Origin of the sequence: Faecalibacterium sp. OF03-6AC, from assembly GCF_003478175.1 — a bacterium.
Classification (GTDB): Bacteria; Bacillota; Clostridia; order Oscillospirales; family Ruminococcaceae; genus Faecalibacterium; species Faecalibacterium taiwanense.
In genome coordinates, this window is record NZ_QUEN01000001.1 from 399,913 (window position 1) to 445,388 (window position 45,476).

Sequence of the window (45,476 nt, forward strand, 5' to 3'; positions counted from 1 at the left end):
GGCAAGGTTCAGGTTGCCGCGCAGCTCGCCATACAGGCTGTTCTCCACGGCCACATCCACCACGATGCCGCCCTGATCCACCACGGTGTACAGCTCGGTGCGCATCTCGTCCTCGGTGCTGTGCACGCAGGCCAGAATGGCGGTATAGCCTTTTTCCGCCGGATGCAGCTGATAGCCCCGGGGCGTTGCATCGATCTGCGCACCGCCTGCCCGCAGCAGAGCCACATCCCCCACCACGATCTGGCGCGAGACCCCCAGCAAAGCCGCCAGTGCGCTGGCACTGACCGGTGCTTCGGCCCCGCTGAGCCGTTTCAGAATGGATTCTCTGCGCTGCGCTGCATTCATGGTTTTCAAAGCTTCCTTTCCGCTTTACGGTATTATGCTCTTATTGTAGCAAAAGACGGCGGATCATGCAAGAATGCGTTTACTTTTCCAGCTGCAGGATGGTAGCATAATTGGAGGGCAGCTGCACTTTCATGCGGCCCCACTCCATGCTGGTCAAAACGGGCTGTGCGCCCACCGTGTCGGCCAACAGGTCCTTTGCAGAGGATGCCTCCACCGGCAGCTGGAATTCCAGCTGTGCGGGACTGTCGCCGTTGTTCAGCACCACGACGCAGGCCTTTCCATCCAGCACCCGGGCAAAGGCATAGCACTGGGTGGTGAGCTGCAGCTCTTTCACCTCGCCGTCGGTCAGCTCCGGCAGCTCCGCCTTCAGTCTGCCCAGTGCGGCATACACGCTGGTGACAGGGTTGGTGGTCTCAGCGTCCTTGAAGTCGGAAAGTTCCAGGCAGGGGCGCAGCGGCCAATCGCTTCCCCACTCTTTTTTGCCTTCAATGCCAAATTCTGAGCCATAATAGATGGACGGAATGCCCCAAAGCGTATATACTAGAATTGCAATGTGGCGGATGTGCTCCCGGTTGCGCAGCTTGTTGGGCAGGCGCTCCACATCGTGGTTGTCCGAGAACAGATACAGCCGGGTATCGTGGCACAGGCCCTGCAGACGGCGCATGGTGTGGGCGATCTCGAAATAGTTGTGGTCGTTGTGGCCGCTCCACAGGCCCTTGTGCAGCTCGTAGTTCGTGACCGAGTGCAGCATCTCCGGGTTTGCCCAGCGGCTGTAATCGCCGTGGATCACCTCACCCATCAGCCAGAACTCTGGCTTTACCTCGTTGGCAAGGCGGCGCAGACCGCGCATAAAGTCAAAGTCCAGCACATCGGCTGCGTCCAGACGGATGCCGTCAATGTCAAATTCATCCACCCAGAAGCGGATGGTATCGTAGTGGTAGTTCTGCACCTCCGGGTTGCGCTGGTTCAGCTTGACCAGCAGATTGAAGCCGCCCCAGTTTCCGTAGGAAAAGCCGTCGTTGTACTCGTTGTTGCCCCAGAAATTCACATCGCAGAACCAGTCCTTATAGCGGGCGTTCTCGCGGTTTGCCTTCAGATCCTGAAACGCAAAGAAATCGCGGCCCACATGGTTGAACACGCCGTCCACGATCACCTTCTGTCCCCGGGCATGGCACCGGGCCACAAAGTCCTTGAATTCTGCGTTCGTGCCAAGGCGGCGGTCTACCAGCCGGTAATCGATGGTGTCGTAGCCATGGGAACCGCTCTCGAACAGCGGGCCGATATAAATGGCCGTGCAGCCGATGTCCGCTGCGTGCTCAGCCCATGCGTTCAGTTTATTAAACGCGCCGGGCACCGCCTGCCCATCGTTCTCGTGTGCGCAGCCGCACAGCCCCAGAGGATAGATGTGATAAAATACCGCGTTGTCATACCAAGCCATTGTTCATACCGCTCCCATACAAAAAAATCAGCCTCCGCCCACTGCGGCGGCAGGAATAGTATAGCACAGAATCTGTAAAACATGTTAATTTTTGCTGATTTTTGTCAAGAATCGACAAGAATATCAGCCACTATGCCCCATTTCGTCTTGTTCTTATTGGATATATTGCCCAAACACCTGTGTCACATGCAGTGCCGCCGGGCGCTGCCTATCATAGAATGTAAGGAGATCTTTGCATGAATTACCCCGCCATTCCCCGTGAATTCTTCAATGGAGACTGCTTTGATGCCTATCGCATCCTTGGTGCGCATCCCTGCTCCGACAACGGCACCGAAGGGTGGCGCTTTGCGGTGTGGGCCCCCGGTGCCACGGCAGTGGAAGTCTGCGGCGGCTTCGACGGCTGGGAGGCAGGCGTGCCCATGGAAAAAGCCGATACCGGCGTGTGGAGCGCATTCGTCCCCGGCCTTGCAGAGGGCGACCTTTATAAATACCGGGTGCATGGCGCCGACGGCAGTGTGGTGATGCGCAGCGACCCCTACGCATTTTCCACCGAGCTGCGGCCGGGCACGGCCAGCCGTCTGGCAAAACTGGACTTTCATTTTGATGACAGTGCATGGATGGAGCGCCGCGACAAATGCCGCAACCGCCCGCTGAACATCTACGAGATGCACGTTGGCAGCTGGCGGCACAAGCCCGGCAGCAAGCAGGAGGACGGCTCAGACGGCTGGTACAACTATGAGGAGCTGGCCAAGGAGCTGATCCCATGGCTGCTGGACCATCACTTTACCCATGTGGAGCTGCTGCCGCTGGCCGAACATCCCTTCGACGGCAGCTGGGGCTACCAGACCACCGGCTATTTTTCCGTCACCAGCCGCTACGGCACCCCCGCCCAGTTTGCCGGCTTCGTCAACGCCTGCCACCGCATGGGCATCGGCGTCATCATGGACTTTGTGCCGGTGCACTTTGCCGCCAACGCCGACGCTCTGGCAAAGTTTGACGGCACCTACCTCTACGAGTACGACAGCGATGTGGGCCACAGCGAGTGGGGCACCTGCAACTTCAACTACTACCGCCGCGAGGTGTGCAGCTTTTTGAACAGCGCTGCCGCCCTGTGGATGGACGTATACCACTGTGACGGTATCCGTATGGATGCCATCTCCCGCGCGCTGTACTGGCAGGGCGACCCGAACCGCGGCGTGAACGAGGGTGCCGTGAACTTTCTGCGCAGCCTGAACCACGGCCTGAACGAGCGCTGGCCCACCGGCATCTACATGGCAGAGGACTCCACCAACTTCCTCAAGGTGACAGCTCCCACCCGCTACGACGGCGTGGGCTTCGACTACAAGTGGGACATGGGCTGGATGCATGATACGCTGGACTATTTTGCCACCCCCTTCGGTGAGCGGCCAAATGCCTACGGCAAGATCGTTTTCAGCATGCACTACTTCTACAACGAGCTGTATCTGCTGGCGCTGAGCCACGACGAGGTGGTGCACGGCAAAAAGACCATCATTGATAAGCTGTGGGGCACCTATGCGGAAAAATGCGCCCAGCTGCGCACCCTCTATTTTTATATGTACATGCACCCGGGCAAGAAGCTGAACTTCATGGGCAACGAGATGGGACACTTCCGGGAGTGGGACGAAAAACGGGAGCTGGACTGGGACCTGCTGAAATACCCCTTCCACGATGCGTTCCAGAAGTACTTTGCCCACCTGTGCCGGGTGTATTCCACTGAGCCTGCACTCTACGATGGCGAGTACAACCCCGACTGCTTTGAGTGGGTGGCCTGCGAGAGCCGCAGCGAGGGCGTGTACGCATGGCTGCGCAAGGGCCGGGGCGAAAACCTGCTGTGCATCATGAACACGCAGGACCACGCCCACAAAAAGTTCCCGCTGTATCTGCGCTTTCCCTGCAGTGCCGAGGAGGTGCTGAACACCGAATCCCCCGAGTGGGGCGGTGCACTGAAGGGCCGCCGCAAGACAAAGCTTCACACCACCGATGGCGGTGTGTTTGGTCGGGACTATACCCTTACAGTAGACCTGCCTGCCATGGGCAGCTGCCTGCTGCGCCTTGCGCCGGAGGCCCCGAACCCCGATGCGGCCCGCATCAGCGCCAACAAAGCCCTGAACGCAAAGCGCCGCGCTGCCCGCAGCACAAAGGCCACAGCCAATTCCAGCAAGTAATATTCGTTTCAAAATGTCCCGTCTGCGTTCAAAGCGGCGGGACATTTTGTTGTTTTCCGTGCACAGCGGCTGGACAGTGCAGATTTTGCTTGCTATACTGTAGCTGTGATATTCTGCAGCTGAGAGGTTTTTGGGATGAGTGGAATCGTTTCCCGTCTGTCTGTCCTTGGCAAGGTCTGGCTGGGCCTTGCTGCCGGAGCGATGGCGCTTATCGTATTCGGCCTTGCCGCACCGGGCAGCGGCCTGTTTTTCCCGTTGCTGAGCCTGTGGTGCAATGCAGCGCTGTTTGCGCTGGCGCTGCTGGTGCTGCGCCGGGCCGGTGTGGAGCTGGACCTGTTCCACAAGGCGGTGCTGGTGGGCCTGTGGGCAGCGGCCGTGCTTTACTTTTACTGGACCCTCAGCAGCCGCACCTTCCTCTACCACTGGGACTACGTAAACTACATTCTAAAGCAGTATCATGCCGAAGCCGCCTTTGCCCAGAGCACAGGCGCAGGCTTCCGGTTTCTCCTCGATTCCATCACCGAGGACTATACGAATTTCATCACCCTGTTCACCGAGTTCCCGTTCTGCCTGAGCGGCAAGACCGGCGACGACTACGCATTCTGTCAGGTATTCAGCGTACTGCCCAGCCTGCTGGTGCTGCTGGCGGGCCTGACGGTCAAGGTGGGCCGGATGCTACGGGTAAAGAACCGGTTCTGGTATTTCCTCATCGGCTTTTCGTGGTGCGCTACTTTCCCGTTCGTGCGCATGTCGGCGGTGCTGGGCCAGCCGGACTGGTTCGGGCTGATCTTTGCCTTCATGCTTATGCTGCTCACACTGGACTACCGCTTTGACGGCATCGATCTGCCCCGCTATCTGCTCATCTTCGCCGCCACGGCGGGCATCATCCTCACCCGGCGCTGGTACTTATATTTTGTGGTGGGCTACTGCTTTGCCTACGTGGTGATGCTGGCAGTTTCCAGCATCCGGCTGGCAAAAAGCGGCCAGCAGTCCCGGGCTGTGCACCGCCTCGTCCGGCTGGCCGTGTTCGGCCTGTGTGCGGCCGGGGCCATGGTGCTGCTGCTTCTGCCCATGGTGCGCAAAATTTTAAGCTTTGACTACGCCGGGCGCTACTCTTACTACAACTTCGGCGGCATCACGCTGGAGCTGGCCGCACAGACACTGCGCATCGGTTTGCTGAACTTCATCCTCATCGGAATGGGGCTGTGGTTTGCCGCAAAACGCCGTCTGCCTGCCCTGCCCTGCCTTGCAGGGGCAGAGCTGCTGGTGAGCCTTGTGCTGTTTACCCGGGTACAGAACACCGGCTCCCACCAGATGCTGCTGTTCGTGCCGGGGTGGCTGCTGCTGTTCCTCGTTGGTTCCGCCGCACTGGCCGACGGCCTGAAAAAACACACCGCCGTCAAGCTCTGCTACTGGGGCTTTACCATGGTGTTTGCGGTGTCCGTGCGCTGCTCGCCGCTGACCACCGTTGCTCTGCCGGGCTTTGTGGTGGATCATTTTCCCCTCAAGGCCGTGTCGGAATTCGTCCGGCTGGACAAGCTCACCTACGACCGCACCGATGCCGCCCAGATCCAGCGCGTGGACGACTGGATCGATGCCCACTGCGATGCGGAAAAGGGCGAGTTCGCCTACATGATCCCCCACGATATGCTGTACAACTCGGACATATTCCAGTACGCCGCCCTGCCGGACATCCAGCTGCAGGGCAAGCTGGCCGCCGGCATCTCCATCCCGGGCACCCACGAGTTCCCGGTGCGGTTCTTTGAGGCGAAGTATGTGCTCACCGCAGAGCCGCTCCCCCAGACCTTTGTCAGCGGTGGCGAGCTCTCCGGCCGGTGGAATGCCCTCTTCTGCGCCGCGCGGGATGAGCACTTTACGCAGGCCGCCAGCTTTGACATGGGCAACGGCACCGTGTTCACCGTGTGGGAGCGCACCGAGCCTGCCGACCGGGCTGAGGTGGAATATTATCTGGATGCCTTCGCGCAGGAGGATGCCCTCTACCCCGAAATGTTCTCGCAGGTGGCGGAAGCCTGGCTTGCCGGACATGGACTTTAAATTGCAAACGCTTTGGATATAAAAGGAGTATTTCCCATGGAACAGAATGCGAACGCCCTGCCCAAGGTCACGCTGGGCCAATACAAGGGGCTGGAATTCACCCGCCGGGTGCGCCCGGTATCGGAAAAGGCCGTGGAGCTGGAGGCTTCAAACCTCACCCGCACCCATGCCCCCTTTCTGCCGGTGGAGCTGCCCGCCGCACGCGGGATGCGCGTCACGCTGGATTTTGAGGGCTTCATGGACGGCGCACCCATCCCGGACAGCCGAATGGAAAATGTCACGGTGGTGCTGGGCACCGGTCAGCTGATGCCCGCCGCCGAGGATGCCGTGTACGGCCACAGGGCAGGCGAGAGTTTCCGGTTCGATTTTACCTATCCCGCCGAGTTCCGGGTGCCGGAGCTTTCCGGCAAAACAGCACAGTTCGCCATCACCCTGCACACCGTGGAGCAAAAGCAGCCTGTACCGCTGGACGATGCCTTTGCCAAGACACTGGGCTTTGATACGGTGGATGCCCTGAAGGAGAGCATCCGCGAAAAGAAGCGCCGCTCCCACGAGGCCAACGCCGACCGAATTGCCGGAGCCGCCCTGCTGGGCATGGCCGGTGCCAACCTGACGGCGGAGCTGGATAACGCCATTCTGGACCAGAATGCCGACCATGACATGAACGCCCTGCGCGAACGGCTGCGCCGCAGCAAGATGACCATGGAGCTGTACTGCAAGGCAGGCCAGACCACACCGGACGAGGTGCGCGCCGCCTTCCGCCGGGATGCCGAGCGCAAGATGCGCAGCATCCTTGCGGTGCAGGCCATAGCCAAGGCCGAACAGATCACCGTGTCCAACGCAGAGGTGGATGCCGAGTACGTCCGCCTTTCCAAGCTGCACGATACCCCGGAAGCCGAGATCCGCAATGTGCTCAGCCGGGACGCTGTGGCCTCTGCCGTGACCACTCAGAAGGTGCAGCGTTTCCTGATCGACCACGCAAACATCACTTCGGTTGTGGAAAAGGAGTAAACTATGGGCTTTTTTACACGCACCGCGATGGATATGCTGATGAAAACTACCCATCCCGAGATCAACCGCCGCCAGTGCTGGAACCTGCATCCCCATCGCAAGCCCTGCACCGAGTGCAAGGATATCTGCCCCTATGGCGAACAGATCTTTACCCGCCCGAACCTCGTCAAGGACTGGGACCCCTGCACCGAGTGCGGCCTGTGCGTCTCTGCCTGCCGCAGCGGCTGCATCATCCCTTCGCCAGAGCAGGTGCAGCGGGACACCTCTGCCGCCGATACCGACAATGACACCATCTGGATCGGCTGTGAAAAATCCACCCGCAAAAATAGCGTGGTGCGCACCTGCATTGCGGCCCTCACATGGGAGACGCTGGCCTACCTTGCCCTGAACAAAAAGATCGTGCTGGACCTGACCCCCTGCGGTGAATGTGAGAACGACCTGTGCGCCGCCCAGCTGCGCAAGGAGCTGACAAGGCTTGTGGATTTCTTTGGCCAGCCCATGTTCGAGGCACGGTTCACTCTGGCCTACGAGCCGGACGAAGCGCTCTACCACGTAAAGGAGCTGAGCCGCCGCGAAATGTTTGAGCAGGTGAGCCACGGCTCCAAGAGCGGCACCAAAAAGCTGCTGCAGATGCTGCCCGGCCTGCACAGCGAGGACGACGGCGGTGTGGATTTCCGCCTTTTGCTGCACCAGCGCACAAAGCAGCTGAAGGCATCCATGGAAACGCCGCTGAAGTACGGCTACTACCTGCCCAACTTTACCGATAAATGCTTTGGCTGCGGCAAGTGCGAAAAGGCCTGCCGCGCCGGTGCGCTGAAGCTGGAGGACCTGCCCGACGGCCAGACCCGCATCGTCATCACGCCGTGGAAGTGCAGCGAGTGCGAGGTGTGCGTGGCCTCCTGCTCCAACCATGGCATCGACGGCATGAAGCTGCGCCAGCTCACCACCCTTGGCCCGGTAAGTGTACACAAATGCACCAAGACCCTGTGCAAGGAATGCGGCAAGCCCATTGCGCCGGGCAGTGTGGATGGTGTGTGCACCGTGTGCCGCATCAAGGCTCGCACCAAAAAGCGGCAGGAAGAAGCCGCTGCCAAGGCAAAGCAGCTGCGTGAGGAACGCGAAGCCAAAAAGGCTGCCGAGGAGGCCGCAAAGGCAGCGGAGGAAGCCGGTGTCGCTGTTTCTGCCGAGACCGCTGCCGCCCCCGCGGAAACCGCCGTGGCCGCTGCCGTGCCTGCTGCGGCCGGTTCCGTCATCACAGCGCTGACCCCGGAAAAAGCAGCCCCCGCCGCGCTGGACGAAGCCCCTGCTGCCGCACCGGAAAACACCGCAGAAAAGGATGTGCCCGACACACCGAAAAACGATTGACGGCGCACAGATTCAATGCTATACTGACCATAAGACCACGCACCGTGGCCACCGACTGTTACAAAGGGGTAACGGAGCTATTTCCGTTACCCCTTTCTTATCCCAAAGCACGAAGCAAGCTTTTGCCAAGATCTTACGAAAGAAGGATTTTACTATGGCTCATTCCATCTCCCGCCGCCAGTTCCTGCAAGGCAGCGGCGCAGCCGCCCTTTCTGTGGCAGCGGCTGGTCTGCTGAGCAGCTGCGGCGGCTCTTCCGCTTCCAATGGCGGCAGCACCGGCGCTGCCGGCAGCAGCTCCACCTACACCGTGCTGTATTCCCGTCAGCCCGCCACCCTGAACTATCTGGTCTGCTCAGCTGACCCGGACCTTTACCACGGCACCCAGTGCATCGACACGCTGGTGGAGTACGACAACCGCGGCAAGATCCGGGAGGGCCTTGCCACTGCTTGGGAGTGGGATGCCGACAGCCTGACATGGACCTTCCACCTGCGGGATGAGAACTGGGTGGACTGCAACGGCGAGGTGCTTGGCCCTGTGACCGCGCAGGACTTTGTGGATGCGCTGGCCTATGTGCTGGACCCGGACTACGCATCCTCCACTGCAAGCCTTGTCACCCCCTATGTGGCCGGTGCGGACGACTACTATAACTACTGCGTTTACCGCAACAACGCCAATAACGGCACCGTGGCCGAGGACGGCACCACCTACGCCATTGATGCCAACGGCACCGTGACCGCCGCTGCCGCCGACGGCACCACCACCGAATACCCGGCTGTGGATTTTTCCACAGTGGGCGTGAAGGCTGTGGACGACCACACCCTGACCTACACGTTGAACTTCGACTTTCCTGGCTTCCTCAGCCTGTTGAGCTATGCTCCCTACGAGCCTGCCTACGGCCCGCTGCTGGAGGAGTTTGCCGACCAGTTCTGCACCAGTGCCGAGACCGCCTGCAGCTGCGGCGCGTTCTATCTGGCCGAGTACACTCCGCTGGAAAACTGGGTGATGAAGAAGAACCCCGAAAACTACGATGCCGACAGCGTTTACATCGACACGGTGCGCTACATCTACAATCAGGAAGAGCTGATCAGCGGCCCGGAGATGGTCAAGCGCGGCGAGATCGATCAGGCTACCATCAGCTCCGACATTCTGGACAGCTGGCTGGCCGACGACACCACCAAGGACATGGTTTCCATGGAGCGCCCGGAAACCGGCAAGAGCTACTTCTACATCTTCAACTTCCTGCCCTACCGCCACGAGTTCTCAAACTGGACCGTGACCGGCGTGGATGCCCAGTACGAGCCGGACAATTGGGCCAAGGCCATCAACTCCACCAACTTCCGCAGGGCTTTCCTGTATGCCATCAATCCGTCTGTGACGCTGGCCGTCACCGCGCCGGAAGGCTACGATAACTACAAGCTGCACACCATCACTCCGCCGTCCTTCTGTGCCAACAGCAAAGGCGTGGATTATACTGAGTGCGGCGGCCTTGCAAACCTCTCCGACTTCTTTGACGAAGCCAAGGCCAAAGAGTACCGTGATGCCGCCGTGGAAGAGCTGACCGCCGCCGGTGTCACCTTCCCCATCAAGATCCAGTATCCGTACAACCCCGCTGTGGTGGACTGGGACAAGCAGTGTCAGGTGTTCAAGCAGCAGGTGGAAGCCGTGCTGAACGACGGCTTCGACTTCATCAGCATCATCATCACGCAGGGTCCGTCCGACAACTTCCTGAACGCGGTGCGCCGGGCGGGTGCCTACCAGCTGATGTCCTACTACTGGGGTGCCGATTACTCCGACCCCGAGACCGAGGTGTACCCCTTCTATCAGGAAGCCGGCGACCGCGGCACCTGCTACAGCTTCCTGCGCACCGGCGTGGAGGACGGCATCGTGACCGGCGAGACCGCCGACCTCGTGATGCAGTACATGTCCATGGTGGAGAACGCCAAGACCATCACCGAGGATCTGGATGCCCGGTACGAAGCCTTTGCGGATGCCGAAGCCTTTCTCATTGAGAACGCACTGGTCATCCCGCTGGGGATGCCGGTGCCGCCCTACATTGCCACCCGCCTGAACCTGTGGGAGGGCCAGTACGCGCCCACAGGCCTTTCCACCAACCGTCTGAAGGGCGTGCACATCCTCGACCACTACGTTTCCATGGACGAGTATAATGCCAACCGGGATGCGCGGTAAAAACTGAATCGGAAACTCCCCCAGTCTGCTGCGCAGACAGCCCCCTCTGGGATGGGGCCTCTGGCGAAACCGGAAACTTTCCCGTCATGCCAAGGGCTCCCTCCCCGAGGGAGCTGGCTTTGCGCAGCAAAGGCTGAGGGAGTTTTTGTTTGCTCCTCATTTTCCCGCAAAAACTCACAAATCCCTTTCCAAAAGGCGCAATTTGCGGTATGCTATATTTACTTGTATTTCAATCGAAAAGAGAGGTGCACAGCTATGGTGCAATATCTCGCAAAACGCATCGGGCGTTCCATTCTGACCCTGTTCGTCATTGTGACGCTGGTGTTCTGCCTGCTGCGGCTCATGCCGGTGGAAGGCTACTTTGCAAACTACGAAAAAATGACCGAGGCACAGATCCAGGCCGGTTTGCAGTCCATGGGCCTGCTGGACCCGCTGCCGGTACAGATCGGCCATTTCTGGGTGAACGCTTTGCACGGTGATCTGGGCGTGAGCCACATTTACAAGCTCAACGCTCCCGTGACCAGGATCCTTGCCCAGAAGCTGCCCATTTCCATCGAAATGGGTGTGCTGGCCATGCTGCTGAGCCTTGTGCTGGGCATCCCGCTGGGCCTTGTCATGGGCCGTTATAAGGGCCGCTGGCCGGATAAGCTGGGCACGGCATTCATCGTGCTCATTCAGGCGGTGCCTGCGGCAGTGTACTTTTTGTATATCCAGATGTACGGCACCACCGCCATGGGCGTGGGCCTGCTGTTCGACGCTTCCGACTGGCGCTATTGGGTGCTGCCGGTGTGCAGCATGAGCCTTGCAAACCTTGCGTTCTACGCCATGTGGCTGCGCCGCTATATGGTGGACGAGAGCAACAAGGACTACGTCAAGCTGGCCCGCGCCAAGGGCGTGAGCGAGAACAATATCGCCCTGCACCACGTATTCCGCAACGCCATGGTGCCACTAGTGCAGTACATTCCCTCCGCATTCCTGAACACCGTCGTCGGCTCCATCTACATCGAAAGCCTGTACAGCATCCCGGGCATGGGCGGCCTGCTGGTCACCTGTGTGCAGCGCCACGACAACACCATGGTGCAGGGCATCGTGCTGCTGTACGCCTGCGTGGGCATCATCGGCCTGATCTTGGGCGATGTGCTCATGGTGCTCATTGACCCCCGCATCAACTTTGGCAAGAAAGAAGGTGGACGCTGATGCTCTCTTTTCTGAAACGCGAAAAATCGAAGCAGCTGGAGGATAAGCTGAATGCTGCTCAGGCACAGCGCCGCACCGGCTGGGAAAATCTGCCGGAGGATGAGCTGTTCACCCCCGCCGGGTTCAGTGAGGCGCAGGCCGAAGCCACCGCCAGCTCCAACTACAGCTACTGGGGCAGCACCTTCCGTGCCTTTTTCAAGAACAAGTTCGCCGTGGCCCTGCTGATCGCGCTGGCAGCTGTGGTTGCCTTTGCATTCATCCAGCCCCACCTGCCCGGCCAGGCTGACCCGAACCTGTGCGCCGTGGACCCTGTGACCGGCATCCAGTACCGCAACATCGCCCCCGGGCAGGACGGCTTTATCTGGGGTTCCAACTCCATCGGTCAGGACCTGTGGACACGCATCTGGGCCGGTGCACGCACCAGTCTGACTATCGCCTTCTTCGTGGCCCTCATCGAAGCTGTGGTGGGCATTACCGCCGGTGTGCTGTGGGGCTATGTGCGCGGGCTGGACTTTGTGTTCACCGAGTTGTACAACATCTTCGATAACATTCCCACCGCCATCGTGCTGATCCTCATTTCCTATGTAGCCACCCCCAGCATCTGGACCATGGTCCTTGGCATGGCCATCAAGGGCTGGATCGAAATGGCACGCTTCATCCGCAATCAGATCCTCATCATCCGCGACCGGGATTACAATGTGGCATCCCGCTGCATCGGCACGCCCACCATCCGCATCGTGCTGCGCAACCTGCTGCCGTATCTCGTCTCGGTCATCATGCTGCGCATGGCCCTCACCATCCCGGAAGCCATTGGCAACGAGGTGTTCATCACCTACATCGGTCTGGGCCTGTCCGTGGAGACCCCCTCGCTGGGCAACCTGGTCAACGACGGCCGCAAGGTGATGATGCAGGCCGGGCTGCGCTACCAGCTGCTGTACCCCACCCTCATCCTGAGCTTTGTTACCATTGCGTTCTATCTGATCGGCAACGCTTTCTCGGATGCTGCCGATCCGAAGAACCATCTGCAGTAAGGAGGGGATATCATGGAACACAACCAGCTCATTCTCTCCGCAAAAGATGTCAACATCCAGTTCAACCTGCGTGGAAAAGTGCTGCATGCCATCCGCGGCATCGACCTTGACCTCTATCAGGGCGAAGTGCTCGCCATCGTGGGCGAGAGCGGCTCCGGCAAGAGCGTGTTCACCAAGAGCTTCATGGGCCTGCTGGATGCCAACGGCTCCATTACCAGCGGCACCATTGATTACTACGGTATGGCAGAGGGTGCACCGCTGCGCCTTTCTGACATCAGAACCGAAAAGGACTGGCTGCGGGTGCGCGGCCGAGAGATTGCCATGATCATGCAGGACCCCATGACCAGCCTGAACCCGCTGAAGACCATCGGGGCTCAGATCATGGAAGCTGTTGCCCTGCATCAGGGCTTAAAGGGTGCTGCCGCCAAGGAAAAAACGCTGGAATACCTGCGGGATGTGGGCATCTCTGACCCGGAAAAGCGCTTTAAGCAGTACCCGCACGAGTTCTCCGGCGGCATGCGCCAGCGTGCGGTCATTGCCATTGCGGTGGCCTGCAGCCCCAAAATTCTGATCTGCGACGAGCCTACCACCGCACTGGACGTGACCATTCAAGCCCAGATTTTGCAGCTTTTGAAGGAGATGCGGTTCAAGTACGATCTGACCATCGTCATGATCACCCACGATCTGGGCGTTGTGGCAAACATTGCAGACCGCGTGGCTGTGATGTACGCAGGCGATATCGTGGAGATCGGCACTGCTGACGAAATTTATTACGATCCCCGCCACCCCTATACATGGGCACTGCTTTCCAGTATGCCCCAGATGGGCGTGAAGGGCGAGGACCTGTTCAACATCGTGGGCACACCGCCAAACCTGTTTGCGGAAATTCGCGGCGATGCTTTTGCGCCCCGCAACCCGCAGGCGCTCAAAATCGATTTTGTCAAGCGCCCGCCTTACTTTGAGGTAACGCCCACCCACAAGGCCAAAACATGGCTGCTGGACCCCCGGGCACCCAAGATCGAGCCGCCTGCTGCGGTAAAAATGCTGCGAGAGGAGGGGCTGTAAGATGGGAAATGAACGCGAAGTTCTTGTGGAAGTGAACCACCTGAACGTGACTTACGGCTCCGGCAAAAAAGCATATGAAGCTGTGCAGGATGCCAACTTTAAAATTTATAAGGGCGAGACCTTCGGCCTTGTAGGCGAAAGCGGCAGCGGCAAAACTACCATTGGCCGCGCCATCCTGCGCATTCTGCCCACCTCCGGCGGCGAGATCCTTTATAAGGGCCAGAAGATCAACGGCAGAATTTCCCGCCAGCTGGACAGGCAGATCATCAAAGAGATCCAGATGATCTTTCAGGACCCGCAGTCCTCGCTGAACGAGCGCGCCAAGGTGAGCTATATCGTGGGCGAGGGCCTGCAGAACGTCCGGCCTGATTTTTCCACCGCCCAGCGGGAGGAAAAGGTGCGTCAGGCTCTGCTGGACGTGGGTCTGCTGCCGGAATTTGCCTCCCGCTTCCCCCACGAATTTTCCGGCGGACAGCGCCAGCGCATCGGCATTGCCCGGGCCCTGATCGTGGAACCGGAGTTCATCATTGCCGATGAGCCCATCAGCGCACTGGATATGTCCATCCGTGCACAGGTGCTGAACCTGCTGCGCCGCCTGCAGAAGGAACGCGGCATCACCTACCTGTTCATCGCCCACGATCTTTCCGTGATGCGCTACATCTCCGACCGCATCGCCGTCATCCGCAAGGGCCGCATCGTGGAGCTGGCCGAAGCTGAAGAGTTGACGGTCCACGCCATCCACCCCTATACCCGCAGCCTGCTTTCCGCCATTCCCATGCCGGACCCCCGCCGGGAGCGGCAGAAAAAGCTGCTGGTGTACGACCCCGCCATGCACGACTACTCCAGAGAGGCCCCCCAGTGGCGCGAGCTGCGGCCTGCGCATTTTGTGCTGTGCAGCGCCGCCGAGGCGGAGCAGTGGCTGCCGCGCTGACCCCTGACATTTCGGGCTGAATCGTTGTTTTACGGCTCTTTTACGCAACGTTCATAGTTTATTCCTTGACATTCTCAGACAGCTCCACTACAATAGAATCTGCATCATTGATTCTGATTTTTGAGTTATTAGCTTGTTCTGACCGACGGCTTTCATCTTTCTTGCAAAGCTGTCGGCTTTTAGCAATGAAAAGAAGAAAGAAAAGAGGACTTTATTCTATGACTACTGAACAGCGTGAACCGCTCTATGCGTCCACTGCGAAGCCCTGGCTGAAGTACTATGACCAGAAATACATCGACATGCCCCTGCCCAAGTGCAGCGCCTTTGAGTTTCTGTGCCATCAGAACAAAAACCACCTGAGCGAGACCGCTCTGGAGTATTATGGCCGCAAATTCACCTTTGCAGACCTCTTTGTGAATGTCAAGAAAACCGCGGCCGCCTTCCGTGCTCTCGGCGTGAAGAAGGGCGACATCATCACCGTTGTCAGTGTGATGACCCCCGAGGTGATCTACGCCTTCTACGCTGTTGATATGATCGGCGCAACGCTGAATCTGGTGGACCCGCGCTACAGCGTTGAGGGCATCCACGAGTACATCGAAGAGGTAGATTCCCGTCTGCTGATCTGCCTGAATGTGACCTATGAGCGCTGCCACAAGGCAGAAAAGCGCACCAATGTGGAGCGCGTTCTGGTCATCAGCCCCGCAGACTCCCTGCCGCTGCATCTGGCCGTCGGCTACAAGCTGACCAACCCCGATAAGAACCGCTACAAGTCCAACGTGATCCACTGGAAGGACTTTATTGCACAGGGCAAGGATCAGAGCATGAATGCCGAGCCCTACGACCCGCAGCACGCCTGCGTGGTGGTGCACACCGGCGGCACCACCGGTTCGCCCAAGGGTGTTATGCTGACCGACGACAGCTTTAACTCTCTGGCCCACGAATTCATCGCCCAGAGCAACCTGTTCTGCCGCGGCCAGAAGCTGATGAACGTCATGCCTCCGTTCATTGCCTACGGCTATGCCTGCGGCGTGCACATGCCGTTGGTCATGGGCCTGCACGTCGTTATCATCCCCAATCTGGACCCCGACAAGCTGGGCGCACTGATCTGGAAGCACAAGCCCGAGCACATGTTCGGCGTTCCGGCCCACTACCAGCAGATGGCAGCTTCCCCGCTGCTCAAGAAGAAGAAGGATCTCTCCTTCATCCGCAACTATGCTGCCGGCGGCGACTCGCTGCCGCTGGGCGCTGAGCTGACTGTGAACGAGTTCCTGAAGGCGCACAACGTGGAATATCCGCTGGCCAAGGGCTACGGCATGACCGAGGTCGCCTCTGCCGCTACCGTTGCCGCCGGCAACGTGACCAAGCCCGGCAGCGTGGGCATTCCCATGCTGAACACGGTGGTGTCCATTTTTGAGCCTGGCACCGAGACCGAACTGCCCATCGGTGAGCGCGGCGAGATCTGCATCTGCACCCCCACCGTCATGAAGGGCTACTACAATAAGCCCGAGGAGACCGACATGATCCTGCGCCGCCATGCAGACGGCCAGATCTGGGCACACACCGGCGATGTCGGCTACATGGACGAGGACGGCTTTGTGTATCTGGATTCCCGCATCAAGCGCATGATCATCCGTCACGATGGCTTCAAGGTGTTCCCGTCCATGATCGAGAACGTCATCAGCCGCCACCCGGCCGTGCATCAGTGCTCGGTGGTGGGCTGCACCGATAAGGACCATGTGCAGGGCCGTCTGCCTTTCGTGTATGTGGTGCTGGACCCGGAGGCCGACAAGAAGAAGCGCCAGATCGTGCGGGAGCTGCGCCAGCTGTGCAAGGAAGAGCTGCCGGAGTATGTGCAGCCGGTGGGCTACAAGTTCATCTCCGAAATGCCCTTTACCCCTGTTGGCAAGGTGGACTACCGCAAGCTGGAAGAAGAGATCACTCCCCGCGATTATTGATCCTGAACTTCACTCTGTAATTTTTCAGACACTGAGCTCTCCCGAAAGGGGGAGCTTTTTTGTATGGAAGAAACCGCAGAATACGGATGCAGCAATGGCCGCAATTTTTTGAATTTTGTCAGTTGACAATTTTTACTTTCCATTTTATCATAGAGACAACAGCTGTGCCGCACAGGTGCAGTCATTCCAGAAAGAAGGAATTACAATGAAAAACAAAAAGTTTGCCAGCTTTCTGGCCGCAGCGGCAGCGCTTGTGCTGCTGGCCATGCCTGCATTTGCTGCCGACGAACAGACGGAGCTGCCTGCCGCCGAAGCGGCAGAGGTGCAGCAGGAGCAGACCGCAGCGCCTGCCGAGCAGGAGACCGCCCTGCCCGCCGATGCCCAGACAGCCGGCGAACCGGAGCAGCAGCTCACCTATGTGGCGCTGGGCGACAGCATCACCTCCGGTGTCGGCCTTGCCGATATGAAATACAACATCGCCCAGATCGGCTACGATCTGCAGCCGAACTTTGAGGGCTACTCTTCCCAATGCTACACCGCCCTTGTGGGCAAGGGCCTTGGGCTGGACCGCCAGCACGCCATCAATCTGGGCCTGCCCGGCCTGATGAGCCCTGACATGGTGGATATGGTGCAGAACAGCGCCATGCCCAAGATGAATCAGGCTTCCGGCGCATATTACGTCTACCCGGAATATCAGGAGTATCTGCGCAAGGCCGATATCATTTCCATCCAGATCGGCTCCAACGACGCGCTGGTGCCCTGCATCGTAGGTCTGGGCGAGGCCACCAACTGGAAGAGCGAGCAGCTTGCCGCACTGATGGTCAGCGGTGCCCTGCGTGATTTCAACTTCCAGAAGCTGGGGCTCTTCCTCGAAGCGCTGAACCGTATGACCCTTACCTTTGACGAGAGCCGCGCCACCAACCGCCTGCTGTTCCGCGGCATGGATGAGATCTGCGATCAGGCCTATACCAATGTGACCAACAGCCTGCCGCAGATCGTGGCCGGTATTCGCGCACTGAACCCGGATGCCAAAATCGTGCTGCTGGGCTATACCAATCCCGTGCCTCTGCTGCCCGCATGGAACCGCTATTTCAGCAAATTGAACCGCTTTGCCAAAGACCTTGCCACACAGGAAGGCTTGACCTATGTTGCCATTCCCCGTGCGCAGACCGCTGCCGACGGCCACCCCACCGTTAAGGGCCACCAGTACATTGCAAACCAGATTTTGAATGCTCTGAAGTGAGCTTTCCATCAAAAAAGCCTGTCTCATTTTTGCGAGACAGGCTTTTTGTTTGCGCTGTTCTGTTTTCAGCTCAGCCGGCCGCTTTCCACCGAAAAGCTGATATCTGCCGCAGCCATGGTAGACTTGCGGTGGGAGACCAACAGCACCGTTTTGTCTTTGCACTCTGCCCGCACAGCCTTGAGGATGACCCCCTCATTCAGGCTGTCCAGATTGGAGGTAGGCTCGTCCAGCAGCAGGAAGGGTGCATCATGCAGGAAGGCACGCGCCACACCGATGCGCTGGCGCTCGCCGCCGGAAAGTGCACCGCCCAGCTCACCCACCGGGGTATCATAGCCCTTGGGCAGGCTGTGGATAAAGCCGTCCAGCGCAGCCTTTTTGCAGGCTGCTTCCACCTCTTCCCGGGTGGCATCCCGCTTTGCAATGCGGATGTTGTTCTCAATGGTATCGTCGAACAGCTCGGTCTCCTGCGTCACAAGGCTTTCCTGTTCGCGCAGGGCGGCGGTGTTCACGCGGCGGATATCCTCTGCGCCAAAGCGGATGCTGCCGCTGGATACATCCCAGAAGCGCATCAGCAGCCGCAGGAAGGTAGACTTTCCGCTGCCGGAGCGGCCGGTGATGCCCACGATCTTCTTTTCCGGAATGGTCAGGCTCAGGTCATGCAGCACCTCCTCATTGGCATAGGCAAAGTTCACATGCTCTGCCGCAGCACCTGCAAATGCGGTGTCTGTGCCGTCGGTCACATCGGCGGTGACGGGCTGTTCGTCCAGCAGGTCCAGCACGCGGTCTGCGCTGGCGAACACCTGCGTCAGGCTGGCACCAAGGTTTGCCAGCGCCACCACCGGGCCAAAGGAGCTGAGGGCCGAAAGGGTGCACACCAGTACGCCCTCCACGCCCATTTTACCGCTTTGGTAAAGGTTCAGGCTCACACCCAGCACGGCCAGCACCGTGAGCAGGATCAAGGTGTTCGTGATGGCCACGGTCAGGCCCTCGCGGTATTTCATCGCCTTCTGCTTTTCGCCCAGCATCTCACTGTGGGCCGTGATGCCCTCGGCGCGGGCTGCGGTGTCCTGATACTGCAGGGTATCCTTCAGGCCGCGCAGGCTTTCCAGCACATAGCTGTTGGTATCGGCCAGTGCCTGACGGTACTCCCGGGCGGCACGGTCACCGCGCTTTGCGCTCCACACCGGCAGGGCCACGCCCACCAGCAGATAGCCCGCCAGCAGCACCAGCGCAGGCAGGATGTGCCAGCTGCCCACAAAGCCCGTCATGCCGATGACGCAGATGCACGCGATGCAGATGGGCGAAATGGTGTGGGCATAGAACACCTCCAGCGCTTCGATATCGGCGGTGATGAGCGAGATCAGGTCGCCGCGGTCACGGCCTTCCAGCTTTGCAGGGGTCAGACGGCGCAGCGCCCCGAATACCTTATCGCGGATCAGGGCCAGCAGCTTGAAGGCGATATAGTGGTTGGACGCCTGCTCTGCGTAACGCAGAACGCCGCGCAGCAGCGCAAACACCAGAATGCAGGCAAAGGCCGTGCCCACGGTCCTCACCGGGCTTGCAAGCCCCAGCGCACGCAGGATGCCAAAACCGCCAAAGATGGTAATGAAGGTGGCGCAGAAGTGGCCTGCCACACCCATCACGATCGCTGCCAGCATGATAGGCAGCATGGGCTTTACCAGCACGATCAACCGCCCCACAATGGCAAAGGGGCTGCGGCGATTGATTTTATTCATATCAGGCATCCTCCTTTCCCAGCGTTTCAAGCTGTTTCTGGGCCGTATACAGGCGGCTATAGGCTCCCTGCCGGGCCAGCAGTTCGGCATGTGTGCCCTGCTCGATCACCCGGCCATTGCTCATTGCATAGATGCAGTCGCTGTGCACCACATTGGCCAGACGGTGCGAAATGAGGATGATCGTCTTTTTTCCGGCCAGACTGTGGATGGCCTGCATGATATCGTTCTCGCTCTCGGCATCCACGTTGGAAGTGGCTTCGTCAAACAGGTAGATGGGCGTATCGTGCAGCAGGGCGCGGGCCATGGCAAGGCGCTGGCGCTGACCGCCGGAAAGATTGCTGCCGCCCTCATGCAGAGCGGTCTGCAGGCCGTTCTGGCTGCGGCAGAAATCGGCCAGATTCACCTGTTCCAATGCCGCCCAGAGCTGTGCCTCGTCCGCGTCCGGCTTTGCCATGCGCAGGTTGCTCTCCACCGTACCCTTGAAGATGGCGGCGTTGTGGGGCACCAGCGTCAGGGTGCGCAGACGCTGTTCCTGCTGCAGCTCCTGCACCGGCACACCGCCCAGCGTCACGCTGCCGGTATAGCCGGTGCGGCTGCCGGACAGCAGCGCCGCAATGGTGCTTTTGCCGCAGCCACTCTCACCCACCAGCGAGACAAAGCTGCCCTGCGGAATGGTAAAGGAGACATCGTTCAGGATGGTGCGGTCCTTCTCGTAGCCAAAGGTGACATGCTCAAGCTTCAGAGTCGTATTCTCTCCGGGCACGCGGTCGCCATCGGCAGGCTCTTCCGCTGCCAGAAGCTTGAAGATCTTCTCTGCCGAAGCGGCACCGTTCATGGCAATGTGGAAGTAGCTGCCCAGCAGCCGCAGCGGCAGGAAAAAGTCCGCCGCCAGCAGCACGATGGTCAATGTGGCGGTCAGGGTCAGCCGGCCTGCCGCAAATGCAGCCACCGCGCTGATGATGCCAAGGCCCGCACCACCGTAAGCCATCAGGTCCATCAGTGTCACCGAGTTCAGCTGCATGGTGAGCACCTTCATGGTGATCCTGCGGAAGCGCTCGGCCTGCGCATTCATCTGCTCGTGCTTCCAGCCGTCGGCCTGATAAATTTTCAGGGTGGTCAGGCCCTGAATGTTCTCAAGGAAGCTGTCGCCAAGGGTGGTGTACTCGCCCCAGTAGTTTGCCAGCAGCTTTTTGGCAAACTTCTGCACCGCCACAATGGACATGGGGATCAGCGGCACGCAGCACAGCAGGATGATGGCCGACCGTGCGTGCACACCCACCAGCAGCACAAACAGGGTAACGGGTGCCAGCAGGCTGTAAAACAGCTGCGGCAGGTATTTTGCAAAGTAGGTGTCGATCTGCTCCACACCTTCGCTGGCCAGCATCACCACCTCGCTGGTGGCCGCCGTCTCGGTGTAGTTGGGGCCAAGGCGGGCAAGCTTTGCGTAGATGCTGCTGCGCAGAGTGCGCTTGACATCCTTGGAAGCCTGATCGCTCATGGCTGATGCCAGCATGGTAAAGGCAAAGCGCATGGGCACCGTGGCAAGGCAGAGCACAAGGTTCTGCCACAGCTGTGCACTGGTCAGGCTGCCCGCAAAGGCTGCGCCCACCAGCTGGGCAATGGCCCGCACAAAGATCACGTTGCACAGCATCCCCAGCCATTGGAAAGCCACATTGGCTCCCACATAGCGCAGTGCACCGTGGTCAAAGGACAGCAATTTTTTATTGATCACTGGGCTTTCTCCGTTTCTGTTTTTTCTGCATCACTGCCGAACAGACGCTCATATTCGCCGGTAAAGATGCGCTCCGGCAGTGCACTGGTCATGGCAAGGGCAGCGGTAAAGCGCTCTTCTTCGCTCAGCGGCTCACCGACCGGCGGGAAATGGGTCAGGATCGTTTTCAGCTCCCGATCCACCTGTTTTGCCACCCAGATGCCCCGGTCTGTCATATAGATCTTGCCGTAGTGCTCCTTTACGATCATGCCGCGCTCCATGAGCAGATTCATGATACGCACCACCGAGGGCTTGGTCACGCCAAGCTTTTCGGCAATGCTGCGGGAGCTGATATCCAGATGGGTCTGTGAGACTTCGTAGATCGCCAGCAGATAGCGCAGATGCGCCGACGTAAGTTCCATCCCGATCACTCTCTTTCGTTCTGAATTTCCAATGTTATCCAAAGCTAACTTTTTGTTTTTGAAAAAAGGGCGCGAGCCGAATGTTCCAGCCCGCGCCCTTTGCGGATCATTTCAATGCTCAGTGACAGCCGCTGCAACCGCTGCAGCTGCCATTGCAGCCGCCTTCGCCGCAGCCGCTGCACCCACTGCAGCCGCCGCCATGCTTGTGGGAGTGCCATGTGATCCAGCCCACACCGCCAAACACGATGACTGCCACAATGATCGTGGGCAGATTAAAATTTGCAGCGAGGAATTCCATCATACAAAACACACCCTTTCACAATGTCATGCGGTTCGATCAGATCTTGGTCACGTCGATCTTGACTTCGTTGTCGCTCGCGTACTTGTTGGGACGCACCAGCAGGTAGATGAAGCCGACCAGAACCACAGCAGCCACGATGGTGAAGAAATTGAAGCCGATCTCACCAGTGATGATACCGCCCAGCTGGTACACCACCAGAGCGGCGCAGTAAGCCAGAGCGCACATATAACCAATGGCGATGGCGGTCCACTTGCCGTTGTTCATCTCGCGCTTGATGGCGCCCATAGCAGCGAAGCAGGGAGCGCACAGCAGGTTGAAGATCATGAAGGCGTAAGCCGACAGAGCGGTGTAGTCCTGCGCAACAGCAGCCCAGATCTCATCGCCGTTCTCAGACAGCTCGCCGCCGAAGTGATACAGAACACCGAAGGTACCAACCACGTTCTCCTTTGCGATCAGGCCGGAGACGGAAGCGACAGTTGCACGCCAGTTGCCGAAGCCCAGAGGTGCAAAGATCCATGCGACCTTGGTAGCGATCGCAGCCAGCACGGAGTTGTCCTGATCCTCGACCATGCCGAAGACACCATTCTCGAAGCCGAAGCCCTGCAGGAACCACAGCACAACGGTAGCGGCCAGAATGACGGAGCCTGCGCGCTTGATGAAGGACCAGCCGCGCTCCCAGGTTGCACGGAACACGTTGCCCCATGCAGGCACATGGTATGCGGGCAGCTCCATCACGAAGGGAGCGGGATCACCTGCGAAGAGCTTGGTCTTCTTCAGGATCACGCCGGAGCAGATGATGGCAGCCATGCCAATGAAGTAAGCAGAGACAGCCACCAGAGAAGAACCGCCGAACATCGCACCTGCGATGAGGCCGATGATGGGCATCTTTGCGCCGCAGGGGATGAAGCAGGTGGTCATGATGGTCATGCGGCGGTCACGCTCGTTCTCGATGGTACGGGAAGCCATAACACCGGGCACGCCGCAGCCGGTACCGACCAGCACGGGGATGAAGCTTTTACCGGACAGGCCGAACTTGCGGAAGATACGGTCCATGATGAAGGCGACACGGGACATATAGCCCACATCCTCCAGAATGGACAGCAGGAAGAACAGCACCAGCATCTGGGGAACGAAGCCCAGAACCGCGCCGACACCGGCAACGATGCCGTCCATGATCAGGCCGTACAGCCAGCCTGCCACGCCGATGCTCTCCAGCAAGCCGCCCAGAGCATTGGGAACGATCTCACCGAACAGGACATCGTTGGTCCAGTCGGTGGCAAAGGTACCAATGGCCCAGCCGCCGTCTGCAATGGAGGTGCCCATGGACAGGGAGTACATCAGGAACATGACCAGTGCGAAGATGGGCAGAGCCAGGATACGGTTGGTCACGATCTGGTCGATCTTATCGGAAACGGTCAGGTGCTCCACGCGGGCCTTTTTCTTAACAGCTTTGCCCACGACGGTGTTGATATATGCATAGCGCTGGTTGGTGATGATGCTCTCAGCGTCATCGTCCATCTCAGCTTCGCAGTCCTTGATGTGCTGGTCGATGTGGTCGATCAGGCTCTTGTCGAGCTTCAGCTCATCCATGACCTTCTCGTCGCGCTCGAACAGCTTGACGGCATACCAGCGCAGGAAGCGGTCATCCACCTTGCCCTGAATGGACTCTTCGATGTGGGCAATGGCGTGCTCCACGCTGCCGGTGAACACATGGGGCAGCTCAGCAGCCTTGGTAGCCTTTGCAGCAGCCACAGCAGCCTTTGCAGCAGCCTCGGTGCCCTCGCCCTTCAGTGCGCTGATCTCCACCGCCTGACAGCCCAGTTCTGCGCTCAGCTTCTTCAGGTCGATCTTATCACCGTTCTTGCGCACCAGATCGATCATGTTCACAGCCATGACCACCGGGATGCCCAGCTCGATCAGCTGGGTGGTCAGGTACAGGTTACGCTCAATGTTGGTACCATCGATGATGTTCAGGATGGCATCGGGCTTCTCCTTGACCAGATAAGTACGGGAAACCACTTCTTCCAGCGTGTACGGAGACAGCGAGTAGATACCGGGCAGATCCTGAATGATAACATCCTTGTCGCCCTTCAGCTTGCCTTCCTTCTTTTCCACCGTAACGCCGGGCCAGTTGCCGACATACTGGTTGGAGCCGGTCAGATTGTTGAACAGGGTCGTTTTACCGCAGTTCGGGTTGCCGGCAAGTGCAATTTTAATGCTCATTGCTTAATCCTTCCTCCCTTTGGGATCAGACTACTTCGATCATTTCAGCATCGGCCTTGCGCACGCTCAGCTCGTAGTTGCGCACGGTCAGCTCCATGGGGTCGCCCAGAGGTGCCACCTTACGGACATAGATCTCAACACCCTTGGTGATGCCCATGTCCATGATGCGGCGCTTGACCGGGCCTTCACCGTGCAGCTTTGCCACAGTAGCGGTCTCGCCGACCTTTACGTCTTTCAGAGTTTTCATCCTTAACCATCCTCCTCTGCTTGTCTTTATAGAGAGACTATTCCAGTTTCGGAGCAGCTCCCAAACAGCGCCTGGGCACTGTTCAGCCAATCATGATACGGTTTGCCATGGTCTTGTCCAGCGCGATGCGGCTCTCCTTGACCTGAATGATCAGGTTGCCTGCGATCTCGTTGACGACCGTTACCTCACTGTCCACCACAAAACCCAGCTCTGCCAGATGCAGCCGGATTTCGTCCTTGCCGGTGATCTTTTTGATGGTGACGGTCTCCCCTGCTTTTGCCATTGTCAAAGGCATCATACTTCCGCTTCCCTTCCTGTTTGAATCTGGGATATCGCTGCGGTTAGTCAGCCGCAACTACCAACGTGGATAGTTTACGCTCACTAACCTTTTATGTCAATAGTTTTTTCACAATTAAAAGTTAGTTCATATGAACAAACAATTTTTCTGCCCGATTTTTTCCGTTTTTTCACCACAATCAACAACAACTAACTCAAATTATTGAATCAAAGTTAGCCATTGTTTACATTTTCTTGTTCTTTTTTGGCGGCATCTTGTAAACTATCACAAAGCTTTTTCTCTGACCTGCTGTGCTCTTTTGCTGCAAATGACACAGCCGCGTGGTACAGTGGTCAGTCTGCACCGCGCGGCCGCGTGTCAAAAGGAGGATTTCTTTCCTGCCAGTGCGTGGACACCAGCAGGTGCCAGGATAAAAAGAGAGTATTTGAAAAGAGAATGACAAATTTTAAGCCGCCACGGCAAGGCGGAGAATGGGCGTTCCACTGTGGAACAGCCGCAGATAGACTGCTGTGCACTTGCTCAGCTGGTCAAAGTGCTTCTGCGCCGCATCCGGGTCGCCATAGGACTTCCAGCAGCCGCAACAGGTAAAGTTTTTGCCGCGGTTCTCGATAAAGCCCACAACATCGCCCAGAGGATAGCCGAGGAACACCCCGATCTCATGCGGAAATTCTGCCGAACAGCACAGCTTGCGGGAAAGCTGAGTGAGCATATTGCCCACATCCGGTGCTTCGCCCGCTTCCGGCAGGCGGTAGCCCTCCTGCCGCAGAAAGCTCTGCACCTTTTCATCTGCCAGCACGGCAGCCAGCCTGCTTTCACGGTAGACATACACAAGATACCGGTGGTTGAGCACGCAGCCCTTGAGCACCCGCACACGCAGGCCCTTGGGCTGAAGCTGGGCATTCCAGTTTTTCACCCGGCGCGCAAGGTCGGCGCAGTCGCGGGTCTCATAGCGGAACAGGCCTGCCGGTTTCAGGCCGGCCAGCACCGGGGCACACTGTTCGATCATGACCGTTTCAAAATTGCGCTCCATGTCTGTGCCCTCCCGCCTTGTTTCTCCGGGCTATTGTTCCCCGGATGCGCCGTGGTTATAAGTTAGATATTTCTAACCAGGATTCCAAAAAAGAAGCAGCTTTGCGCGGAGCATTCAAGGCTTCGGCCTGCCGATCTGTTTCTTGTGGTTAGTTATTTCTAACGTGACTGTATCTTACCACAGCGGTGGGCCGTTGTCAACACTTTTCTTGAAAAAAGTTATTCGTAACAAACCGCAGTTTTCTTCACCTCGCTTTTTGTGCATTCTACCGTTTTGAGATACGGTATGGTATAATAAGGAAAACCCTCTCAGGCGCTAACGCGCCAGCTCCCCCGAAGGGGGAGCTCTTTATAGAGTCAGCGCATTCAAAAGCTCTCCCCTTCGGGAGAGCTGGCATTGCACAGCAATGACTGAGAGGGTTCTATCTTATAAAAGGAGCATGTTTCCCATGCCACAGAACATTGCACCGCCGGGCCTGATCTCCCTTCTTGCCGCCGCACTGGCACAGCAGCCCACAAAGCCGCTGGTGCTGGCGCTGGATGGCCGCTGCGGCAGCGGCAAGACCACCCTTGCAAATACGCTGGCCCGGCAGTTCCCGGCCAGCATCACCCTGCACACCGATGATTTTTACCTGCCGCCTGCACAGCGCATCCGCGGCTGGGAGAAAACGCCCTGCGCCAATATGGACCTTGCCCGCCTGCGGGACGAAGCCCTGCGCCCAGCCTACGAGGGCCAGCCGGTGCAGTACCGTGCCTATTCCTGCCGCGAGGGTGCGTACCTGCCCGCGCGGGAGCTGGCCGCGCAGCCGCTGGTGATTTTGGAGGGCAGCTACAGCCACCACCCGCTGCTGACCGGTTACGAAACGCTGCGGGTGTTCCTGACCTGCGCAAAAGAAGAGCAGACCCGCCGCCTGCAGGCGCGGGAGGGGGAGCGATATGCCAATTTTGCCGCCCGGTGGGTGCCGCTGGAGGAAGCATATTTTGCGCAGTACAATGTTGAGGTCAAAGCAGATTTTGCGATAGACACCACGCCCAACTGAGTCATCCATACAAAAAGCACCTGTCACGGAAAATCTCCATGACAGGCGCTTTTTTTACGCAGTTCGTGTTTTACGGTCTGTTACTTATTCTTGTACATATCCTGATAATAGTTCTGGTAGTCGCCGCTGGTGACGTGGTCCATCCACTCCTGATGGTTCAGGTACCAGTCGATGGTCAGCACGATGCCCTTCTCAAAGGGGGTCTCGGGGTACCAGCCCAGATCGTTCTTGATCTTGGTGGGGTCGATGCCGTAGCGGCGGTCGTGACCCAGACGGTCGGCAACGTGCTTGATGAGGTCCTCGCTGATGCCCTCGTCCTGCAGACGGTCGTGGAGCTGGTTGATGATGGTCTTGACGATGAAGATGTTGGGGCGCTCGTTGTGGCCGCCCACGTTGTACACCTCGCCGACCTTGCCGCCGTTGGCCACCATATCAATGGCCTTGCAGTGATCCTCCACATACAGCCAGTCGCGGATCTGCATACCATCGCCGTAGATGGGCAGCTGCTTGTGGTGCTTGACGTTGTTGATCATCAGGGGGATCAGCTTTTCCGGGAACTGGTAGGGGCCGTAGTTGTTGGAGCAGCGGGTGATGTTCACGGGCATACCGTAGGTGTCGTGGAAGGCCATGACGAACATATCGGCGCTGGCCTTGGAGGAAGAATAGGGGCTGTGGGGGCACAGGGGGGTGGTCTCCATAAAGTAGCCCTCGGCACCCAGTGCGCCGTACACCTCATCGGTGGACACCTGCAGGTACTTCTTGCCCTCTTTCCAAGTCTTGGCATCGGCATCATACCATGCTTCCTTGGCGCGCTGCAGCAGGTTGACGGTGCCCATCACGTTGCTCTGCACAAAAATTTCGGGGTTCTTGATGGAGCGGTCCACATGGCTCTCGGCGGCAAAGTTGATGACGTAATCGAAATCGTACTTCTGGAACAGGCCTTCCACCAGCTCCTTGTCGCAGATATCGCCCTGCACGAACACATGGCGGGGGTCGCCCTCCACATCCTTCAGGTTTTCCAGATTGCCGGCGTAGGTCAGTTTATCCAGATTGACCAGCAGGATCTCCGGGTATTTCTTGAGCATATAATGCACAAAGTTGGAGCCAATAAAACCGGCGCAGCCGGTGATCAGATAGGTTTTCATAGGTTCAATTTCCTCTTTTCAGTCTTTCATCCCATTGTCGCCGTCCCAGTGGGCGAAGAAGCAGGCCAGAGCGTCTCTCCAGTCGCGCACATCGTTGCCCACGGTGCAGCGCAGCATCCGGTTGTCCAGTGCGCTCCACTTGGGGCGGTCGGCGCTTTCCGGGTGCTTTGCCTTGTATTCCTCGCTGGTGCAGGGTGCCACAGCGGCATCCACGCCGGACAGGCGGATGATCTCGGACGCAAAATCATACCACGAGCAGATGCCCTCGCCGGTGCAGTGGTACAGGCCGTACTCGTGGGTCACGCACAGCTGCAGGATCTCGTGGGCCAGATCCACCGCGTTGGTGGGGTTGCCGCGCTGGTCATTGACCACTTCCAGCTTGCCAAACTTCTTGCCTGCGTTCACGATGGTCTTGACGAAGTTTTTGCCGTAGTAGCTGTAGAGCCACGCGGTGCGCACGATGAAGTGACGGTGGCAGAACTGCTCCACATACTTTTCGCCCATGAGCTTGGTAGAGCCATAGGCGCTGATGGGGCCGGGAATGGTGGCTTCGTCCTGTGCAACGCCGCCGTTCTCACGGCCGGAGAACACATAATCGGTGGAGACGTGTACCAGTCGTGCACCGGTCTTTTCCGCTGCCTGTGCCAGATTGCGGGGGCCGAGGGCGTTTGCCTTGAAGGCGGCATCATGGTTCACTTCGCAGCCGTCCACATTGGTGTAGGCAGCGCAGTTGATGATGACATCCGGGCGGTTGCGGCGGATGAACTCGTCCACCATTTTGTAGTTGGAGATATCCAGATCCGGCAGGTCCACGGCGATCACCGTGGCATTGAGCAGTTTTTCGGGGATGGGGCCGATCTCGCTGCGGCCTTCGCGCAGCTGCTTGAGGATCTCGGTGCCCAGCTGACCCTTGCAGCCGGTAACAATGATTTTCATATGGGTATGCCTCTCTTTTGCTTAATAGCGCAGCTTGCCGTCTGCAACGTTCTTCAGGTGCTGGCCGTAAGGACTCTTGCCGTAGCGCTCAGCGCTTTCCAGCAGGGTGTCGCGGTCGATCCAGCCGTACTTGAAGGCGATCTCTTCCGGCGCACTGATCTTGATGCCCTGGCGCTTCTCGATCATGCGCACAAAATCGGCTGCTTCCACCAGACTGTCCATGGTGCCGGTGTCCAGCCATGCAAAACCGCGGCCCAGCAGCTGAACATCCAGCTCGTCCTTCTTCAGATACATGTCGTTCAGGGTGGTGATCTCCAGCTCGCCGCGGGCAGAGGGCTTGACCTGCTTTGCCATCTTCACGACCTCTTTGTTATAGAAGTACAGGCCGGTGATGGCGTAGTTGGACTTGGGGTGCTGAGGCTTTTCCTCCACGCTGAGCACCTTGCCGTCCTTGTCGAACTCCACGATGCCAAAGCGCTCCGGGTCCTGCACATAGTAGCCGAACACGGTGCAGCGGCCTTTGTTTTCCGCATTGGCAGCGGCGGTCTTGAGGATCTTGGAGAAGCCGTTGCCGTAGAAGATGTTATCGCCCAGGATCATGGCGCAGCAGTCGTCGCCAATGAACTCTTCGCCCAGAATGAAGGCCTGTGCCAGACCGTCCGGAGAGGGCTGAACTTTATACTGCAGATGGATGCCGTACTGGCTGCCATCACCCAACAGCGCCTCAAAGCGAGGCGTATCGGTCGGGGTGGAGATGATTAGGATGTCCTGAATGCCTGCCAGCATCAGCGTGGACAGGGGGTAATAGATCATCGGCTTGTCGTAGACCGGCAGCAGCTGCTTGCTGGTGACCATGGTCAGCGGGTAAAGCCGGGTGCCGGCACCGCCGGCAAGAATGATACCTTTCATATTTGTGCACTCCTTTAAAATAGATTGAAAAGTTGTGCAGCTGTACGCCGCCCAGACGGGAGACCGCCCGGATGACGTATGGATTCAAAGCGGAGCTGCGTCCGCTGTAAACAAATTCAGGAGCCGCTCCCCCCTGCCCAAAATGGCAAAATGGGAATAGCAGTTCACTTTATTTTACTATCAAATCACACAAAAAGCAAGAAAGAACGGCTTTCCCGAAAAATTTTCCGGAAAAGCCGTTCTGAAACTCCTTCAATCTCGCATTTGTTCCGCCCAAAAGGCCCCCTCTCCGAGGGGGCTGGCAATGCCGCAGGCATTGACTGGGGGAGTTACCACGCAAAGCCCCACTTGGAGAAATAGCGCAGCAGGCTGCGCAGCTGCCACAAAAAGGGCTTCAGACTGCGGTGCGCGGCGCGGTGCCACGCATGGATGGCCGTATACTGGGGCACTAGATACGCTTTGCCCCGGGTGCGCATCTTCTGGGTGAGGTCGGCATCCTCCACGTACATGAAGTAGTCCTCGTCAAATCCGCCCACAGCCTTGAACACCGCAGTATCCACGGCCGAGAAGCTGCCGGTGCAGAACTCGATCTCGGTGGGTTTTGTCAGGTCTTTGTCCGCCATGAGATAGCGCTCGTTGTACTTTGCCCAGAATTTCAGGCAGGGCAGCTGGCGGTACACCATGGCCCGCACACTGCACCGGCGCAGCGGCAGACGCTGGGGCCGCCCGTCCGGGAAGGTGAGCGCGGGCCGCGCCATCACCACGCCGGGGTGCTGTGCCATCCAGTCCGCAAGGTCGCTCAGCGTATCCGCAGTGAGCTGGATATCCGGGTTCAGGATAAAGTGCACCCGGCTTTGCAGCAGGCTGAGCACCGTGTTGTGGCCGGTGCCAAAGCCGCCGTTCTCTGTACGGCAGAGCACCTCCACCTTCTGGTCCTCGCGGATGTGCAGGGTGCCGTCCTTCGCGGCCTTGGCAAGGCACTGGCCGCTGCCGTCCGGGCTGGCGTTGTCCACCAGATACAGCGTCAGCGGGTGGCGGCGGGTGCAGTCCAGCACGGTCTGTGCCGCCCTGAGCGCTTCATCTGCGCCGTTATAAACTACAATACAAGCAGAAAGTTCCATGTCGTTCACTCCAGCGGTTTGATGTCAAAGCTGAAGTCCTCTTTCATCAGGTCAAAGTTCGGGTTCATGCAGGGGTCGCCTGCGGCCAGCTGCTTTGCCCACCGCTTCTGGAAGCGCTCCACCTCCGAGATGAAGCGCTTGCGCTTGACCGGGTTTTCGTCCAGACCACGGCTCTTGCTCTCGTAGTGGTACAGCTGTGCAAACGGGGTGAACACGTTGGTATAGCCCGCTTCACGCACGCGCACGCAGAAGTCCACATCGTTGAAGGCCACAGCAAAGCTCTCGTCCAGACCGTTCACCTGCTCGTAGACGCTCCTGCGCACCATCAGGCAGGCGGCAGTGACCGCATACACATCCTGTGCATAGACCAGACGGCCCATATAGCCGGGGTGGCCCACCGGGAAGTTCTTGTGCATGTGGGCCGCAAGGGTCAAAAAGCCGAAGCCGATGCCCGCGTGCTGGATGGTGTTGTCCGGATAAAGCAGCTTTGCGCCCACGCAGCCCACACGGTCCTGCTGGGCGTACATGAGCATTTCTTCGATCCAGCGCGGAGAAATGACCTCGGTATCGTTGTTGAGCAGCAGCAGGTATTCGCCGGTGGCTTCCTTTGCGCCAAAGTTGTTCAGGGCGCTGTAGTTGAAGCCGGTGCCCTGCCATGTGATCACCTTCAGGTTCTTGTGCTCCTTCTGCAGCTTTTCATAGCAGCGGAAGGTGGCAGGCTCCCTGCTGTTGTTCTCGATGACGATGATCTCAAGATCCTCATAGGTGCTCCTGCGGTAGATGGACTCCACGCAGGTGCGCAGGTCGGAAGAATGGTCGCAGCTGGGGATCAGGATGCTGACCCGGCCCGGCTTTGTGATGGTATAGTCCGTCTTATAGAAGCCCGGCGTACCCGGGATCATGGAAACTTCATCCACCGGCACACCCACACGCTCGTAGTGGGCATACAGGGCCTTGACCGCAGCTTCCAGACAGTAGGTCTTGGCCGAAATGTTGCTTGCCACGCTGGTGGGGCTGGAGCGCCAGTAGTACAGCAGATGCGGGATATGCACGATCTTGTGCGCCTTTTCGGTCAGGCGCAGGTAGAGGTCATAGTCCTGACTGCCGTTGTAGGCTGCACGCTCATCGCCGCCCACAGCGGCCAGCAGCTTTGCGCTGAACACGCTCAGGTGGCAGATATAGTTGTTGGAGCGCAGATTATCCAGCATATAATCCGGCTTGAAATGGTAAACGGTCAGATGGTCGATGTCGCCCTCAAAGGTCACTTCATCCGTATACACAAAGTCTGCGCCCTGTTCTGCAATGGCCTGTGCCACGTACCACAGAGCACAGGGGTGCAGGATATCATCGTGGTCCAGCAGGGCGATAAACTCGCCCGTTGCCAGTGCAAAGCCCTGATTGGTGTTGCCCGCAATGCCCTCGTTCTTTTCCAGCTTCTGGTAACGGATGCGGGGGTCTTCCGCAGCACGGGCTGCTACGGTCTGGCCCACCGTCTCGTCCTGACCGGCATCCACAAGGCACAGCTCCCAGTTCTGATAGGTCTGGTTCTGCACCGAGTCCAGCAGCTCCACCAGAAACTGCTGCAGCGTATTGTACAGCGGCACCACGATGCTGATGCGCGGCGCGGCGGGCTGGTCGGCCGCCTGCCTTACCAGCAGCTCTGCGCTGGCAAAGCGGTCGGCGCGCATGGTCCTGCCCGGGAACAGCTTCGCATATTCCTTTTTGGCCTTTGCCTGCGCACGCACGCCGGAAATGCCCACCCGGCGCAGCTGGCCCAGAAAGACGAACGGCGGGAAGGTGTGTGCCAGCTGACGGCCCTTGCTGACAAAGTAGCGCAGCGGCCAGCTCATCTTCCAGAAAGTAGAGCTGGTCACATTGTTCAGGGTCTTTTCCAGGTCCTGCTCATGGCTGCGGCTCAGCGAAAGATCACTGCGCAGGCGTTCCAGCTGAGCCGTCAGCTCTTCGCCGGTGCGCTCGGCCTGCTGCATCCGCTCTCGCAGATCGTCCAGCGTCATCTCGTAGCCTGCCAGCAGCTGCTGTGCATCCTGCACAGCGGCGCTGCGGCAGAACAGCGCGGTCTGCTGGGCTTTGCCGCGGTTCTTCCACTCAAAATCCCGGTACAGGCCCTGTGCGGCCAACTGCTTTGCACAGTCAGCCATGGCCGATGCATCGGTGCATACCAGCAGCACCTGTGCACACTGCAGTGCGGGCAGATTCACCCATTCCGGGTCCTCCACCACCAGCAGGGCAGCGGTGCCCTGCTCTGCATTCTCCGGCAGCAGCTGTGCGCCGGCCTTTTCCAGTGCTTCGGCCAGTGCGCCGCTGCCGCCCAGCACCTGAATGCTGGCAGGGGTCAGCTCCCGCACGATGCGCTGCGCCAGTGCACGGCAGCGCTCGGCCTGTCGTTTGGTTTCTTTTTCCTGATCCATTCCGATCTCCGCTCCTATGGAACTTTTTTATCTTAAAAAATGATCTCTCAAAAAATCACACGATTTATAGTATACCAAATCCGGCATGATTTGAGAAGGTTTTGCGCGCATTTCTTTGCAGTTTTCCACTGCTTACCAGTGGAACAGGCTGTGTAGCCAGCCAAAGAACCCACCGCCGGAGCTGCTGGAAGTGGAAATGCTCACACCCGTGTAGTAGTGGCTCAGGATCTCTCGGTAGCCCATGCCCTGCTCCTGTGCGTAACCCACAGCACCGCACTGGCTCATGCCCACGCCATGGCCAAAGCCGTAATAGGTCATGCAGGGAGTGCCGCTTTCGTCCGCGCCAAAGTCGAAGCAGTAACGGGAGGAAACGAACTGGCCGATATAGCGGTAGCTGCGGCCATTGGAAACAAAGGTGTTGTACTGCACAAAGCCGCCCAGATCCTTGTGGGTGGTGTCGGCGCTGACGTAGGGCTCGCCGGTGCGGCTGTCGTTATACTCTTTATAGGTATAGTCTTTTCCGATGACCCGGCGCAGCTTGTTGTGGTACTGCTCCTCGTAGGGGCTCTCCACGCTCTGCAGATACGGCACATCGGTGCCCCATGCGTCCCGGCTGGAGCAGGTGCCGTACACGCCGGTCTGGGTGTTATAGCCCGCACTGGCCGACCACACGGCATCGCAGACGCTGCCGTTGTAGGTAAGGATCTCATTTTTCACCGGTTCCACCGCCCTGCGGATGGCTTCCCGTGCCGAGGACGGGATCTGATCCACCGGAGTGTAGATGAGCGCATTGGAAGAGGAGCCGTACTGCTTGTGGTATTCCAGATAGGAATGGATGGCCACCGCCTGTGCCTTCCACGCCTGCTGGGCGGCGCTGGCGCTGACATAGCTGCCAATGGAGCCAAGCTCCGTGTAGGTAATGCCCACAAGGCAGTCCACAAGGTTCAGCGTGACGTTGCGCCGCAGGCCCTGTCCCTTGATGTTCAGGTAGGGCATGGTGATGGTATCACTGGTGCCAAAGAGCCATGCAAGGCAGTTTTCCTCCTCGGCAGGGATCAGGGTCGTGTCCGCGCCGCCTATAGTGGTGGCTGCCGAAGCCGCCGGGGCCAGAACGCAAACGCACAGCGCTGCTGCCAGCACAAACGCCGCCGCGCGACGCACAAACCGATGCAGATGTTTCAAAAGTGATCTCCTCCTGTTTTTTGCAGATTTCTGACTGTGTTTTTTACAGTGTAACACAGCCTGCGCCTGCGGGCAAGGACTGGACTTTCGTTTTTTGCTTCCGGACAAAGAAGAAACCGGAGGGCCTTTCCCGTTCGGGCTGCTCTCCGGTCTGATTTATAAGGTCTCCGGCCGACGACGCATGGCATCGTCGATCTCGTTCTCGATCTCCCGCAGGCAGTCCAGCAGCACCGGATTGAACGCCCCGGCCTCGCCGGTGCAAAGCATCTGCACTGCAGCCGCGCAGGGTACCGGCGGCTGGCTTCCGCTGCCAGTGGTCAGCGTTTCGTAGGCATCCGCAAGGCCGACCACCTGTGCCGCAATGGGGATCTGTTCGCCAACCAGCTGGTCCGGGTAGCCGCTGCCGTCGTACCGCTCGTGGTGCCAGCGGCAGATCTGATAGGCTACCCGCACAAAATCTTCGTCGCGGTAGGCATCCAGCTCTTCCAGCATCCGTGCACCCAGCAGGGTATGCTGGCGCATGGTTTCTTCATCCTCCGGCGTGCGCGGCTCCGGACTGTTCAGGACCTGCTCCCCGATCTCCATTTTGCCAATGTCGTGCAGCACCGAGGCCATGCTGATGGTACGGCGCATCTCCTGCGTCAGGGGGTAAGTCTCGGTCTTTTGCACCAGATGGTCCAGCAGCATTCCGGTCAGGGTGCTGATGTGCTGCACATGGGTGCGGCTCTCGCCGTTGCGGCGCTCCACCACCCGGCTCAGAATGCCGATCATCATTTGGCTGCGCTTTTCCTTTTGCGACACCTGATCCGCCACCATGGCGCTCAGGCGGCGCTGCTTTGCATACATGCGGATGGTGTTGGTAATGCGCTGATACACCACCCTTGCATCAAAGGGGCGGCTGATATAATCGGACGCACCCAGATCAAAGGCGCGGCGCACCGTGTCCACATTGTCCTCGCTGGAGATCATGATGACCGGGATCTCTTCCAGCATTCCGCGCTGGCTCATGGCTTCCAGCACGGTAAAGCCGTCAATGCCGGCCATGTGGATATCCAGCAGCACAACGGAGATGCCGGTGGGGTTCTGTTCCAGCAGGCGCAGGCAGTCCTCGCCGGAAGCCGCTTCGGCAGTGTCGAACTGGCTGTTCAGCATCTGGCTGAGCAGCATCCGGTTCATGGCCGAGTCGTCCACGATGAGCACACTCTGGCGGCTGTGGGTGGGCTGCAGGGCGTGCGGCTCCGGCTGACGCTCGGTGATCACGGTGTTTTTCTGGATGCGTGCATAGTGCATCAGCCGTTCCGCGTGCTGCACCGCATCGTCCACATTTTCGTCGTCGATCCACACGCCTCCAATGCTGGCCGACATGCGGATGCGGGAGTAGCCCGGCACGTTGGCCGCCTGCAGCTGCAGACGGATCTGTTCCAGACGCGGGCTGAGCTGTTCCTGCCGGATGTCCGGCAGCAGCAAAAGCAGCCTGCCGCCGTCGTAGCGGATCAGGCGGTCTTTTTCCGAAAGGCCGCGCCGGATGGTGCTTACCGCCGTTTCCAGCACGCTGTTGCCCGCACCGGAGCCGTAAACATCGTTGGAGAACTTCAGATCGTCCATATCCAGCATCGCCACACCGGCGGTAATGCTGCGGTAGCGGTAGTTCTCATCATAATAGGTGCGGTTGTAGGCACCGGTCAGCGGGTCGCGGTAGCGCTTTTCCCGCTCATCGGTAATACTGTTGAGCAGCCGCTCACCGCTTTCCGGGTCCAACAGAACGCTGCGGTCGATCTTGCGGGTCAGCTCCACCACACAGAGTTGGCCATCCACCTGCACACAGCTGGCCGTGATTTCGTACAGCTCCTGCCCAAAGTATTCCAGCCTTGTTTTCCGGGTGTTCTTTTCCAGCGCCTGCCTTGCCACGCAGTTTTCACACGGACGGCTGCGCCGCCACTGGGCATAGCAGGGCGCGCTGCCCTTTTTGCCGCCCTGCACCTCGTCCGCCTTCATCAGGCGCACCGTCATGAACACCTTGCGGAGCTGGCGCATTTCCTCTTCCATCTGCTGGCGTGTTCTGTTTTTTCTGCTCATCATCGCATATCTCCCGCTGCAAAGCCGCGCGTTTTGGGCCGCACGGCATTCTTTCACAAGTAACATTATACTATTTTTTACCAGAATACGTCAATCTTCAACCCTTGTAGCCTGCGGTACGGAATGTGTCGTTTTGATCCTGTAAAATCAACGCAAGCTCTTTATTTTTTGTCAAATTTCCTCATCAGGCACCGTACTGTGCCGCACAAAGCGACGCAAATTGGGGAGTGCAGTTTTCCGGCCGTCTGCTGCCCGCTCTGCCCGGGAACGGTCCACGTGTTTTCGCCGGAAACTCAGTCTTGATTTTGTGCGCAGAATCCGCTATAATAGTAACGTTCTTTTGAATTGCATATCAGCCGGTGTGTCGGAATGGCAGACGAGGGGGACTCAAAATCCGCTTCGTGATTTTTCTTGTCTGTACGAGAAATTCACGATTGTGCGTTGAATTTTGAAGGTTTGTCGAAGCAGGATTTCTTACATCCCTCCTGAACATCCCTCCAATCTCCAGAAACCGGTACTAATGTCCCAAAATTGAATATAAGCCGATGTGGCGGAATGGCAGACGCAAACGACTCAAAATCCGCTTCGTGATTTTTCTTGTCTGTACGAGAAATTCACGATTGTGCGTTGAATTTTGAAGGTTTGTCGAAGCAGGATTTCTTACATCCCTCCTGAACATCCCTCCAATCTTCAGAAACCGGTACGAATGTCTCAAAATTGAATATCAGCCGATGTGGCGGAATGGCAGACGCAAACGACTCAAAATCGTTCGGGAAACCATGTGGGTTCGAGTCCCACCATCGGCACTTCATCATAAAACAGCTTAGGCTCGAAAGATTTTAGGCTGTTTTTCTTTTTTGCCCATTTTTTATACTTTGGCGTTTTCTGGGAAGATATTGACGATTGCATTCGCCGAAGATACCTTACTGGAGAAATCCAGATGTGTATAAATGTTGCTTGTCGTGCTGATGTCGCTGTGCCCCAGCCACTCCTGAATCTCCTTCAGGCTCACGCCATTGGCATAGAGCAGACTGGCGCAGCTATGGCGCAGATCGTGAAAGCGGATACGCTTCATCTGGTGTGCGATCAGAAAATCCGGGAAATGTTGGCTCAGGAAATCGGGCCGAATCCGTTTTCCCATCGGGTCTACATAGATATAGTCAAGATAATCGGTGCAATAGCTTTTGCCGCAGACCTTCCGATTCTGCTCCTGCTCCTTTTTCATTTTATTGAGCATCTGCTCACAGGCAGGGATTAGGGGAAGTGTCCGGCAGCTCGACTTTGTTTTTGTCTTATCTCGTGCGATTTCTGTTAGCGTTCCGTTGACCTTTGCGGTCACAACCGTATGCTGAATGCTGATTTTCTTGTTTTCAAAGTCAATGGCATCCCATTTCAAGCCAACAACTTCACTGCGCCGCAGGCCGTAGAATGCAGCCATGATAACGCCAAACTCCGAAGGGTCACCTTGAATCGCTTTGAAAAGCTGCTCCAGTTCTTCACCGCTGTAAATCTCCGACTTGAACTTTTCCTTACGAGGACGTTCAACGCGATCTGCCGGGTTGGAACGGATCATGCCGATTTGAAAAGCGTACTGCAAGCATTTGCGGATGTTGGCGTGATAGTGAATGACGGTGTTTGCCGTAAGGCCACGATCCAACTCATGCTGGTAGAAGTCTTGGATGTATTTGGGATGCTGTTCCATATCCTGCAATGTATAGTGGAGCGGTTCAAAATATGGGACGATCTTGTGAACGATTGCTCTTTCATAGCTGGTATAGGTTGTGATTTCCACTCGTGACTTCATCATTTTCAACCAGTCCGTGATGAAGTCGGTGAAAAGTACCGGGGAGTTATCAAGGCAGGGGTCAACTTCTTTGATGGGGCTGACCTTCAGCCAATTATTGTCAACGGCATATTGTAGGGCATCGGTCAACTCCTTGTGCCAATCCAGAAGCTGCTGTACACTGGCCTCCTCCTGCTGACGCTCATAGCGGAAGAACGTTTCCAGATCGCGCGGAGAGAGTGCTTTCAAAGACAGCCGCTTCTTTTCAAAGTATGGGACAACTACTCTTCCCAGATCATAAGCATATCTGCCATAGGTTTCGGGCGGAAGGTTCATCACGCTTTCCCGAAGCCAGCGGTTCAGATATTCCGATACCGGCAGGTCGGAAACCTGCTGCATCGTTTCAGGGTTAAACTCTTTTTGTGTTTTACGCAACAGAGATTCAGCTCTTTTTTTGTTTCCTTTAACAGGAAGTCCTGTGCTGATGGATTTGGTTCTGCGCTTTCCATCTGTGTCTTTCCAGCTCAGAATCATCTGATACATACCGTTTTGTTCTCTTAAATGTCCGGCCACATTTGTCATAGTTATGCTCCTTTCTGTTCGCAGCCAAACGTCCTTTGCTTAGGCATCATAAGTTTAGAAGATTCTGGAGTGTTTTGCAAGGATGGCACAAGGGAGTTTGAAAGGTGCATCCCTCCAAGTTGCCGATCCTAATCGAGCAGGTACTCTACCACGCAGAGTTTTGGTATCTTATAGCTGCGTCCTACACGCGCCGAGTGGATCTTATTCTGCTTGACCAACAGATACGCATTCTTCCGGCAGATGCCAAGCATTTCCTGAAGATGCTCCACCGTCACCACATCCGGGTAGTCCTTGAACATCGTCAGATACCTCTCCGTCTTTCGGTCAGGCTCTTCCTGAATCAAAGTGCAGGCTGCGATCTCGCTCATTCCTGTCCTCTCTTTCTAGTTCAATATGTCGATTATTCAGCAGAAAATACTATATGTAAAGTGTGATGGTCTTTTTCGGGGACCATCTCACTTGCCAAAGGAGATATTTGAGCTTAGAACTTCATCGGCAGTGCGTCTTTCCTGCACTTGCCGTTGTAGGTGGTGTAGATGGGGTAAACGTACCGCCGCCAGCCCGGAAGCTTGGCGGGGTTATCCCGGCTGACACGGTAGAGCTCCATGGGATGGACGCCGCTCAGCGCACGGACAAGCCGCTCCTCGCTGTACTGCCCATGATACAGCTGCACAAAGTACATCACGCCCCGCAGGACAGCCGCCCGGAAGGAATCCGGTTTGCCCTCCCACGCTTCCACGATGTGCCGCAGAGCTTCGCAGTAGATCTCTTCGCCCAGCTGGTCGTACAGCTTCAGCGCCGTGCCCACGCAGCCGATGCGGTAGTCGCTCAGCTGCATACTGTCGTAGTTGAGGGAAAGCCCCGCCCGGTTAGTGGCTGCGACAAACGCCTTGGAAGGCGCATCGCCGCCCACCACCTTGGCGCGCAGCTTGATGCCCGCCGACAGGGGTGCGGCGTGACCGTTCTGCTCGGCAAAGAGCAGGGCTTCCTGCTCCATCGTCAGACCGGTGTAGACCTTGCAGAGGATCGGGCGGTCCTCGCCGCCGTTGAGGAGGATGCAGCCCTCGATGGTGTGCTGCCCATCCATTACATAGTACCTGCCGTTGCGGAAGCTGACCTTCGGCTCGTTAACGATGTACTCGTTGAAGTCCCTTGCAATCAGCTCCACCCTCTTGCGCTCTACGCCCCGCTGGTAGATCTCGCGGGGATAGATCAGCTTGCTGCTGTGGATGACCGAAAGCTGGTACGGCGGGTTGATACCAATGAAAGTATTGTTGTCGTTCAGGCGCATCGCATTTCCTCCTTGATTCTCCAAATGTACTTCTCGGCTTCCTCTAAGATCTCAGTCACCTGCTGCTTCCGCTTCGGGCTGGTGAGCAGGCTGGGATTGAAGGTGAAGCTATATTCGAGCCGCTGGATCATGGCATGAACCGCGGATTGCAGTTCGGTGTACAGCATCATTTCCTCGATGCTTCCGGCGTTCTCAAAGGACGACCGGATGGGCGTATAGGGGTAGACAGGCGGTTTGCCATCCACCACCTCAGGCGGCGCATAAACCGCCGTAGAGCGCCGGATAGGCTCTATCTGCTGGATGCTGCCCATAGGGTTCAGCGCAAGGCTGATGCGAACCGCATCATCCACCCGGCGCATCTCCTCTGGGGTCAGATGCCCCAGATACTTCAGTGCCCGGCTTTTGTCGATGGTGAAGATCTGCTCTGCCTGCACAACGGACGGCATATTCAACCCTGCGTTTTCCAACAGGCAGTGGGTCGGCTGGTTTACTTTCTTTTCCGCCTTGCTTGTCATGGTCGCAACGATCAGGGTCGGAGAGTGATAATTGCCCACGTCATTCTGAAGAATGACCGCCGGGCGGTCACCGTGCTGTTCCGAGCCGGTGCTCGCCCCGAAATGGGTGAAGAAGATGTCTCCGCGTTGGAATTTCCAGTTTTGCTGCAAAATTGTACCTCCATGTTGTTATGTGCAAAACCCGCTGCCGGATGTTCCGCAACGAGCTTCGTTCAAGGTATGGTGGTATGGTTGGGTCAGCGGTGCATGACCACATAATCATAGCCGCGCCGCATCTGGCAGACGGTGCATGTGTCCATGCTCCGGTCTGGGCTGGGTACAAGCGCGATCTTGAATGCCTTTGCATCCACAAAGTGCCGCAGACAGGTACCGCAGAGGGTGCGGATGGACTTGACCATCTCAGGGGTCAGCTCCATCTCCTCGTAGATCTCCTGCTCGCGCACCGTGGGGTTCAACTCGTCCATAAAAGTGTCCTCCTATGTATCAAAAGTGAATATTCGGATAAAGAATAAATAAGAGTACGTAAAAAAACGGGAACTGCCGGATGCGTGGAACGTACCCGACAGTTCCCGGATCAATATGATTAAAGGTCTCGCATATTCGCCCTCGGCTCCCTGCGAGTGGGGCATGAACATCTGGCAGCGGACTTGTACCGCTTCATTGGCATTTCAGCCACCCCGTCTGCTTTGTGACCGGGCCGCGAATTACGGAAGTATCATTATCGGAGTACCAGATGACGGAACTATTCAGTTTTCAAGGTCCCTGAGGTCGGACGTTTCGCCCTGCGGCAGGTGCCGCTTGGGAAATTGTCCTCTCACTTGGTAGCCGACGAGAAAGGTCAATTCGTAGCATTGAAATTGAAGTTTTTCAAAAATTTAGTAATTCTCTTGATTTTGATACTAATAGTGGGCCGAGATACGCCGTAGACTTTAGAAATTTCAGTGATGTCGTATCCCTCGTAAGCGTACATGGTGATGATTTCCAAATCTTCGGTTTTCAAAGTTTCGAGTGCAGTAAGCAACTGCTCGTTCTCAATCTCACCAATCCATGCAAAACGGCTTTTAGTTTCGTGGTAAGTATCTGTCACGGTAATCGCATCCTGATAGCGTAGCATCAAAGGCGACGCTTCTTCCTCAGAGCTTTCATACGCAGGAGCGGTGAATTCCTGCGTCCGCTCGATAAAGGTACGCTCCGAATTGAATTGCTGACGGTCATAATCGTACATCTTCTGGATGGCCTCTTTCGTCATTCCCGCAGCTGCGTACTCGATGCGCAACTTTTCCCAGTGTGCTTCAAACTTCTTCAACTCATAGCCTTTATTAAAAGACATCGTAAACCTCCAAATTTTCGATAAGTCGTAAAAAGTCGAAAATTTGGAAGGCTACGGATATTTCGCCGCTTGGGGCATCCATGAAAAACGGACAAACATAAAGCCTGCTCCTTTTTACGGGAGCAGGCTACCTGAAGGCTAAAAAAATAGCCGGACAACCAACTAACAGAGCGGTTCTAAAGCAGAATCACTCTATCAGCTGTTGCCCGGCTATTTGGTGCGCGTTTCATACATTGCCTTGCGGCAATGGCCCGTTGCTCGGTGACGAACAGTCCATATTCAGGGTGCAATGCACCCGATTTTTGAAATTGTGGTTTGTCTAAAAAAGTCAGCGTCTGCGGTAGGCTAAGTCAACTGTTGCTATGTTACCGCACTTGAGGCACTTTATGCTGATAGAGCCTGAACAGCTCTCGTTTTTTTGGTAGAGCTTGTGTCCGCAAACCGGACAAAACCTCCAGCCAATGCTGAATTGTGCCTGCTGTATATTGTTCAGCGGTTTACTCTTAAAAGAGCGATTATTTGACCAAGTCATATTATTCTCCAAATCGAATGACGTCCAATGGATGGCAGTGGATGGGTTTTCCGTTGATGACCTGCATCTGCTGTAATCTGATCCTGATCGCAGACCACGATACCCCGATCCGTGCAGCCATCTCCAGAATTCTTTCATAGTTCGGGTCCGATGCGGATTTGTACAGGATTCCATTTGGCAGGCACAGCGCTGCACGTTCTATTTCGGCGTTGACCAGAAATGTTGGCATCAGCAGCTCCGCTGCAAGGGTATTCGCCTGCCATTCTTCCCATGAGGGCTGTCCGTTTCGTTCCCGATAGGCAATGTGCCCACGGCACTTGACTGCTTTTCCGTAGTCGTTCGGAAACAGGTCAGCCAGTATATGGTGCGCCGCTTCATGCGCTATCGTGAAATTCCGGCATCCGGTGCAGCTGTCTGACGCAAGGGCGGAATCGATTACAACGTCCTTCGGCATGAACACCTCCACAAGCTTTGTCCCGTCCCCCAAGGTTACGGTAAAACCGCATTTCTGGAAAACAGTCAGTCCTAGAATACTTCCATCGCTGCATAGCGGCAGCATTTTCACATTCAGCCCAAGAACAGAACTTGCGAGCCGTTCAGGGTCAATGGGTTCTGGGTCATCTTTACTGATCCCGAAACGGGTATAGTACTGGTCGATATACTTACCCGCTATGTGCGAAAGATCTGCGCGGGATAAGTATCTTGCCATTACGAAGCACAGCTTTCCGGCACGGAGCAGTAGGCTTCCACGAACCACTTGCCCCGTTCAAGCCAAAGATTCCGCTTCTGACCGCAGATCAGGCAGGTGAAGCAGTGACCTTTTCCGCCTAGGCGTGATGTCCCATGTTTGACTGCCAAGACCCGATCAATTCCATAAGTGTGAGCCTTGTCATAGTTTATGGCAAGAGGGCGGATCTTACCGTCAGGAGTAAAACGAACGTCCACTTCGACGTATCTTTTCTCACGGCGAAGGTTGTAATCACCACACATCAGAATTCCTCCTTTTTGCGGATTTATCAAAACACGGCGTGCATTACTTGCGAATCATACTGCGTGCCACGAGCTGTTTTTCGTTCAACAGCGGAACGGACACTGTATGTTTTTTCCACTCATCCATAGAGCAGGTCACTGCTTTGCACAGACGGCATTTTGTCCAGCCACCGGTTTCATCAAGATCCACATCATAATTCATGGTTCCGCACATTGGACATCTTACATTTTCTTTTCTCATAGTATCACCTCGCAAAAAAACGCCAAACAAACACAATCCCATACGAAAATAACACCAAAAGGCTGTTATTTGTGGATTTGGTTTGATTATATACCCACTTTATGGAGATGTCAATTACGCATTTGTCGCCATTTTAGAGATTTCCTGTTGATTTCTTATATTTTCTATACTATAATAGAGCTACCGGATCACAAAGGAGTGTTCTTGTTATGAAAAAGAAAACCACGCTCACCAAAATGCACATAGCCCCATCCACAGTGCGCTATGATGCAGTCGCTGCGAGGGATAGCAATGAGGTTGGTCAGATTCTCGCAGGCACACGAAAAAGGAATGGCTATTCACTTGTAACTTTCTCTGAACTTCTCCGTCACTATGGCGTCGATGTCAGTGATAAAGGAATCAGCAAATGGGAAAAAGGCTATACCACTCCTAGCATCTACCAACTAGTTGCAATCTGCTACGCATTGAACATCAAGGAGGGTCCTTCCTACTTTACAAAGAACTTCCAGAAACCCGCCCTTCTAAATGACATCGGGCAAAAAAAAGTCGCTGAGTACGAAATGGACTTGATTGCATCCCGGCGCTACCAGCCAGACGCAGAAGAGCCCGCGGAAATCGACTACATAATGATGCCTGTATCAGAGTTGCCAGTATCGGCAGGTCTAGGAGCTTTTCTTGAGGGTGAAATGTTCCAGCAGATACAAGTGCCTGCCAGTAGCGTTCCGGCTGGTGCCGAGTTCGGGATATATGTTAGCGGTGATAGTATGGAGCCACGCTATCATAACGGACAGATCGTATGGGTGAAGCGCTGCGAAGAACTTAAATGCGGGGATATCGGGATATTCGTATATGATGACTGTGGATATCTGAAAAAATACGATGAACATACCCCAGACAAATCCCAAGCAGAGTTCCTTACCGACAGCTATGGCGTGGTGCATAACCAACCGGTTTTGGTTTCTCTTAACACCAAATATTCGCCGATCCTTATATCTCCAGAGCAAAGATTCGAGGTTGTTGGAAAAGTTTTGAACTAAAAAGATGGGAGGAGTTTTCGTGGATACGATCAAGCGTGTTCAGGATTTGATGCAAGCGCGTGATATGAATCTGTGTGTGTTGGCAAAGAAATGCGGAATATCGTACTCCACGATTCAAACCACCGCCCGTCGGGGAGGGCAGTTAAGCGTAGAGACGATTGAAAGAATTTGTCAGGGTTTAGGAATTACATTAAAAGACTTCTTCGATTCCTCCTACCTGTAAATATAGGGGCAGCAAAAAAGCCGTTCGCCACGCTGGAAAATCTGCGTGGTGAACGGCTTTAATACTGCTTCTATTTATCCTTTGGTAATCTCCAGATAAACACTAATCTCCATGATTGTTACCATTGAAGGAATACA

40 protein-coding genes and 1 tRNA gene (1 of these 41 running past the window's edge) are annotated in these 45,476 nt (G+C 56.9%); 15 read left to right on the top strand and 26 right to left on the bottom strand.

Annotation, left to right across the window (positions count from 1 at the left end):
- Together DXA66_RS01890 and DXA66_RS01895 are read right to left on the bottom strand one after the other, a co-directional pair.
- Window positions 1-345, bottom strand: the 5' portion of a protein-coding gene (locus DXA66_RS01890) for a transcription repressor NadR (RefSeq protein ID WP_005944532.1). It extends 174 nt beyond the left edge of the window; the window shows 345 of its 519 coding nt (coding positions 1-345); its start codon is at window positions 343-345; its stop codon lies beyond the left edge, outside the window.
- A gap of 79 nt (window positions 346-424) precedes the next feature.
- A complete protein-coding gene (locus tag DXA66_RS01895; protein ID WP_005944533.1) occupies window positions 425-1,783 on the bottom strand; it encodes an alpha-amylase family glycosyl hydrolase in 1,359 nt (452 codons plus the stop codon).
- Between the two features lie 236 nt (window positions 1,784-2,019).
- Here DXA66_RS01895 and glgB point away from each other — a divergent pair, with 236 nt between their 5' ends.
- From glgB to DXA66_RS01950, 11 genes are all read left to right on the top strand, one after another.
- Window positions 2,020-3,969, top strand: coding sequence for a 1,4-alpha-glucan branching protein GlgB (gene glgB / locus DXA66_RS01900; protein ID WP_118526464.1), 1,950 nt, complete (start codon window positions 2,020-2,022; stop codon window positions 3,967-3,969).
- Window positions 3,970-4,104: 135 nt separating this feature from the next.
- On the top strand, window positions 4,105-6,024 hold the full coding sequence (locus tag DXA66_RS01905) for a hypothetical protein (RefSeq protein WP_118526466.1): 1,920 nt from the start codon (window positions 4,105-4,107) through the stop codon (window positions 6,022-6,024).
- 36 nt (window positions 6,025-6,060) lie between these two features.
- Window positions 6,061-7,035, top strand: coding sequence for a trigger factor (gene tig, locus DXA66_RS01910; RefSeq protein WP_118526468.1), 975 nt, complete (start codon window positions 6,061-6,063; stop codon window positions 7,033-7,035).
- Between the two features lie 3 nt (window positions 7,036-7,038).
- Window positions 7,039-8,400, top strand: a complete 1,362-nt coding sequence (locus tag DXA66_RS01915; protein ID WP_118526470.1) for a 4Fe-4S dicluster domain-containing protein — start codon at window positions 7,039-7,041, stop codon at window positions 8,398-8,400.
- Window positions 8,401-8,554: 154 nt separating this feature from the next.
- Window positions 8,555-10,588 (top strand): ABC transporter substrate-binding protein, encoded by a 2,034-nt coding sequence (locus DXA66_RS01920; protein ID WP_243089012.1) that lies wholly within the window; start codon window positions 8,555-8,557, stop codon window positions 10,586-10,588.
- Window positions 10,589-10,843: 255 nt separating this feature from the next.
- Window positions 10,844-11,785 (top strand): ABC transporter permease, encoded by a 942-nt coding sequence (locus DXA66_RS01925; RefSeq protein ID WP_118526474.1) that lies wholly within the window; start codon window positions 10,844-10,846, stop codon window positions 11,783-11,785.
- Window positions 11,785-12,816 carry an ABC transporter permease gene (locus tag DXA66_RS01930; RefSeq protein ID WP_118526476.1) on the top strand — a complete coding sequence of 344 codons (1,032 nt, stop codon included), beginning with the start codon at window positions 11,785-11,787 and terminating at the stop codon, window positions 12,814-12,816. The genes DXA66_RS01925 and DXA66_RS01930 overlap by 1 nt, the downstream gene beginning before the upstream one ends.
- A 12-nt stretch (window positions 12,817-12,828) precedes the next feature.
- Window positions 12,829-13,881 (top strand): ABC transporter ATP-binding protein, encoded by a 1,053-nt coding sequence (locus DXA66_RS01935; RefSeq protein ID WP_118526478.1) that lies wholly within the window; start codon window positions 12,829-12,831, stop codon window positions 13,879-13,881.
- A 1-nt stretch (window position 13,882) separates the two neighbouring features.
- Entirely contained in the window at window positions 13,883-14,812 is a 930-nt protein-coding gene (locus tag DXA66_RS01940) for an ATP-binding cassette domain-containing protein (protein WP_118526480.1), read from the top strand.
- Window positions 14,813-15,030: 218 nt separating this feature from the next.
- Window positions 15,031-16,767 carry a class I adenylate-forming enzyme family protein gene (locus DXA66_RS01945; RefSeq protein WP_118526482.1) on the top strand — a complete coding sequence of 579 codons (1,737 nt, stop codon included), beginning with the start codon at window positions 15,031-15,033 and terminating at the stop codon, window positions 16,765-16,767.
- A gap of 205 nt (window positions 16,768-16,972) precedes the next feature.
- Entirely contained in the window at window positions 16,973-18,010 is a 1,038-nt protein-coding gene (locus DXA66_RS01950) for a GDSL-type esterase/lipase family protein (protein WP_118526484.1), read from the top strand.
- Window positions 18,011-18,075: 65 nt separating this feature from the next.
- Here DXA66_RS01950 and DXA66_RS01955 read toward each other — a convergent pair whose 3' ends face one another.
- The 8 genes from DXA66_RS01955 to DXA66_RS01990 form a co-directional block, all read right to left on the bottom strand.
- A complete protein-coding gene (locus DXA66_RS01955) occupies window positions 18,076-19,746 on the bottom strand; it encodes an amino acid ABC transporter ATP-binding/permease protein (protein WP_118526486.1) in 1,671 nt (556 codons plus the stop codon).
- A gap of 1 nt (window position 19,747) precedes the next feature.
- Window positions 19,748-21,478: an ABC transporter ATP-binding protein/permease gene (locus DXA66_RS01960; RefSeq protein WP_118526488.1), complete on the bottom strand. Its 1,731-nt coding sequence runs from the start codon at window positions 21,476-21,478 to the stop codon at window positions 19,748-19,750.
- Complete coding sequence (locus tag DXA66_RS01965) at window positions 21,475-21,879, bottom strand: metal-dependent transcriptional regulator (protein WP_097776443.1); 405 nt, start codon at window positions 21,877-21,879, stop codon at window positions 21,475-21,477. Before DXA66_RS01965 ends, DXA66_RS01960 begins: the two co-directional genes overlap by 4 nt.
- Window positions 21,880-21,997: 118 nt before the next feature.
- The gene (locus DXA66_RS01970; RefSeq protein ID WP_044954063.1) at window positions 21,998-22,180 is read right to left on the bottom strand and encodes a FeoB-associated Cys-rich membrane protein; all 183 of its coding nucleotides are present in this window, start codon (window positions 22,178-22,180) and stop codon (window positions 21,998-22,000) included.
- A 36-nt stretch (window positions 22,181-22,216) separates the two neighbouring features.
- On the bottom strand, window positions 22,217-24,403 hold the full coding sequence (feoB, locus tag DXA66_RS01975; RefSeq protein WP_118526490.1) for a ferrous iron transport protein B: 2,187 nt from the start codon (window positions 24,401-24,403) through the stop codon (window positions 22,217-22,219).
- Window positions 24,404-24,428: 25 nt separating this feature from the next.
- Window positions 24,429-24,650, bottom strand: a complete 222-nt coding sequence (locus DXA66_RS01980) for a FeoA family protein (protein ID WP_005944554.1) — start codon at window positions 24,648-24,650, stop codon at window positions 24,429-24,431.
- An 82-nt stretch (window positions 24,651-24,732) separates the two neighbouring features.
- The gene (locus DXA66_RS01985; protein ID WP_005944556.1) at window positions 24,733-24,948 is read right to left on the bottom strand and encodes a FeoA family protein; all 216 of its coding nucleotides are present in this window, start codon (window positions 24,946-24,948) and stop codon (window positions 24,733-24,735) included.
- A gap of 445 nt (window positions 24,949-25,393) precedes the next feature.
- The gene (locus DXA66_RS01990; RefSeq protein WP_118526492.1) at window positions 25,394-25,978 is read right to left on the bottom strand and encodes a DUF3793 family protein; all 585 of its coding nucleotides are present in this window, start codon (window positions 25,976-25,978) and stop codon (window positions 25,394-25,396) included.
- 448 nt (window positions 25,979-26,426) lie between these two features.
- Between DXA66_RS01990 and DXA66_RS02000 the strand changes: the two genes are divergently transcribed.
- On the top strand, window positions 26,427-27,017 hold the full coding sequence (locus DXA66_RS02000; RefSeq protein WP_118526494.1) for a uridine kinase: 591 nt from the start codon (window positions 26,427-26,429) through the stop codon (window positions 27,015-27,017).
- 80 nt (window positions 27,018-27,097) lie between these two features.
- On the opposite strand, the gene rfbB is transcribed toward DXA66_RS02000, so the two are convergent.
- The 7 genes from rfbB to DXA66_RS02035 form a co-directional block, all read right to left on the bottom strand.
- On the bottom strand, window positions 27,098-28,162 hold the full coding sequence (rfbB, locus tag DXA66_RS02005) for a dTDP-glucose 4,6-dehydratase (protein WP_118526496.1): 1,065 nt from the start codon (window positions 28,160-28,162) through the stop codon (window positions 27,098-27,100).
- A gap of 18 nt (window positions 28,163-28,180) precedes the next feature.
- Entirely contained in the window at window positions 28,181-29,098 is a 918-nt protein-coding gene (gene rfbD, locus DXA66_RS02010; RefSeq protein ID WP_118526498.1) for a dTDP-4-dehydrorhamnose reductase, read from the bottom strand.
- Window positions 29,099-29,119: 21 nt separating this feature from the next.
- Window positions 29,120-30,007, bottom strand: coding sequence for a glucose-1-phosphate thymidylyltransferase RfbA (gene rfbA, locus DXA66_RS02015; RefSeq protein ID WP_005944568.1), 888 nt, complete (start codon window positions 30,005-30,007; stop codon window positions 29,120-29,122).
- Between the two features lie 329 nt (window positions 30,008-30,336).
- Window positions 30,337-31,128, bottom strand: coding sequence for a glycosyltransferase (locus DXA66_RS02020; protein WP_097776436.1), 792 nt, complete (start codon window positions 31,126-31,128; stop codon window positions 30,337-30,339).
- A 5-nt stretch (window positions 31,129-31,133) separates the two neighbouring features.
- Window positions 31,134-33,557, bottom strand: coding sequence for a glycosyltransferase family 2 protein (locus DXA66_RS02025; protein WP_118526500.1), 2,424 nt, complete (start codon window positions 33,555-33,557; stop codon window positions 31,134-31,136).
- A gap of 132 nt (window positions 33,558-33,689) precedes the next feature.
- Window positions 33,690-34,739 carry a SpoIID/LytB domain-containing protein gene (locus DXA66_RS02030; protein WP_187119368.1) on the bottom strand — a complete coding sequence of 350 codons (1,050 nt, stop codon included), beginning with the start codon at window positions 34,737-34,739 and terminating at the stop codon, window positions 33,690-33,692.
- Window positions 34,740-34,895: 156 nt separating this feature from the next.
- Complete coding sequence (locus DXA66_RS02035; protein WP_158576277.1) at window positions 34,896-36,818, bottom strand: HD domain-containing phosphohydrolase; 1,923 nt, start codon at window positions 36,816-36,818, stop codon at window positions 34,896-34,898.
- A gap of 724 nt (window positions 36,819-37,542) precedes the next feature.
- Between DXA66_RS02035 and DXA66_RS02040 the strand changes: the two genes are divergently transcribed.
- Window positions 37,543-37,621, top strand: a tRNA-Leu gene (locus tag DXA66_RS02040).
- Between the two features lie 62 nt (window positions 37,622-37,683).
- Here DXA66_RS02040 and DXA66_RS02045 read toward each other — a convergent pair.
- From DXA66_RS02045 to DXA66_RS02085, 9 genes are all read right to left on the bottom strand, one after another.
- A complete protein-coding gene (locus DXA66_RS02045; RefSeq protein WP_118526504.1) occupies window positions 37,684-39,180 on the bottom strand; it encodes a site-specific integrase in 1,497 nt (498 codons plus the stop codon).
- Window positions 39,181-39,308: 128 nt separating this feature from the next.
- Entirely contained in the window at window positions 39,309-39,548 is a 240-nt protein-coding gene (locus DXA66_RS14340; protein WP_243089013.1) for a helix-turn-helix domain-containing protein, read from the bottom strand.
- 113 nt (window positions 39,549-39,661) lie between these two features.
- Window positions 39,662-40,471 carry a DUF6551 family protein gene (locus DXA66_RS02055; protein WP_097775162.1) on the bottom strand — a complete coding sequence of 270 codons (810 nt, stop codon included), beginning with the start codon at window positions 40,469-40,471 and terminating at the stop codon, window positions 39,662-39,664.
- Window positions 40,462-41,136 (bottom strand): type II toxin-antitoxin system PemK/MazF family toxin, encoded by a 675-nt coding sequence (locus tag DXA66_RS02060; RefSeq protein ID WP_097771475.1) that lies wholly within the window; start codon window positions 41,134-41,136, stop codon window positions 40,462-40,464. Before DXA66_RS02060 ends, DXA66_RS02055 begins: the two co-directional genes overlap by 10 nt.
- An 86-nt stretch (window positions 41,137-41,222) precedes the next feature.
- Window positions 41,223-41,450, bottom strand: coding sequence for a hypothetical protein (locus DXA66_RS02065; RefSeq protein WP_097775161.1), 228 nt, complete (start codon window positions 41,448-41,450; stop codon window positions 41,223-41,225).
- A 374-nt stretch (window positions 41,451-41,824) separates the two neighbouring features.
- On the bottom strand, window positions 41,825-42,316 hold the full coding sequence (locus DXA66_RS02070; RefSeq protein WP_015565818.1) for a sigma-70 family RNA polymerase sigma factor: 492 nt from the start codon (window positions 42,314-42,316) through the stop codon (window positions 41,825-41,827).
- Window positions 42,317-42,849: 533 nt separating this feature from the next.
- Window positions 42,850-43,557, bottom strand: coding sequence for an ImmA/IrrE family metallo-endopeptidase (locus DXA66_RS02075; protein ID WP_097784816.1), 708 nt, complete (start codon window positions 43,555-43,557; stop codon window positions 42,850-42,852).
- Window positions 43,557-43,838, bottom strand: a complete 282-nt coding sequence (locus DXA66_RS02080) for a hypothetical protein (RefSeq protein WP_097775158.1) — start codon at window positions 43,836-43,838, stop codon at window positions 43,557-43,559. Before DXA66_RS02080 ends, DXA66_RS02075 begins: the two co-directional genes overlap by 1 nt.
- A 43-nt stretch (window positions 43,839-43,881) precedes the next feature.
- The gene (locus DXA66_RS02085; RefSeq protein ID WP_097775157.1) at window positions 43,882-44,079 is read right to left on the bottom strand and encodes a hypothetical protein; all 198 of its coding nucleotides are present in this window, start codon (window positions 44,077-44,079) and stop codon (window positions 43,882-43,884) included.
- Between the two features lie 209 nt (window positions 44,080-44,288).
- Between DXA66_RS02085 and DXA66_RS02090 the strand changes: the two genes are divergently transcribed.
- On the top strand, window positions 44,289-45,116 hold the full coding sequence (locus DXA66_RS02090; protein ID WP_117528061.1) for a LexA family transcriptional regulator: 828 nt from the start codon (window positions 44,289-44,291) through the stop codon (window positions 45,114-45,116).
- 19 nt (window positions 45,117-45,135) lie between these two features.
- On the top strand, window positions 45,136-45,339 hold the full coding sequence (locus tag DXA66_RS02095; protein WP_242888864.1) for a helix-turn-helix domain-containing protein: 204 nt from the start codon (window positions 45,136-45,138) through the stop codon (window positions 45,337-45,339).
- The last annotated feature ends 137 nt before the right edge of the window (window positions 45,340-45,476 follow it).

Bases quoted from the DNA above. Each gene is read 5' to 3' on its own strand.
- rfbB (WP_118526496.1), bottom strand. From the start codon at position 28,162: ATGAAAACCTATCTGATCACCGGCTGCGCCGGTTTTATTGGCTCCAAC.
- DXA66_RS02085 (WP_097775157.1), bottom strand. From the start codon at position 44,079: ATGAGAAAAGAAAATGTAAGATGTCCAATGTGCGGAACCATGAATTAT.
- DXA66_RS01925 (WP_118526474.1), top strand. From the start codon at position 10,844: ATGGTGCAATATCTCGCAAAACGCATCGGGCGTTCCATTCTGACCCTG.
- DXA66_RS01990 (WP_118526492.1), bottom strand. From the start codon at position 25,978: ATGGAGCGCAATTTTGAAACGGTCATGATCGAACAGTGTGCCCCGGTG.
- DXA66_RS01905 (WP_118526466.1), top strand. From the start codon at position 4,105: ATGAGTGGAATCGTTTCCCGTCTGTCTGTCCTTGGCAAGGTCTGGCTG.
- DXA66_RS02075 (WP_097784816.1), bottom strand. From the start codon at position 43,557: ATGGCAAGATACTTATCCCGCGCAGATCTTTCGCACATAGCGGGTAAG.
- DXA66_RS02000 (WP_118526494.1), top strand. From the start codon at position 26,427: ATGCCACAGAACATTGCACCGCCGGGCCTGATCTCCCTTCTTGCCGCC.
- DXA66_RS01955 (WP_118526486.1), bottom strand. From the start codon at position 19,746: ATGAATAAAATCAATCGCCGCAGCCCCTTTGCCATTGTGGGGCGGTTG.
- DXA66_RS01895 (WP_005944533.1), bottom strand. From the start codon at position 1,783: ATGGCTTGGTATGACAACGCGGTATTTTATCACATCTATCCTCTGGGG.
- feoB (WP_118526490.1), bottom strand. From the start codon at position 24,403: ATGAGCATTAAAATTGCACTTGCCGGCAACCCGAACTGCGGTAAAACG.
- DXA66_RS01950 (WP_118526484.1), top strand. From the start codon at position 16,973: ATGAAAAACAAAAAGTTTGCCAGCTTTCTGGCCGCAGCGGCAGCGCTT.
- DXA66_RS01970 (WP_044954063.1), bottom strand. From the start codon at position 22,180: ATGATGGAATTCCTCGCTGCAAATTTTAATCTGCCCACGATCATTGTG.
- glgB (WP_118526464.1), top strand. From the start codon at position 2,020: ATGAATTACCCCGCCATTCCCCGTGAATTCTTCAATGGAGACTGCTTT.
- rfbA (WP_005944568.1), bottom strand. From the start codon at position 30,007: ATGAAAGGTATCATTCTTGCCGGCGGTGCCGGCACCCGGCTTTACCCG.
- DXA66_RS02065 (WP_097775161.1), bottom strand. From the start codon at position 41,450: ATGGACGAGTTGAACCCCACGGTGCGCGAGCAGGAGATCTACGAGGAG.
- rfbD (WP_118526498.1), bottom strand. From the start codon at position 29,098: ATGAAAATCATTGTTACCGGCTGCAAGGGTCAGCTGGGCACCGAGATC.
- DXA66_RS01940 (WP_118526480.1), top strand. From the start codon at position 13,883: ATGGGAAATGAACGCGAAGTTCTTGTGGAAGTGAACCACCTGAACGTG.
- DXA66_RS01945 (WP_118526482.1), top strand. From the start codon at position 15,031: ATGACTACTGAACAGCGTGAACCGCTCTATGCGTCCACTGCGAAGCCC.
- DXA66_RS02090 (WP_117528061.1), top strand. From the start codon at position 44,289: ATGAAAAAGAAAACCACGCTCACCAAAATGCACATAGCCCCATCCACA.
- tig (WP_118526468.1), top strand. From the start codon at position 6,061: ATGGAACAGAATGCGAACGCCCTGCCCAAGGTCACGCTGGGCCAATAC.
- DXA66_RS14340 (WP_243089013.1), bottom strand. From the start codon at position 39,548: ATGAGCGAGATCGCAGCCTGCACTTTGATTCAGGAAGAGCCTGACCGA.
- DXA66_RS02020 (WP_097776436.1), bottom strand. From the start codon at position 31,128: ATGGAACTTTCTGCTTGTATTGTAGTTTATAACGGCGCAGATGAAGCG.
- DXA66_RS01965 (WP_097776443.1), bottom strand. From the start codon at position 21,879: ATGGAACTTACGTCGGCGCATCTGCGCTATCTGCTGGCGATCTACGAA.
- DXA66_RS02080 (WP_097775158.1), bottom strand. From the start codon at position 43,838: ATGTGTGGTGATTACAACCTTCGCCGTGAGAAAAGATACGTCGAAGTG.
- DXA66_RS01915 (WP_118526470.1), top strand. From the start codon at position 7,039: ATGGGCTTTTTTACACGCACCGCGATGGATATGCTGATGAAAACTACC.
- DXA66_RS01985 (WP_005944556.1), bottom strand. From the start codon at position 24,948: ATGATGCCTTTGACAATGGCAAAAGCAGGGGAGACCGTCACCATCAAA.
- DXA66_RS02025 (WP_118526500.1), bottom strand. From the start codon at position 33,557: ATGGATCAGGAAAAAGAAACCAAACGACAGGCCGAGCGCTGCCGTGCA.
- DXA66_RS02035 (WP_158576277.1), bottom strand. From the start codon at position 36,818: ATGATGAGCAGAAAAAACAGAACACGCCAGCAGATGGAAGAGGAAATG.
- DXA66_RS02045 (WP_118526504.1), bottom strand. From the start codon at position 39,180: ATGACAAATGTGGCCGGACATTTAAGAGAACAAAACGGTATGTATCAG.
- DXA66_RS01935 (WP_118526478.1), top strand. From the start codon at position 12,829: ATGGAACACAACCAGCTCATTCTCTCCGCAAAAGATGTCAACATCCAG.
- DXA66_RS01920 (WP_243089012.1), top strand. From the start codon at position 8,555: ATGGCTCATTCCATCTCCCGCCGCCAGTTCCTGCAAGGCAGCGGCGCA.
- DXA66_RS01930 (WP_118526476.1), top strand. From the start codon at position 11,785: ATGCTCTCTTTTCTGAAACGCGAAAAATCGAAGCAGCTGGAGGATAAG.
- DXA66_RS02070 (WP_015565818.1), bottom strand. From the start codon at position 42,316: ATGTCTTTTAATAAAGGCTATGAGTTGAAGAAGTTTGAAGCACACTGG.
- DXA66_RS01980 (WP_005944554.1), bottom strand. From the start codon at position 24,650: ATGAAAACTCTGAAAGACGTAAAGGTCGGCGAGACCGCTACTGTGGCA.
- DXA66_RS02055 (WP_097775162.1), bottom strand. From the start codon at position 40,471: ATGCGCCTGAACGACAACAATACTTTCATTGGTATCAACCCGCCGTAC.